The organism is Pseudomonas sp. NPDC087598 (genome assembly GCF_044743525.1).
GTDB lineage: Bacteria > Pseudomonadota > Gammaproteobacteria > Pseudomonadales > Pseudomonadaceae > Aquipseudomonas.
In genome coordinates this window covers 59,841-112,988 of record NZ_JBIUWQ010000016.1, presented here as the reverse complement: position 1 = coordinate 112,988, position 53,148 = coordinate 59,841, and the positions used below count along the sequence as shown (strand labels likewise).

The following is a 53,148-nucleotide window of genomic DNA, read 5'->3' as shown; positions in this document are numbered from 1 at the left end:
AGGTCTGTTGCGGTGAGCGCAAGGCCGATCACGGGCGGCCAGAAATGCACCGGCGAGTTTTTACTCTTTGCGGCGCAGGGTTCCGATCATAGCACCGGGGTAGCGGCTTAACCACGCAACAACTGTGTGGGATAGAGGTTCCAGAGCTGTTTGGAATAAATCACGACGCCAATATTAATTGTCCCGCTACCGTGAACATCATCAGCGCCACGACCAGATCGAGAATCCGCCAGGTACTCGGCCGAGCCAGCCACGGTGCCAGCCATGCCGCGCCCAGCGCCAGAGTGAAAAACCACAACAGCGAAGCACTCGCAGCGCCGACCACATAAGCGCCCGGCACCGATTGCTGCGCGCCGAGCGAGCCGATCAGCAAAACGGTATCCAGATAAACGTGCGGATTGAGCAGCGTCACCGCCAACGCACTGAGCATCACTGCGCGCAGCGAGCGCACGGTCTGGTTGTCGCCCTGATTCATGCTCTGTTTCGAGCAGGCCCGGCGCAGTGCCTGGCTGCCGTACCAGATCAGGAACGTCGCGCCGCCCCAGCGCGCAATCGCCAGCAACGTCGGGTTCTGCGCCAGTATCGTCGCCAGCCCGAACACTCCGGCGGCCACCAGCAGCGCATCGCAGACCACGCACAGCGCCGCGACCGGCAAATGATGCTCACGCCGCAGGCTCTGCGCCAACACAAAGGCATTCTGCGTGCCGATCGCCATGATCAATCCGAACGCCACCAGCAAGCCGTTCACATAGCTTTGCCACATAAGATTCACTCCGCGTTGGCTGCCAGATCACGCAGCACTTGCATGGCGCGTTCGGCGTCGGCCTGACCGACGAATAAATGGTCGTGGTAGTAACCGGCGATGACGTTGCAACTGATCCCGGCCTTGCCCAGTGCGGTGGCGAACGCCGCCGTAAGACCGACGGCCTCCAGCGCCGAATGCACGTTCAGGGTGATCCACGCAGCGACGTAGTCGAAATTGAAACCGGCCTGTTCGGCGTGGGAGCGTTCAAGAATTACCGTCAGACCTTCCTGTTCGCGGAAGCTGCCGACAATCTCCAGGCCATTGGGCATCTGACCGTCGCGCAGGGTGCAGAACACGTATTCGCCGGCGTTGAGCTGCGGACTCATGCTGCGCAGCAAAGTGCTGAGTGAGGTTTCGCCAGCCATTTTGGGTAGTCCTTGATAAAGAGTGCTTGCTGGCTATTCTCCGTCTCGACGTTGTATAAGAAAAACCAATAGTGCTGATCGCTCATTAGGAAAACTGATGTTCGACTACAAATTGCTTTCCGCTCTGGCCGCCGTGGTCGAGCAGGCTGGATTCGAACGCGCCGCGCAGGTGCTGGGCCTGTCGCAATCGGCGATCTCGCAGCGGATCAAATTGCTGGAAGCGCGGGTCGGTCAGCCCGTGCTGGTGCGCGGCACGCCACCGTCGCCGACCGAAATCGGCCGACGTCTGCTCAACCACGTTCAGCAGGTGCGCCTGCTTGAGCGCGATCTGCAAACCCTTGTGCCTGCGCTGGACGAAGAAGGGCTTCCGGAACGCCTGCGCATTGCTCTGAACGCCGACAGCCTTGCGACCTGGTGGGCGCAAGCGGTGGGCGATTTCTGTGCCGAACAACATTTGTTGCTGGATCTGATCGTCGAGGACCAGACCGTCGGCCTCAAGCGCATGCGTGCCGGTGAAGTGGCGGCGTGTCTGTGTGCCAGCGAGCGCCCGGTGGCTGGCGCCCGCAGCGTGTTGCTCGGCGCGATGCGCTATCGGGCGTTGGCCAGCCCTGCTTTCATTGAACGGCATTTTCCCGATGGTGTGCGCGCCGAACAGCTGCCGCGCACTCCGGCGCTGGTGTTCGGCCCGGACGATTTCCTCCAGCATCGTTATCTCGCCTCGCTCGGTGTCGATGGCGGATTCGAGCACCATTTGTGCCCGTCCTCCGAAGGCTTCATCCGCCTGACCGAGGCCGGACTGGGCTGGGGCCTGGTGCCGGAACTGCAAGTGCGCGAGCAGTTGCAGCGCGGGGCGTTGCGCGAACTGTTGCCAGATAAACCGATCGACGTGCCGTTGTACTGGCATCATTGGCGCAATGGCGGTCAGTTGCTGGGCTTGTTGACCGAGCAACTGGTGCGCTCTTCAGCGCAATGGCTGGTGCCCTGGAAGCAGCCATGAGCGTCAAGCTGCAAGCGGCAAGTGAAGCGCTGCGCACTGTTTTAAACTTGTAGCTGAAAGCTTGATGCTTGAGGCTGCTTTTCTGTTGGAGTTTTGCATGAAAATTCTGGTCACCGGCGCAAGCGGCTTCATTGGCGGACGCTTTGCGCGTTTCGCCCTGGAGCAGGGCCTGGACGTGCGGGTCAACGGTCGCCGGGCCGAGAGCGTCGAGCATCTGGTGCGCCGTGGCGCCGAGTTTGTCCCCGGCGATCTGACGGATCCGGAACTGGTGCGCGAACTCTGCGCCGACGTCGAAGCCGTGGTGCACTGCGCGGGCGCCGTGGGCTTGTGGGGCCGCTATCAAGACTTCCATCAGGGCAACGTGCAGGTGACCGAAAACGTTGTCGAAGCCTGTTTGAAACAACGGGTGCGGCGTCTTGTGCACTTGTCGTCGCCGTCGATCTACTTCGATGGCCGTGACCACTTCAACCTGACCGAAGAGCAAGTGCCCAAGCGCTTCAAGCATCACTATGCCGCGACCAAGTATCTGGCCGAACAGAAGGTCTTCGGTGCCCAGGAATTCGGTCTGGACACCATTGCCCTGCGCCCGCGCTTCGTCACCGGTGCCGGCGACATGAGCATCTTCCCGCGCCTGCTGAACATGCAGCGCAAGGGACGACTGGCGATCATTGGCAACGGCTTGAACAAGGTCGATTTCACCAGCGTGCACAACCTCAACGAAGCCATGCTCAGCAGTCTGCTGGCCGCCGGTTCCGCGCTCGGCAAGGCCTACAACATCAGCAACGGCGCGCCGGTGCCGTTGTGGGATGTGGTCAATTACGTGATGCGCAAAATGGAAGTCCCGCAGGTCACCAAGTACCGCTCCTACGGGCTGGCCTACAGCGTCGCGGCGCTCAACGAGGGCGCATGCAAACTCTGGCCGGGGCGTCCGGAGCCGACGCTGTCGCGCTTGGGCATGCAAGTGATGAAAAAAAATTTCACCCTCGACATCAGTCGCGCCCGGCATTATCTGGACTACGATCCGAAAGTCAGCCTGTGGACGGCCCTCGACGAGTTCTGCGGCTGGTGGAAGGCTCAGGACATTCGCTGAAACGCATTGCAACGATTCGGCCGGCCGGCAATGAACCGCACCGCAGGTTGAGGGTCAATCCCTGCGGCTGCGGCGGTTATACTTCGCAGCATTTAGCCATCACCGCGTTTCACAAAGGTTGCCTCAATGTCCATGCGTAATGATGCCCACGACGATTTCGATGATGTTCCGAGCCTGCGTGCCGACACCTTCGACGACGATGACATTCCGACCACCAGCCGCACCTCCGTGCACTCGCGCACGCCGCCGGTAGTCAAGGTCAAGGCCGCCAGCACCGGGCCGTTGTGGGCGTTGGTGGGCGCGCTATTCTTTGCTTTCATCGGTCTGGCCTGGTGGAGCTTCCAGCAGATTTCGCTGATGGAGCAACAACTGGTCGCGACTCAGGAAAGCTTCGCGCGCATCAGTGAGGAAGCGGCGGGGCGCCTGCAGGACATTTCCGGCAAGGTCGTGGCCAGCCAGAGCAACGTCACCAGCGACAGCGAAGCCTTGAAGCTGCAGATCAAGCAACTGGAAGGCAAGTTGCTTGACCAGAGCAAACAGCAGCAAGGCGTGGCCGGTCAGGCCAGCGATCTGGACAAGCGACTGGCGCAAATGACCGCCCAGACCACCGAGCAACAGAACGCCAATACCCAGTTGCAGGCACAGGTCAAAACGCTGAGCGCAGAATTGGCGACGGTGAAAAGCACGCCGGCCGATACCAGCAAGGTCGACGCACAACTCAAGGGCTTCGATGCCCAGTTCAAAAGCCTCGGCGCAGATATTGCCGCATTGAAGAAACAAGGCAATCCGAGCGCGGCGATTGATCGTCTGGAACAGGAAATCGTCGTCCTCAAAAGCGAGCAGGACAACCGCCCGGCAGCGCCGCAGGGTGGCGGCAACACTGCCGAATTCGACGCCTTCCGCGGTCAGATGACCCGCAACCTGAACACGCTTCAGGCGCAAATTCAGAACCTGCAACAGCAGATCAATGCCCGACCTTAACTGAACAGCATTATTGTGGAGTGGGTAAATCCTGTGGTGAGGGGATTTATCCCCGATGGGTTGCGAAGCAGCCCTACAACCATTCAGCTCGGTGTGTCAGGAAATATGTGTTGCTTGAATTGGGGCTGCTTCGCAGCCCATCGGGGATAAATCCCCTCACCACAGATAATCCCCTTTCACCACAGGGGACTGTGTCATTTCCAGAAACCTTCTGAATATCCATACATCACCCCAACCCGTCTACGCTCTTGAAACACCAACAAGAACGAGGGATGCGTCATGGGGTTTGTGCATAAATTCGCTTGGCTCTGTTTGCTGTTATTGGTCGGATTCGGTCAGGTCAACGCGGCGACCACGGAAAAGGATGACAGCAAGGCCGCCATCGCCTTGCTGGAAAAAGCGCTGGCCTACTACCACGACAACGGTGACAAGGCGCTCGCCGCGTTCAGCCGGCAGGGCGAGTTCGTCGACAAGGATCGCTACGTGTTTGTGGTCGACATCAAAGGCGTGATGCTCGCCAGCGGCGGGCCATCGTCAGCCTTGATTGGTCGCGACGTCAGCGAAGTGCTCCCGGCGGATTTGCAGAAAGCGTTCAAGGACGCCCTGAAAGTGCCGGAAGGCAACGGCATTCAACAAGCTGAATACCGCTGGCAGAACTGGTCCGACGGCAAGGTCGAACGCAAGCATGTGTTTTATCAGCGCATCGGCCAGCGAATTCTCGCCGTCGGGTATTACCTGCCACGGGCCTCGGCCGAGCAAGCCAAAGCGTTGCTCGACAAAGCCGCCACTGACCTGAGCAAAAACGAAAAGGCCACGCTGACGGCGATCAATTCGCTCAAGGGCGGCTACTTGCAGGATGACCTGTACGTGTTTGTGGTGGATCTCGACACCCAGCGTTACGTCGCTCATGGCACCAATCTGCGCCTGATCAACACCGATTTCAGCAAGATCAAGGACCCGGAAGGCAAACCGGTGGGCGAGCCGATTCTGGCGCTGATCGCCAAACAGGATGACGGCGAATATGAATACCGCTGGAAGAACCCGGTGACCGGCAAGGTCGAAGACAAGCATGCCTACCTGAAGAAGGTCGGGCATTTCCTTGTGGCGGTCGGTTACTACAGCCCGTGAAGATCAGCCCTTGTAGGAGTGAGCCTCCTCGCGAAGAGGGTGTGTCAGTCGACGTCATTGTTGTATGACACGCCCTCATCGCGAGCAGGCTCACTCCTACAGAGTTTCGTAGTGCTTGTTTTATTTGGCGCCGTGCTCACGGCCGCGCAGCAGATTGTTCGGCATCGCAATCGCCGCAGCCAGGCCCAGCAGCGATACCGCCGCACTGACCCACAGCAAATGCCGGAAGGTCACCAGCAACTCCGCGCGCAAGGCATTCTGAGCGTCGCCCGGCGCTGCGTTCAAACCGTCCAGCAAGACGTTCCCCGAATGGCCCTCGCTCATCAGCGAACCGCCCGCCAGATGCGCAAAACTGGAGTCCTGCAACAAGGCCAGCAGCAGCGCCGACATCAGCGCTACCCCTACTGCGCCGCCCAGTGAGCGGAACAGGTTAGTGGTGCTGGTGGCGACGCCGATGTCGCGTTGTTCCACCGAATTCTGCGTGCCGACCAGCGAGGTCGGGAACTGCATGCCGCCGGCAATCCCGCTGAGCAGCATGAACAACCCGCTGAGCAAGGTTGCTTCCGGTGGGCTGAACGCCATGCCGAAAATCGAGATCGGCATCAGCATCGCGCCGGTGAGAATCTGCGGTTTGTAGCGCCCGGTGATCGACGTTCGGCGCCCGGCGAAATACGCACCAATCGGCAGGCCCATCGCCAACGGCAGCAAGTGCAACGCCGCGCTGTCAGCTCCGGCGCCGGTGACGCTTTGGTAGCGCAGCGGCATCAGCACGATCAGGGAAATCGCCTGGAAACTGCAGAAGAAAATCGTGCACCAGCACAGCAAGGCGTTGCGGTTGGCGAACAGGTGCATCGGCAGCAACGGCTCCCGCGCACGCCGTTCGTGCCAGACAAACACCGCCAGCACCACCACCGCACAGGCGAACAGCCCGAGCACTTCGCTGCTGCGCCACGAATGCCCCTGACCGACCTGCGTGATGCCGAGCAACAGCGCGGTCAGGCCAATGATCATCAGCAGCGTGCCGAGGTAATCGATGATCGGTTTGCGCTGTGGAATCGGTAGCCCGCGCAGGTTGCGCTGCGCTACCCAGTACGCGCCAAGACCCAGCGGCAAGTTGATGAAAAACACCCAGCGCCACGACAGGTATTCGGTCATGTAGCCGCCCAGTACCGGGCCGGCAACGCTGGCCACCGCGTACATGCTGCTGAAGTAACCCTGATAACGTCCGCGCTCGCGGGGCGGCACGATGTCGCCGATGATTGCCTGGCTGACCGAAATCATCCCGCCGGCGCCGATACCCTGAAGAATCCGTGCCAGCACCAATTGCTCCATGCTCTGCGCCATGCCGCAGAACAGTGAGGCGAGGGTGAACAGGCCCATGCCGAACAGCATCAGTTTGCGCCGTCCGTACAAGTCGCCGAGCTTGCCGTAGATCGGCACCGCCACGGTCATTGCCACCATGTACCCGGAAATCACCCAGGCCAGCAGGCTGACGTCCTTGAACTGAGCGGAAATGGCCGGCATCGATACGGCGACGATGGTCTGGTCCAGCGCGCCAAGAAAGATCGCCATCATCAGCGCGACCAGCACGCTGCGAATGGCCGGTTTGGGCGTTTCGGGGTGATTGAGATTGGTCACGGGCAAAACCTGCGGGCAGTGTGAGTCCCGCAGATCGCCAGGCGAGCGGGGATGCTCGCCAGTGTAAGTCGGTAGCAGGCTATTCGATAGCCTCATAAGGAAGCCCGACGTAATTTTCTGCAATGGTTTTTCGGCCCGCTTCTGAACTGACAAAGTAGTCCAGTTCCGAGGCGCTGATGCGTTGGCTGAAATCATCGTGGTCATCGAAGCGATGCAGCATCGAGGTCATCCACCAGGAAAACCGCTCGGCTTTCCACACCCGACGCAGGCAGATCTCAGAGTATTTCTCCAGCAGATCGGTACGACCGTCGCGGTAGACCTTCAGCAGAATGTTGAACAGCGTGCTGACGTCGCTCGCTGCAAGGTTCAAACCCTTGGCGCCGGTTGGCGGGACGATATGCGCCGCGTCGCCGACCAGAAACATCCGTCCGTACTGCATCGGCTCAACGACAAAACTGCGCAGCGGCGCGATGCTCTTTTCGATCGACGGACCAGTCACCAGTTTCTCCGCCAGCGCGACAGGCAGGCGGGTTTTCAGCTCATCCCAGAAACGCTGATCGCTCCAGTCATCGACGTTTTCTTCGGCCGGCACTTGCAGGTAGTAGCGGGTGCGGGTTGCCGACCGCATGCTGCACAGGGCAAAGCCGCGTTCGTGGCGGGCATAGACCAGTTCGTCGTGCACTGGTGGGGTGTCGGCCAGAATTCCCAGCCAGCCGAAGGGATAAACCCGTTCGAAGACCTTCAGGCAACCCTCTGGAATCGACTGCCGGGCAACACCGTGGAAGCCGTCGCAACCGGCGATGTAATCGCAATCGACGCGCCAGGTTTCACCGTCCTTTTCGAAAGTGACAAAGGCTTCGTCGCTTTTCATGCCGTGGGGAACGACATGGCTCACCTCATAAAACGACAGAGCACCTGCCTCCCGACGAGCGGCCATGAGGTCACGGGTGACTTCGGTCTGGCCGTAGATCATCACGGTCTTGCCGCCGGTCAGTGCCTGCAGATCGATGTGCACCTGACGCCCCTCCAGCGCCAGGTCGAAACCGCCATGGACCAGTCCTTCGGCGTCCATTCGTTGACTCACGCCAGCCTGGCGCAACAGCTCTACCATGCCCTGTTCAAGCACGCCGGCACGAATTCGACCGAGGACATAATCGGGTGTCTGACGTTCGAGGATGAGGGTGTCGATGCCAGCGTTGTGCAGCAACTGACCGAGGAGTAATCCGGACGGACCGGCGCCAATGATGACGACTTGGGTTTTCAGCGTTTTCATTGTTTTTATGGCTCGCAAGCTTCACGCGACCAAGGCCGGTGAATATTTTTTATGGATCGAGTGCTTGCATTTTTCCCTTGCGGGTCTGTCAATTGAAGGTGAAAACTGAGCCGATACCTGTACATTCTGCCAATCGGTGCGATTATCGCCCGCAAGACAAGAGGCCTGGATTGAAGTGATGAACAAGCCCGAGCTGCCTTCGATTCCGGTGTTCAAGCTCTACGGTGAAAGCCTGGACTGGCCGACCCCTGACTTGCTGCACTGTGAAACCATTTCCTCACGCAGTCGCGAACATCAATGGGAAATCAAACCCCACCGCCACGCTGATCTGTGCCAGTTACTCTTCGTTTTCAAAGGTCAGGCAGAGCTTGAGATCGAAGGCCAGCGCACACAACTGCACACCCCAGCAATTCAAGTCCTGCCACCGCTGTCGGTGCATGGCTTTCGTTTTTCCGAAGACGTCGAAGGGTTTGTCGTCACGCTGGCAACTCCGCTGATCAACCACCTGCAGGCGCAACTGGGCGATGCCGTGCACGCGCTGGCCCGGGCTGAAGGCTATCCGGCGGGCAAGGACGGCGATTACCTGAACAGTCTATTTACGGCGTTGCAGGCCGAGTACAACGGCCATCAGCCGGCGCGGGAAATGCTCATGCATTCGCTGGTCAGCGTGATCATGGTCTGGGTCAGTCGTCAGGCAATCGTGCGCCATAACGCCAGCCAGCGACCACAGCGCCAACGCGAATACCTCAATGGCTTTATTCAACTGGTGGAAGAGACTTATCGCCAGCATGTGAAGGTCGAGGACCTCGCGCATCGGCTGGGAATTTCGGTGTCGCACCTTAACGGCACGTGCCGTGAACTGGCGGGGCAGCCGGCGCTGCAGATCATGCACGAGCGTCAACTGCTCGAAGCCAAGCGCTTGCTGACGTACACCAGCATGACGATTTACGAGATGTCGGAGTTGTTGGGGTTTTCCGATCCGACCAACTTCACGCGTCTGTTCCGGCGCAGGGTGGGGATATCACCAAAGGCTTTTCGCGACCGTCTGAAGGCTGAGCAGTAAGTCTGTAACCACCACAAATCCCTTGTAGGAGTGAGCCTGCTCGCGATAGCGCCGTCATGATCAATATTGCAGAAGACTGACACACCGCTATCGCGAGCAGGCTCACTCCTACAGGGTTCGCTCCAGCTACATCAGCGCAACGCGTTGAGCGTGGCGTTGTGCGGAATGCAGCGTTCGAAGTTGCAACTCGCGTATTCGCGGGGCAGTTGGCGCAGTTGCTCGACTCGCCAGGCCGCAGTGCCGTAAAGCGCCAGCGTTGCGGCGCAGGTAATGAATATCGCGAAGTACCTTCTTGTTTTGATGTTCATGGTGTTCGACCTCTGAACGTATACCTGCCGGTATTACTTTCAGCATAGGTCAGCGGCGGCGAGTTGCCAGCGAGTGTGCTTGAGCTTGTAACCGGCCATTCAGCACGCTGATAGCCCCCCCTGTAGGAGTGAGCCTGCTCGCGATAGCGGAGTGTCAGGTAACCTCTATCCGACTGACACACCGCTATCGCGAGCAGGCTCACTCCTACAGGGGATCGGGTTTACAGATCAACGTCCCATTGCGGATGCTCTGGAAAGCGCTCTACCAGAAAATCCAGCATGCTGCGTAACGCCGCCGGCATGTGTTTGCGCGAGGCGTAGACCGCGTAGATGTTCATCTGCCGCGGTTGCGCTTGAGGCAGCAAGCGAATCAATTCTCCTGAATGAATATGCACCCCGGTCTGATAGGTCGGCAGCATCGCCACCCCCGCGCCGGCCAACGTCGCACGCAGCAAGGTGCTGGCCTCGTTGGCGCTGATATTGCCCTGCACCGGTACCGAAACGGGTTCGCCGTCCTCCTCGAAATGCCACAGGCTTTTGCCGAAATACGAGTGCGTCAGGCAATTGTGCCGGCTCAGTTCTTCCACTCGCTGTGGCGCTGGATGCTCTTGCAGATAGGCCCGGGCGGCACACACCACCGAACGGCACACGGTCAGGCGCCGGGCGATCAGATTCGGGTCCAGATCATTGCTGGTACGGATCGCCAGGTCGATCCGCTCATCCACCAGATTCACCGTGCGATCGAGCATTTGCATGTCGATACTCACCCCCGGGTAGCGCTTGACGTAAGCCGCCATCGCATCGGCCAGTTGCGCCTGACCGAATGAGGTGCTGACGCTGATCCGCAGGAGTCCACGCGGCGCATCGTGGGGTTCGCTGACGGCGGCCTGCATGTCGCTCGACAGCTCAATCATCTGCCGGCAGCGCGGGAGGATTTCACTGCCGGCGGCTGTCAGGCTCAACTTGCGCGTGGTGCGGTGCATCAGACGCGCGCCGACCCAGTCCTCCAGCTCCGCCAGATACCGCGACACCACCGGGCGTGAGAGATCCAGATGATCGGCCGCTGCCGACTGGCTGCCCAGGTCCACCACCGTGACAAACACCCGCATTGCTTGGAGACGATCCATGATTTGCCCGCTTTCAGAAACAAACTATGTCCAAGCATCGCATTTTTTGTACTGAGTCAGGCAACTAAGCTCTGTCCCATCGCCAGACACGGCATTCGGACACCGGAGCAACAGATGATCGGCTTCACCACACTCAAACGCGTTCTACTTGCCACTGCTTCCCTCGGTTTCGCCGCCCATGCGGCCGCTGCCAACCTGACTCTTGATGTCTACAACCCTGGCACCCAGGCCATTTTCCCGGTGACTTCGGTGCTGGTCAGTGGCGAGACAGATGCAATTCTTGTTGATGCGCAGTTCGGTAAATCCCAGGCCGAGCAAGTGGTGGAAAAGATCCGCGCCAGCGGCAAGCACCTGACTACCATTTACATCAGCCACGGTGATCCGGATTACTACTTCGGCCTCGACACCCTGACCAAAGCTTTTCCGGACGCCAAGGTGCTTGCCTCGCAACCGACGGTGGATCACATCAATAAAACCGTCGAAGGCAAACTGGCGTTCTGGGGCCCGAAAATGGGTGCTGACGTGCCAGCTAAAACTATCGTGCCGGGCGTGCTCAAGGGCGACAGCCTGATGCTCGAAGGGCAGAAGTTGCAGGTGGTCGGGCTTGAGGGCAAACAGCCGGATCGCAGCTTCGTGTGGATTCCATCGCTGAAAGCCGTGGTCGGTGGCGTGGTGGTTGCCGAGAACATCCATGTGTGGATGGCCGACACTCAGACCGCGCAATCCCACGCCGACTGGCTGCAAACCCTGCATTCGATTGAAACCCTCAAGCCGAAAACCGTAGTGCCGGGGCATTACCTGGGTGACAGCAGCCGCTCGCTGGCCAGCGTGAAATTCACCGCCGACTACATTAAGGCTTTCGATCAGGAAACGGCCAAGGCCAAAGACTCCGCTGCGCTGATCGCCGCAATGAAAAAGCGCTACCCGAAACTGGGCGAGGAAAGCTCGCTGGAGCTGAGCGCGAAAGTCGCCAAGGGCGAAATGCAGTGGTAAGCCGAATCTGAAAACGCAGCACTCTCAAGCCAACTGGAGAATGTCATGAGCAAGATCGCAATCATTGGTGCCACCGGCCGTGCCGGTAGCCAACTGCTGGAAGAAGCCCTGCGTCGTGGTCACAGCGTTACCGCTATCGCCCGCGATACTTCGAAGATCGGCACCCGTGCCGGAGTAGTCAGCAAGAATGTCGATGTGCTGGATGCGGCGGCATTGCGAGACGCAGTAACGGGACACGACGTGGTGATTACCGCTGCACATTTCGCCACGGTTCCGGCCAGCGCAATTGTCGGGCCAGTGAAGCAGGCGGGCGTGAAGCGTCTGCTGGTGGTTGGTGGTGCCGGTTCGCTGTTGCTGCCGGACGGCACCCGAGTGATCGACAGTGCCGGTTTCCCGGCCGAATACAAGGCAGAGGCCAGCGCCGGTGCAGCGTTCCTTGAGGCCTTGCGTCAGGAGAAGGAACTGGACTGGACGTTCCTGTCGCCGTCGGCGCTGTTTGTCGAAGGCGAGCGCACCGGCAAGTTCCGCATCGGCAAGGATGACTTGCTGGTGAGCGCCGAAGGCCAAAGCTCGATCACCTTTGCCGATTACGCGATTGCGCTGATCGACGAAGTGGAAACGCCGAAGCATTCGCGTCAGCGGTTTACTGTCGGATATTGATGTTCCGCACGTTCTAATTGTAGGAGTGAGCCTGCTCGCGATAGCGGTGTATCAGTCGAAGTAAATGTCACTGACTCACCGCTATCGCGAGCAGGCTCACTCCTACATTTTTCAGCGCAAATGCGCCTGCTCGACCAGCCAGATCATCAATTCCTCCAGCTGCGGCGACGATTCCGTTGCGTGCGGCACCACCACGTAATACGCCAGCCCCGTCTTCACCTTCAGCTCAAACGGCATCACCAGTCGTCCGGCGCGCAGGTCATCGCCGATCAACGACCAGTCGCCGATCGCTACGCCTGTCCCGTGGGACGCCATCGACATTGCCTGATCCAGCGTCTCGAAATGCTGACCCATGTTCACATTACTCAACTGCAACTCGGCAGCCGTCAGCCACACCTTCCAGTCCTGGGTGTCGCGGGTCGGGTGCAGCAGGAGGTGTTGTTGCAGATCGGCCGGTTCGGACAATGCCGGCGGGCCTTTGAGCAATGCCGGTGAACAGACCGGTGTCAGTTGCTCGTCGAACAGATGCAGGGCGGTGGAAGAATTGTCCGGCGCTGTTCCATAAATCACCGCGGCATCGAATTGCTCGCGCTGAAAGTCGACGCCATGGGCGAGGGTGGTGGTCAGTTTGACCGGCACGTCCGGCCGTTCTTTTTGCCACTGCAACAGGCGCGGCACCAACCAGCGCATCACGCAGCTCGGCGCCTTCAGTTGCAGGGTTTCACGCTTGAGGCCGATCTGCTCGGTGGCTTCGCTGATCAGGCCGAACACCTTCTCCACGCGCGGCAACCATTCGCGCCCCTCGGCCGTCAGCTCCAGGCCCCGGGCCAGACGAATGAACAACTCATACCCCAGATGATCTTCCAGCCCGGCGATCTGCCGGCTCACCGCGCCTTGGGTGATGTGCAACTGCTCGGCGGCCCGGGTGAAGTTGCAGCACTGCGCGGTGATCAGAAACGTGTGCAGGGCGGGCAGGGGAGGCAGTCGTTTCATGTGGATCCAAGGTATGACGTGAGGACATGGCTAGTATGACTTTTAATCGATTGTTGCGGCTACCTGCCCACCGTTCAATGAGCCCATTGAAGGGCCATTTGTAGGGGTGAGCCTGCTCGCGATAGCGGTGTGTCAGTCACCGTTATGTTGAATGAGAAGACGCCATCGCGAGCAGGCTCACTCCCACACAAAGGCCTTGTGTCTCAAATGAACAAGAAGGGCAATGACATGGCGACGTGTGGCGAAGTACTGGTCAAGTTACTCGAAGATTACGGGGTCGAGCAGGTGTTCGGCATTCCCGGCGTGCACACCGTGGAGCTGTATCGCGGGCTGGCCCGTTCGAGCATCAACCACGTCACCCCACGGCATGAGCAGGGCGCCGGTTTCATGGCTGACGGCTACGCCCGCACCAGCGGCAAACCTGGCGTGTGCTTCATCATCACCGGGCCGGGCATGACCAACATCACCACGGCGATGGGTCAGGCCTATGCCGACTCGATCCCGATGCTGGTGATCTCCAGCGTGCAGACCCGCAATCAGTTGGGCGGCGGTCGTGGCAAACTCCACGAACTGCCGAACCAGAGCGCATTGGTCGGTGGCGTCGCTGCGTTCTCCCACACGCTGATGTCGGCGTCGGAATTGCCCGGTGTATTGGCACGTGCCTTCGCACTGTTCCAGGCCGGGCGTCCGCGTCCGGTGCACATCGAGATTCCGCTGGACGTGTTGGTGGAAGAGGCCGATGACTTGCTCGCCAGCGTGCCGGTCAACATTGATCGCGCCGGTGCTGCACCTGCTGCCGTCAGCCGCATGAGCGAGTTGCTGGCAGGCGCCCAGCGTCCGCTAATCCTTGCCGGTGGCGGGGCAATCGATGCCGCCGCCGAGCTTACCGAACTGGCCGAATTGCTCGACGCTCCAGTGGCACTGACGATCAACGCCAAAGGCATGCTGCCGTCCAGCCACCCGCTGCTGATCGGTTCGACGCAAAGTCTGGTCGCCACTCGCGCACTGGTCGCCGACGCCGACGTGGTGTTGGCAATCGGCACCGAACTGGCCGAGACCGACTACGACGTCACCTTCGCTGGTGGCTTCGAGATTCCCGGCAAGCTGCTGCGCATCGATATCGATGCCGACCAGACCGTGCGCAACTATCCGCCTCATGTCGCGCTGGTTGCCGACTCGCGCAACGCCGCACAAGCGCTGCTCAGCGCGCTGTCGCACAAGGCGCTGGCCGAACGTCGCAACGATTGGGGCCAGGTGCGTGCCGCGCGTCTGCGTGATGATCTGGCCGCGAGCTGGGATGCGCCGACCCTGGCCCAGACCCGCTTCCTCGAAACCGTGCTGCACGAATTGCCGAATGCCGTGTTCGTCGGCGACTCCACGCAACCGGTGTACACCGGCAACCTCACCTTCAACCCGGAGCGTCCGCGCCGCTGGTTCAACTCGTCCACCGGTTACGGCACTCTCGGTTACGCCTTGCCGGCGGCCATCGGCGCGTGGCTCGGTGGCAGCGTCGAGGGCGGCGCTCGTCCGCCAGTGGTGTGCCTGATTGGCGATGGTGGCTTGCAATTCACCCTGCCGGAATTGGCCAGCGCCGTCGAAGCGCGCACTCCAGTGATCGTCTTGCTGTGGAATAACCAGGGTTACGAAGAGATCAAGAAATACATGGTCAACCGCGCCATCGAACCGGTCGGCGTGGATATCTACACCCCGGATTTCATCAGTGTGGCCAAGGCGCTGGGCTGCGCTGCCGAAGCGATCAGCTCGGTGGAGCAACTGCGCGGCGCGCTGCGTGCGGCGACGGATCGTCAAGGCCCGACGGTGATTGAAATCGACCAGAACCAGTGGATGCAGGCGGTGAGCAAATGATCAACTTCCCAACCACCCTCGACGGCCTCTACATCAACGGCCAATGGTCTGCCGGTCGCGAACATCTGCGGGTGATCAACCCGGCCACCGAAGCGCTGCTGACCACGGTCAATGGCGGTGATGAACTGGCTGTCGATCACGCGGTGACCGTCGCCGTCGAAGCATTCAAAACCTGGTCACAAACCACCGGTGCCGAACGCGCTGTGATCCTGCGCAACATCGCCAACGGCGTGCGCAACGGTCGCGATCACCTGATGAAATTGCAGTCGAGCAACAACGGCAAACCGCAGTTCGAAGCGGCCATCGACGTCGATGACGTGATCGCTACCTTCGAGTACTACGCCGGGTTGGCCGACGGTCTCGACGCGCAGCTCGACAGCACCGTGCCGCTGCCCAGCGACGACTTCAGCGCACGTCTACGCCGTGAGCCGTGCGGTGTGGTCGGTCTGATCGTGCCGTGGAATTTCCCGATGGTCACCACCGCATGGAAGCTCGCACCGGCCCTGGCTGCCGGTTGCTGCGTGGTGCTCAAACCCTCAGAAGTCACGCCGCTGCCGGAGCTGGAACTGGCGGCGATCATTGCCGAAGCCGGCCTGCCGAAAGGTGTGTTCAACGTGGTTTGCGGTACGGGTCTGGCGGTGGGCGCGCCGCTGTCGGGTGATCCGCGTATCGCCAAGATTTCCTTCACCGGCAGCAACGCTGTTGGCGTTCAGGTGATGCAACGCGCGGCGGAAACCGTGAAGGGCGTGAGTCTCGAACTGGGTGGCAAATCGTCGTTGCTGGTGCTGGAAGATGCCGACCTGGATCTGGCCGTGGAGCTGGCCTGTGGCGGCGGTTTCTTCAACGCCGGGCAAATATGCTCGGCGACCAGCCGGGTGCTGGTCGCCGAAACGCTGGAAGAGGAATTCCTCAGCCGTCTGCAAAAACGTGCCCAGGCGATTCGGGTGGCTGACCCGTTCGATCCGAATGTGGAAATGGGCGCACTGGTCAACCAGGCGCAATACCAGCGTGTGCTCGGCCATATCGACCGTGGTTTGAGTGCCGGGGCGAAGCTGCTGTGTGGCGGTAATCGTCCGGCGGACTTGCCACGCGGATATTTTTTGCAGCCAACGGTATTCACTGACGTGCCCCTCGACAGTGCGTTGTGGTGCGAAGAGATTTTCGGCCCGGTGCTGTGCGTGCGCAGTTTCGCCACTGAGGCCGAGGCCATCGCGCTGGCCAACGACAGCCAGTTCGGTCTGGTCGCCAGTGTGGTGACGCGTAACGCCGAGACCGCTGATCGTGTCGCCAACGCCCTGCAGGCGGGGCTGGTGTGGCTCAACGCGCCGCAGGTGATCTTCCCGCAAACGGCGTGGGGCGGTTACAAGCAGAGCAGCATCGGCCGTGAGTTGGGGCCATGGGGTCTGGCCGCGTTTCAGGAAATCAAACACGTGATCCGGGCGCTCTGAAACGCCCGAAAAAGGTCAGCGCATGCCTCGCAACGAGGCATGCGTCGGCGTCATGGCTTCAATGAGTTTTTATCGATAGTCAGGTGTTTTGCACGACCTCAGGATGAACCCGTCGGCAGCGCTAAAGCCCTTGTGATACGGGGCTTGGCGCGGATCCGGCCGCGCGGATGCAACGGTTGCGACCAACCTCATACTTAAAAAAACAAAGGGAGTCCGTCATGGGCGAGCACGATCTGAACAGGCGTCAATTCATTAAAACCGTTGGCGTCGCCTCGGTGGCGGCGGCCGCCATGAGCATGCCCTTCATCCGGGCGAGTGCCAGCGACACGCGTTTCGCCGGCAAGACCCTGCGTTTGCTGACCTGGTCGGATGACACCGGCCTCGCCGCACTGCGCAACATTGCCGCAACCTTCGAAGCCAAGACCGGCGCCAAGGTCATCGCTGACCGTACTGGCAGCACCTCGGAAATGGTCGCCAAACTCAAGGCCGGCGGTGATCGTCCGCAGTACGACATCATTACCCTGGCGGGCGTTGGCGCCGAAGGTCTGGCCGCCGCCGGGCTGCTGGAAAAACCTGATCTCAACCGCATTCCCAACCTGGTCGACGTGCCGGAAAAATACCGCACCGGAGCCAACGGTCACGGCATCGGCTATCTGTTGTGGTGCAACAGTCTGGTCTACAGCACTCGCACCCAGAAGGAAGCGCCGGACAGTTACGCCGCGCTGTGGGACGCCGATCTGGCGCCGAATATTTTCCTGCCGCCGCCAAACTGGACCGAGGCGATGGACCTGATCATCATCGCCGCGAAACTCGCTGGCGGTGACGAGCACAACATCGAGCCGGGCTTCAAGAAACTCGCTGAACTCAAGGACCGCGTGGTGACGCTGGGCGAAAACCCCAACCAGATTGCCGAGCTGTTCCGCACCGGTTCGCTGGACATGGGCGGGCTGTACGCCCCGGCGTTTTTCCCGAAACAGATCCGCGATCCGAACTACGGCCTCGGCGCCACGTTCGGCATGAAGGAAGGTTTCTACACCGACCTGATGCTCTCGGTGATGCCGAAAAATCGTCCGGGCGACACTGATCTGGCCTACGCCTTCATCGACCATTCTCTGGACCCGCTGGTGCAGGGCAAGATGGCCGAAGACATCTTCAACGGTCCGGTCAACGCCAAGGCGATTATCTCCGCCGAAGCACGCAAGAGCCCGTTCATCCTCACGCCGGAGCAGATTGCCGAGAAGGCGATCATGCACGACAACGCCTTCCTGGCCACCGTGCATGACCAATGGATTCGTCGCTATACGGAAATCTTTTCTTCCTGATTTCCGAGACCTGAAGAACTTTTGTGGCGAGGGAGCTTGCTCCCGCTCGGCTGCGAAGCAGCCGCAATCTGAACGGCAACCTCGCGAGTGCATTCACTCATTGATGGGGCCGCTTCGCGACCCAGCGGGAGCAAGCTCCCTCGCCACAGGTTTTTGCCCGGATTCGCATCCTGTTGTTTTCCATTGACGAGATCATTGCTATGGAACATCAATCCCTGACCCAACCGGTCGGCGCGGGTGACGTGCGCCCGGCGCGCGGTGTTTCGCCGACTGCCCGGGCGTGGTTATTCCTCACGCCGTCGATGCTGTTTCTCGGCGTGCTGATTGCCGCCAGCCTGCTGGTGCTGCGCATGAGCGTCGGCACCAAAGGTGCGGAGTGGACAGGTTTCAGCCTGGCCAGTTACGCGCAATTGCTCGAACCCTATTACCTCAAATCCTTGTTGCTGACCTTGCGGCTGGCGCTGATCAGTGCGGTGATCGCCGTGGTGCTGGCGATCCCGGTGGCCTACACCATGTCGCGGCTGACCTCGCCATTCCTGCGGCGGATTTTCCTCGCCGCGGTGTTGTTGCCGTTGCTGGTCAACCTGCTGCTGCAAAGCTACGGCTGGCTGGTGATTCTCGGCCCCGCCGGCATGCTCAATCAGGCGTTGATGGGGTTGGGCCTGATCAAGCGGCCGATCATGCTGCTGTACAACCAGAACGGTGTGTTGATGGGCCTGGTGCAGACCGCGTTCCCGCTCGCCGTGCTACCGATCGCCAGCGCCATGCGCGGCGTCGCGCGGTCTTACGAAGAGGCCGCCGCGACCCTCGGCGCCAGCCGTTTTCAAGTGTTCCGTCAGGTGGTTTTGCCGATGAGTCTGCCGGGGATCATTACCGGCGCGACGTTGGTCTTCGCCTACAACGCCAGCAGTTTTGTCGTGCCGTTGCTGCTCGGTGGTCGGCGCGTGCCGATGCTCGCGGTGATGGTGCATGACCAGATTGCCCCGCTGATGAACTGGCCCGCCGCGTCGGCGGCCGGGGTGGTGCTGATCATCACCACGCTCGCCATCATGACCTTGTCCGAATACATCACCGGCCGCCGTCGCCGTTTGCTGGAGGCTTCGCAATGAGTGTCCTGACCAAGAAGCGCATGGCGCTGCTGCCGGGCGATACCGGCAAGTTCGCCGGGATCCTTTCCGGGTTCATCTTGCTGCTGGCGGTGTTGCCGATCCTGACCATGATCGTCATGTCGTTCAGTGGTGCGTCGAACCTCGACTTCCCGCCGAGCAGCTACAGCCTGCAATGGTACAAAGCCGCGTGGCACACCTTCGTGTCGCCGGACGCCAGTGATGTGTTGAGCCTCGGCCAGGCGATGACCACCAGTTTGCTGGTGTCGTGCCTGACCATGGTCTTCGCCACGCTGATCGCGGTGCCGGCGGCCTACGCGCTGACCCGCTGCGAGTTCCGTGGCAAAGCCGTGGCGCTGCAACTGATGTCGCTACCGCTGGTGTTTCCGATGGTGGTGTTGGGCCTGGCGTTGCTGCTGGTGTTCGACAGCCTGCCGTTCCACATCACCACCTCGCGGCTGGTGATTGCCCACGTGATTCTGGCGCTGCCGTTCGTGGTGAAAAACTGCACCGCCGCGATGCTGTCCATCGGCAGTGAAGTCGAAGAAGCCGCGCGGATGCTCGGCGCCTCGCCGTTGCGGGCGATTGTCGATGTGGTGGTGCCGTTGATGAAGTCGGGGATTCTGGCGGGCATGCTGCTGGCGTTCATCGTCTCGTTCAACGAATTCACCGTGACCTATTTCCTCTACACCATCGATGTCATGACCGTGCCGATCTGGATGTACAGCCGCACCGTGTCATCGCTCGACCCTACCGTGTTCTCGTTTGCCGTGCTGATCGTGCTGATCGACTTCGTCCTGATCTGGGCGCTGGAGAAGCTGGTGGGCGAGGGCGGCGTTTCCTTTTGATTTGAGGTGCAACATGACTGGTCTGATTCTGGAAAACGTCGAGAAATTCTACGGCTCGGCTTGCGCGGTACAAGACGTCAACCTGCATTTGCCGGAAGGCAAACTGGTGTGTTTCCTCGGCCCTTCGGGCTGTGGCAAAACCACCTTGCTGCGGATGATCGCCGGCCTGGAAACCCTCAGCGGCGGCGAGATTCGTCTGGACGGCGAAGACATCGGCCATACCCCGGCGCACCTGCGCAACTTCGGCATGGTGTTCCAGTCACTGGCACTGTTCCCGCACATGACCGTCGGCGAGAACATCGCCTACCCGCTGAAACTGCGCGGTGTGAGCAAGGCTGATCAGCAAAAACGCGTGGTTGAGTTGCTGGAGTTGATCCAGTTGCAGGCGATGATCGACCGGCCGGTGGCGAAGCTCTCCGGCGGTCAACGCCAGCGCGTGGCGATTGCCCGGGCGATTGCTTCGCACCCGAAAATCCTCTTGCTCGACGAACCGCTGTCGGCGCTCGACGCCAAATTGCGCGAGTCGATGCAGGTGGAAATCCGCCAACTGCAACAACGCCTGAACATCACCACGATCATGGTCACCCACGATCAGCGTGAGGCCATGACCATGGCCGACATCGTTGTGGTGCTGGGCGAACACAAGGTGCAGCAGGTGGGTACGCCGATTGAAATCTATCGGCACCCGGCCAACGAATTTGTCGCCGACTTCATTGGCTCGGGGAATATCTTCCCGGCCACCGCGCTGGGCGACGGCAAGGTCAGCCTGCCGGGTGGCGATGCCCTGCAAGTGCCGATCTGCAGCAGCATCGTGGTGGGGCAGAAAGTCAAAATGCTGATCCGCCCGGAAGACCTGCAACTGTCCGCGCCGCAGGCCACGGCGGGCAATCGTCTGCTGGGCAAAGTGACGTTCGTGCGTGATATCGGCGCGACCATCGAGACCACGGTGGAGTGTTCCGGGGTGACGTTCACGGCGTTGAGTACGCCGTGTCAGGGGATTGGATTGGCGATCGGGCATCCGGTGTCGGTGACATTGCCGAGCGAGGCGTGTCGGGTGTTGGGGGCTTGATCCGGATTTGATGTTGGCCCTGCCGACGCCATCGCGAGCAGGCTCACTCCTACAATTGGAATGCGTTCCCCTGTAGGAGTGAGCCTGCTCGCGATGGGGCAGTAAGCCTCACTGCAGATTCTGGATCAGACCGACAGCCGCAACCGCGCCAGATCTCTGAGCGGCGGTGCACCAAACAAGCGGCTGTATTCACGGCTGAATTGCGAAGGGCTTTCATAGCCCACCCGATATCCCGCTGCCGACGCTTCCAGCCCTTCGGCCAGCATCAACCGCCGCGCCTCTTGCAGGCGCAACTGCTTCTGATATTGCAGCGGGCTCATCGCTGTCATCGCCTTGAAACGGTGATGCAAGGTCGACACGCTGAGGTTCACTTCCTTGGCCAGATCATCAATGCGCAATGGCTGCTCGAAGTTACCGTTGAGCCACTTGATCGCCTGGCTGATACGGTGACTCTGGCTGTTGGCAATCGCGATCTCATACAAACGATGGCCCTGCGGGCTGCGCAGCAGACGGTAGAGAATCTCCCGGCGAATCAGCGGCGCGAGCATGGCAATGTCCTTCGGTGCATCAAGCAAACGCGCCAGGCGCAGTACGGCATCGAGCATCGAACTGTCGATTTGCTCCACGTACAAACCCCGTCCGGTCGGCCGGGTCGGCACGCCCATCGGGCCGGCGTCGGCGATCAGCGCAGTGATTTCCGCCGGGTCGATATCCAGCCGGACCGCGAGGATCGGCTCCTGCGGCGACACATTGACTACGCGCCCGCTCAACGGCATCGAAACCGACACCACCAGATAATTCAGCGGGTCGTAATTGAAGTATTCATCGGCCAGACGCACTTCTTTGCGACCCTGCGCCATGATGCACAGCGCTGGTTGTGCGAGCACCGGGGCAAAATCATGGGATTGGGTATGGCGCGACATGTACAGCGAACCGATGGCGGTTGCGTAGCTGCCATCGTCGGTGGTGTTGCGGCGGATGATCGCCGCCAGTTCCGCACGCTGCTTTTCCATGTCAGCGTCGGGCGGGGCTTGAAAACGATCGAATGACGTCATGCACGGCATCCTCGGCAGGGGAGGTGGAATGGAGCAGAGCATATGTTTGTGCAAGCGCAAGCGGTAGACACATCCTGCGAAATGCTTGCCTGATTCTGCATGGGGTTGTCAGTGTGCCCAGCCATAACGGGACGCCGACCGGTAAACTTGCATGATCGGCGTATGACAGCGGTATGACACGGATTTACAGGTTGTTACACGTCCTGATTGCAGTCTCGCAGGATTGTGCAATGCGTCGGCAGGAATCGACTAACGGCATCGGTCATCTGACCCTTAATCTTGGATCCTGTCGCAGCCCGTCCCCCGGCTGCCACGCGACTCCCTGGGAGGGTTGAACATGTCCAAGCAGATTCCCGTCAGTCATATGGCCTTCGTTCGAGCGCGCGCCGGGCGTTCGGCGGAACTCGGTGTGCGCCTCAGCGCGTTGATCGAACCGTCCCGTGCCGCCCCCGGTTGCCTGAGCTTTGCCTTGCAGCATTCGCAGTGTGATCCCGAGTTGTGGCTGGTCTCCGGTTTCTGGAGCAGTCAGCCCATGATGACCGCGTACTTCAACAGCCCGTCGATGGAAATCTTCGCCGAGCTGGTGCAGGACCTGGTGGTCAACAGTCTGGATTTCCACACGTTCAAGGACGTCTCGGCGGCGCAAGCCCTCGGCCAATGTTCGGCGCCGGTACACAAACTCGCCGGTTGAGGGTTTAATGTCCGGCTTATTGGGCTGAGCCAGGATCCGTGACATGGCACGTAAAGAGTTCGAACACTTCGAAGCAGTCTCCGCAGTCGTCCCCGTCGAGTTGGGCGGCAACAAGGGTTATCACGCGGCAATCGCGGTCAAGGCCCTGGTCGATGGCGGTGCACCACGCTTTCACAAACTGCTGAATGATCAGGTGTTCCCCGGCGCCATCGCTGCCGACGAGGCCGCTATCAATAAGCTGGATGACCTCAAGGGCGTCACTGCTGACGCCGAGTTGATCTGGTAACGCGTTACTTGTTTGCGCCCGGACGCCACATCTTGAACAGGGCCTCAGGCCCCAACTGGAAATAATCCGCCGGCCCGCCGCCGCGCAGAATCGGTTCTGCGGCGGCGGTGTCGTAGATGCCGTCCTTCAACAGCCACTTGGCGATGTGCACGGCGACCACTTCGCCGAGGATCAGCCAGCTCGGCACTGTCTCGCCGTCGGCACGCTGCAACTGAATGATCTGGGTGACCTTGCACTCGAAGGACACCGGGCTTTCGGCGACCCGTGGCACTGAAATCACTTTCGACGCCACCGTGGTCAGGCCCGCCAATTCAAACTCGTTGACCTCAGGCGCGACCATCGCGCAGCTCTGGTTCATCTGTTCGGCCAGCGGGCGGGTGGCGAGGTTCCAGACGAATTCGCCGGTCTGCTCGATATTGTTCAAGCTGTCTTTGCGCCCGACGCTGGAGAAACCAATGATCGGCGGAATGTAATTGAAGGCGTTGAAGAAACTGTACGGCGCCAGATTCAACTGGCCGTTGGCATCCTGCGAGGAAATCCAGCCGATGGGGCGTGGGCCGACGATGGCATTGAATGGATCGTGGGGCAGGCCGTGGCCGTTGGCGGGTTCGTAGAAGTGGATGTCATCGGGCATGGCGGGTGAATTCCTGAGGCTGCGTTTCGGATCAGCCATAGTGCAAGGACGCCCCGCATATTTCCAGCCAGACGAAGATCCCTGTAGGAGTGAGCCTGCTCGCGATAGCGTCCTACCAGCCGACGCATTGGGTGACTGATACACCGCTATCGCGAGCAGGCTCACTCCTACAGGGGTTTTGTGTTGATTTCAGAAATTGTCATCCCGCAGAAATGACTAAGCCCGGCCAAGGCCGGGCTGTGGAGGGAGTGTGGATACTTAGCTGATGGCTGCGGCGGTGCCGGTTTTATCGAAACCGTCAGCGGCAATGGCGGCCGCAGTACCGGTTTTATCGAAACCATCGGCAGCGACGGCTTTGCCAATGCTGGTTTTATCGAAGCCGTCTGCGGCATAGGTGCCGGTGTGGCTGGTTTCGATGGCGGCGCTGGCACCGTTGATGAAGTCGGCGGATTTGGTTTTGTCCGAGCCATCGGCAGCAAAGGTATTGGCGGCCAGTACGGACAGGGTCAGGGCGAGGATCAGTTTGGTTTTCATGTTCGTTACTCCGGATTCGTTGGCGGGTGTGTCTTGCATGGGGTTCATGCTACGCCAACTAATTTGATTAAAAAGCGCAAAATAATGCTAAAAATAATCGATTAACTAGATATTAAGGGCGGCGCACTTGAATCGCTTTCGTCGTCGGAGCGAGCGTCGCGCAGGTCATCGATCAGGTAGTTGCAGGATGCGGGGCCAGCATTAATTAGCGATTAATCGCTGTTTTCGCCATGTGACAGATTTTTCATACATTGCCGACCGCTTTTTCACTCGCGCAACGCCAGTCTGCCCACGGCCAGAAAACCAAGAACCGGCCGTCACACACTGGAGCGTTACCTGCGATGAATAAACTTCCTCAAATCACCCTGGCCTTCTGGGTCATGAAAATCTGCGCGACGACCCTTGGGGAAACCGCGGGAGATTTGCTCTCGATGACGCTCAACGTTGGCTATGCCATCAGCTCGCTGATTCTGATCAGCGTGTTCGTTCTGACGTTGATCACGCAATTGATGGCCAAGACCTACAAGCCGCTGCTGTACTGGATCGTGATTTTATCCACCAGCACCGCCGGCACCACGATGTCCGATTTCATGGATCGCACGCTGGGGTTGGGGTATGCCACCGGCTCGATGATCCTGATTGCAATTCTGCTGGCGATCTTCGCAGCGTGGCGCCTGAGTGGTGATTCGCTCAACGTCAGCAAAGTGCAGAGCTTTCGCGGCGAGATGTTCTATTGGATGGCGATTCTGTTTTCCAACACCCTGGGCACGGCGCTCGGCGATTACCTGGCCGACGATTCGGGGCTGGGTTTTGCCGGTGGGGCTTTGCTGATCGGCTCGACGATTGCCGTGGTGGTGTTGCTCAAGTACTTCACGAAGATTTCCACGGTGCTGCTGTTCTGGGTGGCGTTCGTGCTGACCCGGCCATTTGGCGCAACGCTGGGCGACCTGATGACAAAATCCCATGAGAAGGGCGGGCTGGACTTTGGCACCATCGGTTCGTCGGCGGTGCTGGCGGGGATTCTGTTGGTGATGATAGTCGGGGCTTCGTATGCGCAGAAGCGATATGGCAAGCAGCAAGCTGCCGAGTTGACTTGATACCGAGTTGCCTCATTCGCGAGCAGGCTCGCTCCCACATTGGTTCTGTGATCGACACAAATCCAGTGTGGGAGTGAGCCTGCTCGCGATGGGGCCAGAACAGCCACCCTTGCAGTGGCTGTGAATACCCGATCAGTCAGTGACGATCCGCGAATGTTTCTGGGTGTCTTTCATGGTCACGTACACCAGCAGCGACACTGCAATACACGCTGTCACGTACCAGTAGTAACCGGTTTCCATGCCGATGCTCTTGAACCACAGCGCGATGTATTCAGCGGTACCGCCGAAGATCGACACGGTCAGTGCATACGGCAGGCCGACGCCCAGCGCACGGATTTCGGTCGGGAACAGTTCGGCCTTCACCACCGCGTTGATCGAGGTGTAGCCGCTGACGATGATCAGCGCCGCCATGATCAGGAAGAACGCACCCCACCAGGTCTGAATGGTGTGCAGGGTCATCAGGATCGGCACAGTGAAGATCGTCCCCAGCACGCCGAAGGCAATCAGGATCGGACGACGGCCGATCTTGTCCGAGAGGCCGCCGATGATTGGTTGCAGACACATGAACAGGAACAGCGTCGCGGCAGAAATGGTGGTCGAGTCGGAGATGCTCATGCCGACGGTGTTCACCAGGTATTTCTGCATGTAGGTGGTGTAGGTATAGAACGCCAGGGTGCCGCCCATGGTCAGGCCGACCACGGTCAACAGCTCTTTGGGGTGACGCATCAAAGTGCGCATGGCGCTTTCTTTGGATTTCTCTTTTTTGGTAAACGACTCGGTTTCTTCCATGCCGCGACGCAGATACAGCGCAACGACAGCGCACAGTGCGCCGATGGCGAACGGGATGCGCCAGCCCCATGCATACAGCTGTTCAGTGGTCAGGATGTTCTGCAGCACGATCAGCACGCCCAGCGCGATGAGCTGGCCGGAAATCAGGGTTACGTACTGGAAGCTGGAGAAGAAGCCGCGACGTTCCTTGGTCGCCATCTCCGAGAGATAGGTGGCCGAAGTGCCGTACTCACCGCCGACCGACAGGCCTTGCAGCAGACGGGCGAACACCAGCAGGATCGGCGCGCCGATACCGATGGTCTCGTAGTTCGGGCTCAGGGCGATCAGCAGCGAGCCAAAGCACATCAGGTAAACCGAGGCCATCAAGGCTTTCTTGCGACCGACCTTGTCCGCGTAAAGGCCCATCATCCAGCCACCGATCGGGCGCATCAGGAAGCCCACGGCGAAGATCGCGGCGGTGTTCATCAGTTGCGCGGTGGAGGAGCCTGCAGGGAAGAATGTCTTGGCGAAGTACAACGAGAAGGCGGCATACACATACCAGTCGTACCATTCGACCATGTTGCCGACGGAACCGCTGAAGATCGATTTGATCCGGCTGGCGGTGGTTCTTTCTTTGACCGGCACGGCAGCCGACCCAAGTGGCAGGGCGTTGGAGTTATCCATTGAAGGATCCTTCGTTTAATTGTTTTTGTGGAGCGCGTTGAAACGCAGCCTGCGAGGGCTATAGCAGGAGCTGTGCCAACGGGGAGAGGGCCGGTTTAGAGGGGGTGAGGGGATTGGTTGAGCGGAAATCCGCTTAGGATTGAATTATGGTGAGCGGAAAATTGCTCATTCTGACGGGTGAATCATTTTTGCCTGTACCGGCCTCTTCGCGGGCAAGCCCGCTCCCACAGGGTTTTGTGCTGAACGCATAATTTGTGTACACCAGCGACCACTGTGGGAGCGGGCTTGCCCGCGAAGAGGCCAGATCAAATACTGCAAAAATCAGCTGCCCGGAACAAACATCTCCCGACTCAACCCATGCCGCTGCATCTTTTCATTGAAGGTCCGGCGCGGCAGCTGCAATTCTTCAAGCACCGCTTTCACATCGCCCTTGTGCCGCGTCAACGCTGCACGCAAACACTGCGCTTCAAACGCTTCCTGCTGCGCCGCCAAAGACTGGCCCGGGTCAATCCCCGGCGCCGGCTCTGCCAGCCCCAGCACCTGCCGTTCGGCGACGTTGGCCAGTTCGCGGACGTTGCCCGGCCAGTCATGACTGAGCAGATGGCTCAACTGGCCGCCCGTCAGCGCCGGGAAATTACGCCCCAGTCGCTGCGCCGCACTCTGGGCGAACGACTCGAACAACAACGGAATGTCTTCCCGGCGTTCGCGCAACGGTGGCAGCCGCAACTCGGCTACGTTCAAGCGATAGGCCAGGTCTTCGCGAAAGCGTCCGGCCCGCGCTTCGTCGAGCAGATCGGGTTTGGTCGCGGCGACGATGCGCAAGTCCACGCGAATGCTCTGGTTCGAGCCCAGGCGTTCGAGCTTCTGCTCCTGCAACACCCGCAACAGTTTCACTTGCTGGGCCAGTGGCATGCTTTCGATTTCATCGAGAAACAGCGTGCCGCCATCGGCGTATTCCAGTTTGCCGATGCGCTTGCCGGAGGCGCCGGTAAACGCGCCGCTCTCATGGCCGAACAGTTCGGCTTCGAACAGTTGTTCAGGAATCGCCGCGCAGTTGAGTGCCACGAACGGTTTGTCCGCCCGTGGCCCGAAATCATGCAGGCAACGGGCAACCAGTTCCTTGCCGCTGCCGGTTTCGCCACGGATCAGCACGTTGACCGGCAACGCCGCCAGATCCAGCACCTGCCGGCGCAAGGTCTGCATGCCACGGGACACGCCAAGCAATGTCGCATCGAGTTTCGCGCGGTTGTCGGCCTGCTCGTGCAGGGCGCGGTTTTCCAGGACCAGTCGGCGTTTCTCCAGGGCCCGGTGCAAGCTGCCGAGCAGGGTTTGCGGGCTGAACGGCTTCTCCAGAAAGTCGTAGGCGCCATCGCGCATGGCTTCGACCGCCATCGGCACATCGCCGTGACCGGTGAGCAGAATTACCGGCAAGTCGGCGTCGCGGCGCTGCACTTCAGCCAGCAGTTGCAGACCACTGAGGCCGGGCATGCGCACGTCGCTGAGGATCACCCCGGCAAAGTGCGCGGGCAGGGCGGCCAGGCATTCTTCGGCGCGGCTGAACAGCTGCACCTCGAAACCCGACAGGCTCAGCCATTGCTCGACCGCATTGCGAATGCTGCTTTCGTCATCGACCACCATCACCGAGTTGAGCATCAGATGTGTGCCTCCAGATCGATCGGCAAGGTCAGGGTGAACACCGCGCCGCTCTGGCCATTTTCGACACTCAGGCGCCCGCCTGATTCATGCACGATGGCGAACGAAACCGCCAGCCCGAGACCCAGACCATCGCCCACCGGTTTGGTGGTGAAGAACGGATCGAAGACCTGACCCAGATGCTCGTCGGGGATGCCGCCGCCATTGTCGCTGACACTCAGGCGCCACAGTTGCTCATCGGCTTCCAGACGGATTTCCAGACGCTTGCACGGCGTGCCCTGCATGGCATCGAGGGCATTGCGCAGCAGGTTGATCAGCACTTGTTCCAGGCGAATTGCATCACCGCGCACCCATGCCGGACGGGTCAGGTGCAGGACCAGACTGACCTGTTCGTCATGCAGGCGCGCGTCGAGCAATTGCAGGGATTGATCAACTACCGTCGCCAGATCCAGGCGTTCGCGCAAACCGCCGGGGCTCTTGCGGGCGAAGGTTTTCAGGTGGCCGGTGAGGGCGGCCATGCGCGTGAGCATATCGTCCACCGGTTTCAAAGCCTTGTAGGCATCATCGACGCGACCATGGTCGAGCAGCAGCCGCAGCGTCGCCAGCTGCATACGCTGAGCCGTCAGCGGTTGGTTGATTTCATGGGCGAGGGCGGCGGACATCTGCCCGAGGGCGGCGAGTTTTGCCGACTGCACCAGACCATCCTGCGCGGTGCGCAGATCGCGGGTGCGTTCCTCGACCAGTTGCTCCAGTTCTTCGCGGTTGCGCTGGCGGACTTTCGACAGCCGCCAGCGTTGATTGAGGAACAGCAACAGAAACACCAGCGCCAGCCACACGCCAGCCGCCGCGAGCCCGGCGTTGCGCAGGTCTTCGAACGCCACTTGTGGACTGCGCAACAGATGCAGCGTCCAGCCTTCGGCCGTCAGGGGTAGCGACTCCCACAAATAATCCGCCGTGCCTTGCGGGCCTTCGACGCGGCGCAGATCGCTGTTGTCATCGAAGCTGCGCAGGGACAGATGAGTCAGTTGCACCAGCGACTGTTTGTCGTACTGGCGGGTGGCTTTGATCTCGGCCATGTCACTGGCGTTCAACGGCCGCAATGCGCGATAACGCCAACCAGGCTGGTTGGCAATGAAGATGATGCCGCGTGCATCGCTGACCAGCAGGGTGTCGCTGCCCTGGCTCCATTCGCGCTCAAGTTCGGGGAATTCCAGCTTGACCACCATCGCCCCGAGGAACTGCTCGTTGTCACCCAGCACCGCGCTGGAAAGGAAGTAACCGGGAATCCCGCTGGTCACGCCTACCGCGTAAAAACGCCCGCTGCCCTGGGTGCGGGTCTGGCTGAAATAGGGGCGAAAACCATAATTGTGACCGACGTAACTGCTCGGTAGGCGCCAGTTGCTGGCGGCCACCGCAAGGCCGGTGTGATCGAGCAACTCAAGGGTCGAGGACTGCGCCGCGCCGTTGATCTTTTCCAGTTTCAGATTCAAGGCGTTCTGTTGTTCGGCGTCGACCGGTCCCGTCAGCGCCGAACGCAATTGCGGGTCCAGCGCCAGTACGGCGGGGAGGGCGCGATAGCGGTCGATCAGGGTGTGCAACGAATTGGCATAGAGCGCCAGTTGCTGGTTGGCGCGGGCGGCGTCTTCGACCAGTGCCTGACGTTCGGCATGGCGAATCGCAAGCGTGGCGGCAACCGCCGCACCGGCGATGATCAGCAGGGTATACAACGACAGACGCAAGGTACGGGAAGTCGGCAGCATGCTGGGCAGATGGATGGCAGGTCGGGCGGGCACGATAGCATGTCGGCAGGCGGGGGCATTGTCCCGGCTCTACAGAACGCCCATTTATGCGGCGGCTTTCCGAGCGGTTCGGTGCTGCTGCACTGTCAGCGCAAGACCGTGGAGCATGTCGGTGATTCGGGTTGTTTCCTGGTCTAAATCGGTGAGGTTTATGCCGTTGATTTCTGTCCTGCCGAGTGCCTGAGCATACTCATGGACATTGTCGTTGCTCGCCTCGATAGCCTGTGCAAGTCCGAAAATTTTTCCTTCGAAGGCAAACATTTTTTCGCTCGACTTTCCCGAGAGGGCCTTTATGGTTTCATCGACAATTTCTGGCAATGACCATAGCGCCGCGGCGCCGCTAGCAATGGCGCCCGCGGCCTCGGAAGGTAATGAGTTCAGGCCTTTGTCCACACGCGACGACGTTACTTGAGCGCCCACCTCCTTCCCCAACTTTAGTCCGGATTTTTTATTGCGGGGAAACATGCCCTGAAGTTTGGCGTATGTATACTCAAGTGACTGCATTTGTTTATGTTGGGCTTTCTCGATAATGGTGTCAGCTGAAAGTTTGGAGGTTTTCAAGTTGACCGACGCACTCATTCCGCTTCTTTCGGCCGCGTAGTCAATGAGCGCGCTGACCCCGATTTTTGCACCGTAGCCCATAGCAACGCCCACGGTGTTGCCGATACCGGGTGCCGCGGCGCCCAATGCCTGAGCGCCCACTCCGATCGCGAGACCTATGCCATAACTGAGGGCTTTGCCAACGATCATTACCAAAGCTCTGCGTGTTGTCGCCAAGGCAATGTCACCGCCTGAACCCATGTTGGCGAGTTGCTTTGCGGCATCGCTTGCGCGGCGCTTGGTGATCCCGAGGATTTCAATGTGTTGCATCACCTGAGAGTTCATGCGGCGGGTCATACGCTTGGTTGCCAGGCGTTGTCCATTTTTTGCATAGCTCGCATTTTGCGAAGCAACGAGCCAATCCATTCCGGCATTCAGCGCGTCCAGAGTGGGCCACTTGCTTTCACCGTTGAAGTCGACATGGCCGATCGGATCGTTGCCCACGAACGCGTAAAGATTCAGTCCATCCACATCTCCAGCCGGGTCGGCACTGACCCAGCGCTGCACCCACGGTGCGTAATACCGCGCGCCGTAGTAGTACAAACCACTGACGTCCATCTCCTTGCCGGAATAGCGGATGAACCGGTAACTGACTTCAATCGTCGAGTCGGCCGCCATCCACGCCGTGGCGCCGAAGGGGTAATAGCCTTCCTGGCTGATGATTCGGGCGTTTCGATCCAGCTCCATCGTGCAGGACCCCAAGTGATCCTCGAGGCTGTAGCGCAGTTGATTGTCCGCAACACACTTGGGCGGATTCTTTGCCCAATGCAGGCAGCGCGCATTGCCGATGCTGATCACGTGCAGCTCTTCGCCGTTGTCTTTGCTGCGGATTTCCAGCCCAGGCAGGTAGTGCACCTGATGGAAATGTTCGGCGCTGTCGGTGAAGGTTTCATGGCGTTTGAACACCCGCATGCCTTGGCTGTATTGGTAGTGCTCGGCGTCGTCGCGACCGCCACCTCGGGCGATGAGCGTGACCTTTTGCAGTTCATCGCGCGCGTTCCATTGCAAGTTCTGTCCCGGTGATAGGGCATGTTGGTTGCCGTGGCGGTCGAACAGGTTGTCGAAGTCCGGTGGCGGATCGCCCGGTTTCCAGCGCACGCCGCGATTGCTTTTCGAATCAATGCAAATCTGCACGCTGCGATTGGCGCCGTCGCGTACATGCGCCAGTTTTACCAGGTTGCCACCCGTGTCGTAGGTGTAGGTCTGAGTGTAGTTTAGGCGGTTTTTCGGATCGGCTGGCTGCGGCAGCCCCGGAATGTCCGAGAGCGGGCCGTCGTCGTAACCGGTGGCGCTGCTCAGTCGGTACAGCGAGTCATAAGTGAAGTCGCGGTGGCCATCGATGAGCTGGTTGGCGAACCACACCGGGTGGAAGGCATGGTCTTCGATGCGAGTGATGTTGCCGACCGGGTCGTAGAAATACTCGAAATCCTGCAACGCCGGGCCGGCGTCTTTGCGGCTGGACTGGCTGCGCAAGCGACCATTGGCCGGATCGTAGGACCACTGGCTGCGCACACCGTTGCCGGCCTGTTGCTCGATGATCTGGTCGGCAGCGTTGTATTGCGCATCGAGTAAAACCGGCTGCCAGTCGGGCTGGCCCTTGATCCACAATTGTACGTGCTTGAGCTGCCCGGCGAGGCCGTAGCGCGACTGCTGCCGGTGTTGCCCGGCATCGGTCTGTTCCAGCCCTGCACCAAGGGGACTGAACATCCACTGACTGCTGAACACCTGGCCATCGCGAAAGGTGCGGGTTTCTCTCAGTGGCTGACCCATCAGGGCAAAACTGTCGGTACGCAGCGAGCCCGAGCGATCCTTCTGCGTCAGTAACTGACCACGCAAATTGTGCCCGGCATCGGCGCTGGCGTCGGCGTAGGTAAAGACATCGACGTCGACTTCGCGATTTTCCTCCACCGTCACCACGCGCAACTGATCGTCGAATGTTGTGCGCCAATGGCTGCCGCGTTCGTCCCAGCGTTGCTGCGGTTCACCGGCCAGACCGGGCAGGTTCAGGCGCCAGCCGGCGTCGACGCTGACGATTTTCAAGGGGGCGCCGGTCAGGGTGTAAATGGTCGCAAGGTTGGGCGTGGAGCTTGAGCCAAACAGGCGAGGGTCGCGTTTTGCGATCACTTCACCCTTTGCGTTGTGCTTCTGCTGGGTGAGGAGGCATTCAATCGCGCCCCCGACAGTTTTGCGCAGATACTCCAGTTGCCTGACTACTAGCCCTCTTGCGTCGATGGCGATCAACAGTGGGGTATGTGCCGAGAGGTTAGTTGTTTTCATGGTTCCTACGCGGCATTCTTTTGCTGAATGCGTGAAGCGACCCTAGGCAGCAGTTCCACGACACGGTTCATCTTGCCCAAGACCGAGGTTTCAAGTGGCTTGAGGCGATAGTGAGTGCCCTGGGCCGTTGCGATGTTTTCCCCGCCAAGACTTTCAAGTTCCTTCAGTGCTGTGTTGGCTAGCTCTTGACGAAATGTGAGGTAGTCGGCCAGCGTTTCGATACCCCGCTCTACCAGATCCAGATCCCGTGGCCCAAGCGAATCGTTGAAGGCTTCAGTCATTTCAATACTCAGGCGGAAAAATGCCAGCCACTTTTCCAGATGAGTGCCTCCCGTTAGCGTGTCAGCGGCGCCAATCGTTCCTACGATGAGGGTTTCCTTGTTTCCATCTACGGTGCCCGGATCGTATTTCTGGAACAGTGATTGCACCTGATTCATGAAGCCGCTCGGATTCGCTTCTCGGTATACGTCATTCAGGTCGTAATCTGCGCCGTTGGGCAGAAGTGGGTAACCGAACGCATTGTCTTCGCCGAGTCGATCAATTTCAGCACCGGTAGCGTCAGCCGCCAGTGCTGCTGCGCCGATGCCTATCCCTACGCCCGCTAACGGGTTGAGCGTTGCCACGGTTCCGATGGCCGTCGCTAGCGTTCCAACTGTGGCGGCAGTTATGGCGGATGCCAGAACGTTGAACAAGGTCAATACGGCACGCTTTGCGCTGGATGTGTAAATGTCCTTCGTCGAGTTCAAGTGATTGAGTTGATAGATCGTTCTGTCCAGTCTGCGGGTGACCGTTGACAATAACTGCTCATATTCCCTTGTGACTACTAATAGCTCGCAGGGCGTTCGCTGTCGCCCTTGAGCATCGAAATACCCCAGCGGATTATTCCCGACAAACCCATATAGATTCAGCCCGTCCACATCCCCCGCCGGGTCAGCACTTATCCAGCGTTGCAGCCACGGCGCGTAATAGCGCGCGCCGTAGTAATACAAACCGCTGACGTCCATTTCCTTGCCGGAATAACGCACGAACTTATAGCTGACCTCGATCGCCGAACGGGCAGTCATCCACGCCGTGGTCCCGAACGCGTAGTAGCCTTCTTCGCTGATCGTTTGCGCGTTGTGATCCAGTTCCATCGTGCAGGACCCCAAGTGATCCTCGAGGCTGTAGCGCAGTTGATTGTTGTCGATGTCGGCGGGAGGCTTTTTTGCCCAATGCAGACAGCGCGCATTGCCGACGCTGATGACGTGCAGTTCTTCGCCGTTGTCCTTGCTGCGGATTTCCAGCCCCGGCAGGTAGTGCACCTGATGAAAGTGTCCGCCGCTGCCGCTGAAGGTTTCGTGGCGTTTGAATACCCGCTGACCCTGGCTGTAGTGGTAATGCTCGGCATCATCCTGGCCTCCTTCGCGGTGGATCAGGGTGACGCTGTGCAGTTCGTCGCGGGCGTTCCATTGCAGAGGCTGGCCGGGTTGTACGGCCAGCAGGTTGCCGTGGCGGTCGAACAATGTGTCGAAGACAGGTTCTGGGTCGCCCGGTTGCCAGCGCATGCCACGGTTGCTGGTTGGGTCAATGCGCATCTGGCGGGTGTAGCTGGCGCCGGCTCGCACATGGACCAATTCGGTCAGGTTGCCACCGGCGTCGTAGGTGAAGGTCTGGATGTAGTTGAGGCGGTTGTTCGGATCGGTGGGCTGCGGTATCCCGGGAATGTCCGAGAGCGGGCCGTCGTCGTAACCGCTGGCGCTGATCAGGCGGTACAGCGAGTCGTAGCTGAAGTCGCGATGGCCGTCGACGAACTGGTTGGCAAACCAGGTCGGAGCAAAGGCGTGGTCTTCGATACGGATAATGTTGCCGGCCGGGTCGTAAAAGTACTCGAAGTCTTGCAGAACCTTGGCGTCTTTGTGGCTGGACTGGCTGCGCAAGCGACCATTGGCCGGATCGTAAGTCCAGCGACTGCGTACCCCATTCCCCGCCAGTTGTTCGACGATTTTCCCCTCGGCGTTGTACTGCGCGTCGAGCAATACCTCTTGCTCTTCGGTCTGGCCATTGACCAGCAGTTGCAACTGCCTGAGCTGCCCGGCCTGACCATAATTCGATTGCTGGCGATGGTCGCCGGCATCGATCTGCTCCAGCACCGCACCCAACGGATTGAAAACGCGCTGACTGGTGAAGGCTTCGCCATCGAGAAATGTGCGGGTTTCGCTCAGCGGTTGGCCGGTCAGGGCGTAACTGTCCACGCGTAATGCGCCGGACGGATCCTTCTGCTCCAGTAATTGGCCGCGAAGATTGAGTCCGGCATCGGCGCTGGCATCGGCGTAAATGAACGTGTCGACATCGGTCGCATCACGGCCCTCGACCGCCACCACGCGCAACTGATCATCGAAGGTCGAACGCCAATGACCGCCGCGCTCGTCCCAGCGTTGCAGTTGCTCAGCGGCCAGCCCCGGCAGGCTGAGGCGCCAGCCGGCGTCGACACTGGCGACTTTCAGTGCCTCGCCGGCGAGCCCGTAAACTGTCGAGATGCTGGATACCGGCAAACGCGGATCCCATTGCGCCACCAACCGTCCATTTACATCGTGCGTCTGACGGCTTGTCAGCGCCGTCGCATCTTTGTCCGCGACACTGCGCAAATAGGCGACCTGACGAATCGGCAGGCCACGGCCATCACTCACAGAGAGCGAAGGCGTGCGCGAATGCACGGTGGCAGTCAACGCCGTGATCTTCGTTGTGGCGGCTCCGGTTCAGCGGTGTCGTTGAAGTCTTCGCTGGCGTGATACCACGGATGATACGTCTCGCGGGAGAAGTCGCCCTTGGCGTTGACCAGTTTGACCGCACGCCCCAGCGGGTCGTAGAACAGTTGATCGAAGTAACCCAGCGCGTGCAGCGACTGATCATTGATGTAACCGTGGGCGTTGGCAAAAAACGGTCGGAACTGCCGCACGGCCAGGCCTTTGTTGTTGTATTCGATGCGCTCGCTGATGCGCCACCGTGGGTCGGCGTGGACTTCAACGAACTGGCCGTCTTCGACAATCAGCGAGCCGTCAGCGTCCACCGCATAGGCCAGGCCCGGATCAACCAACTGCTGGGTTTGCAGTGCTCGACCAAACCCGTCGACGCAGGCCTTGGTGATCTGGATCTGCGCCTTCACAGGGTCATCGGGGTAACGGTCGGCACTGAGGACAACGCTGTGCACCGGTTGCCGACGGGTCGTTGCGAGTGCCTCAAGCAACGCCTGTTCTGCCGCCGTCAGTGTGGCGAGTCCGGCGAGTCGGCGGCGGGCGCTGGCACGAATGTAGCCACTGGGCAGGATGTAACCGCTGGCGAGCCATTCGCGGGCGGCAGGGCTGTCGGTCGGGCTCAGTCCCATCCAGCTGAACAAGTCCTTGCGCAGCGTACTGGCGGCTTGTTGCACGGCATCGTGGGGATTTTCTATCGCTGGATCGGGGCGATGATCCGCGGGGCGCTCGTATTCGCTAAGCGCTTTGAAACCCGCAATCTTGCCGTATTCAGTGCCGTGGAAACTGGTCGCCAGCGGTTGGCCGGAAGGCTCGTAGTTCACCTCCTCGATATTGTCGTTGGCATCGGTGATCGTCAGCGGTTGCAGCGCGTGATAGTCGTAAGTGATCCGGCTGGTGCAGCCATCCGGCAACTCGACCTGGGTGATCACCAGTCGGTAATCATCGTATTCGGCTGTGGTGAGCCCATGGCTTGGGGTTTCGCGGTAGCCCTGCACCCGATGAAAACCTTCGAGGTCGGCGTAATCGGCGAAACCGAAGGTCGATGACCACAGATTATCTTCGGCATCGTCCGCCACCTCTGGCTCAAACATCAGCTTCATCGGCGTGTAACCGATCTTTCTCAGTTCATCACGGATGTTGAAGGGCGGCGGCAAAACGTTGTAAGCGTCCAGCGCGGTCTTGTCCAGTTGCGCCAGTTCCAACGGCCCCGCCAGTGCTTCGAATTCGGCGTCACCGTTGTCCAGCGGCAAACCGTCGGTACTGAGATAACGTTGCACCGACTGCGTCGTCAGCACTCGCTCAGCGTTCCAGTGCGGCGAATCCTGATGCTCCGCGAGTTGCTCGAAACTCACTTCAAGCGGGCACAATCCCTCAGGCAAGGTGCCTATTGGCAGCACCAGCGCATTGCCACGCTGTTGCCACGGCAAGCCCAGACGCCATTGCTGGAGATTGCTGGTCAGGTTGATGTATTGCGCACGGGTTTCGCTGAGGTAGAACGATTGTTGCGCCTCGTCATGGGCGTCGCGCCACCACTGTTGTTCATCCGCATCGCTGAATGGCGGTGTAGCCGATTCAGTCAACCTGCGCGCGTAGCTCACTGCCAATGCATGGGTCGACAGGCCGTAATCGTTCCAGCGCAGATTGATGTCGTGGCGACACAGCGGATCGTCGATGAAACCGTCGTACTGGTAGCTGATTTTTTCCAGTACCAATGGCAGCAACACGGCAGCGGCATATTGGCCTTGAGGCCTGACTTCGCGCACCAGGTAGCGCAGTTCCTCCACCGTATAGGGTGTGGGAATGCCCGGCAGGTCCATGTCCGCATCGGCATAGGTTTCAATGCGCGTGACTGAACCAACCAGCGCCCGGGATATCTGGTATTCGCTGTCGGCGTCGTGGGGCGGGATCGGTTCATCAATTTCGTCACCGGCGTGATAACGGCTAAACAATGTGTTGCCCAGTGGCACAGCCTGTTCGTCTTCATTGAAATAGCCATCACGCTGGCGATCCAGCGTTTGCCCGGTGTGGAACCAGGTGCAGACCCGCACTGGTGCACTGAAGCCGACATCGTCGTCCGCCGACGCACTCTCACTGTCGGTTTGCTGCAGTTGGCCGAAGCCGCGGAACTCGCGCTCCTGGCCGTCGTAAACACCTTCGCGCCAGGTAAACGCCTGGGTCAGACAGTTGCCGGTGATCTCATCGAGTTGCTGTTGTTTTTTGACCACCGCCACCGGAAACGGCAGATGGCAGACCGGCAGAGCTTCCAGCTTGAAGAAGCGTTGTTTTTCATCCAGCCATTCCTGGGCAGAACTGCGGTAGGCCACGCTGGCACTGCAGCCCATGTTGTTATTGCTGACTGTCAGCAAGTACGGCTTGGCCGCGACGAAGTCGTAGCGCCAATGCTGTGGTTTGATGTGCGGTACCGTCAGGATCAGGCTGGCGCAACCGAGACCTTGCAGGTCGGCAAAACTCACCTGACTGAGGCGGTCGTAACGCACGCCTTCGGGCCAGGGCACGATCACCGGGGTCTGCTCCAGACCGTTGCCGCCGCGATTCAGATAAATCTCGAACGCATCGGACTGCAGATAGATCAGGGCCGGTGCACCGGAGCCGTCGAGGTCGGCGAGACGTACCCGCGCCGAATCGAACTGCTCGTAGGTGAAGGGCAGGGAACTGATCTTGCGACCTTCGCCAAACCGGCCGTGGCCCAGGTTCGGCCAGCAGGTGATTTGGTCATGGCGAATGCGGCACAGTTCGGGCATGTCGCTGCCCAGCAGATTGCCAAGCAGCACCAGCTCAGTGGGCGAATTGCTGAATAACGGCAAGCGGTCGTTGACCGGGGTATGCGGCACGTCTTCGGCGCGGGCGAACCCTTGTTCACGCTGGTTGGCGTACAGGCGCACCGCGTGCGGGCCGATCAGCGCAATGGAGCTGAGCCCGTCACCGCTGAGGTCACCCAGTTGCGCCAGGGTATGGAAGAACTCCAGCGGGAACGCATTGAACGGCACGAAGTCGGCGAACTCACGTTGCGCCTTCAGCGTGCGAAAACCGCTGGCGCCCGGTTGCGCGGTGATCCAGTCGAGACGGCCATCACCGGTCAGGTCGGTGAGCAGTTGCTGGACCGGCCGGCTGCGATCGGCAACCGGAATCCTGTCCAGCGCTGTCCACGGCCCATAACCGATTTCGTCGCTTCCGGCGTCTGCACGCAGCGGCTCGCGGTAGTACCAGCATTGGTCATAGCGACAGAGAAAACCTGGAACGCCCTCACCGTAGAGGTCAACGCACTGGTAGAAACCGCCGTCTTCGATGCCCGGCTGTGTGTCCATGGCGAACAGGCGTGACGGGGTTTTATTGATCTCGAACGCTGAATAGTCGAACTCCACCGGCGGGCTGTTTTCCACGGTGCCGCTGGCATCGAAGGCCTGATAGTGGGCAGCGCTGATCTGACTGAACACCTTGTCGGCTGTGTATTCAAGCAACAGGCGTCGGACCAGCACCGGTTCGCCGCGCAGGCTCACCGGGAAATGATGAAACATCAGCACTTGCCGACAGAGCCTGCGGGTGCCGACTGCAAAGCCTTGGCCAAACGTCGAAAAAGGGTCCGGGCGAACAGGCCATGGCAGCAATGTGTCGCCGTCATACACCGGGACTTCGGTCAGCGATACAGTGCGTTCACCGTAGTCGAAAATCAGTTGGAAATGCCAATTCAGTTGCGCAAGCTTGTCCTCTTTCCAAGCGTACAAATGCTTGCTGGCGGTGAAGTTGCCGTAACACACCCGCTCCAGATAGCGCTGGGCACGGTAATCGTGAATCGGGTCGGGGTCCTGATCATCGGCTTTGTAAACGAAACAGATGTGCTCGCCGTGGGTATTCATGCTTTCGCAAAGCAGCCAGGTGCTGATCCTGGCTTGATCATCCGGATCGGCGCGACGTGAGTCAGGCGTCTTGCCATACAGATGCAGCGAACCGTCGGCGCCGTGGATCAGCCAGAAGGGCGGTTGATCGTCCGTTGGCTGCCAGAGCTCGCGCAGGGAAAAATCGCTTTCGACCCGTGGCCAATAACGCACCACCCGGTGGGGGCCGATGTCGGTGTCGTCGTCACCTTCGCCTTTGCCGTAATGGGTTTCGAGACGCGACTTGAGCGAACCATCAGCCTCAAGCTCGGGCATCCACACCTCACCGTCGGCGCCGATGATTTCGTCGTGTTCGGTATAGCGGGGCACGCCTTTGTTGGTGCGTCGGCTGATCTGCCCGAGGCCCAGATTCCAGCCGATACCGAACGGGCCGTTGCCGGTCTGGCTGCTGTAAGTCAGCGACAGTTGCGGATCCCAGCCACGCCCGGCGGAAAGGGGAATCGGCAGCTCGAACGACGCAGCACCCGTCGGGCCGACAGCGCCCCAACTCTTGCCGATGGTGGCGATCGATGAGCTTTTGGCGATGGAGGGCGTAGTGATGCTCAGGTTTTGATCGGCCATGTTCCTGTCCGTTGCGCACGCTGTGATCGAGGGTGGACTGACGCTATCAAGAACCGGGCGGCGCGTAACCTGTCAGATCTGACAGGTGTGCAAGACCGTTTTGTATGCTTTGTCGTGGTTTTTATCGCCAAATGGCTGATGCCAAATGTAGGGGCTGCCGAAGGCTGCTCCTACGCGGGATGGCAGGGATAAAAAAGGCCGGCGCGTCGTGGGACGGGCCGGCCTTCTTTTTTTAGCGGTTCAAGCGCTTACTGCACTTCTACCGCCAGGCTTTCGCTGATCTTCTGTTGCCAGATCGCAGGGCCGGTGATGTGTACCGATTCACCTTTGCTGTCCACCGCGACGGTGACCGGCATGTCCTTGACCTCGAACTCGTAAATCGCTTCCATGCCCAGCTCGGCAAATGCCAGCACTTTTGACTTCTTGATCGCTTGAGCAACCAGATAAGCGGCGCCGCCAACGGCCATCAGGTACACGGCTTTGTTGTCCTTGATCGCTTCGATCGCGGTCGGACCGCGCTCGGATTTACCGATCATGCCCAACAGGCCGGTCTGCTCAAGGATCTGACGGGTGAACTTGTCCATCCGCGTTGCGGTGGTCGGGCCTGCAGGGCCAACCACTTCGTCGCCCACCGGATCAACCGGGCCGACGTAGTAGATGAAGCGACCTTTCAGGTCTACCGGTAGGGTTTCACCCTTGTTCAGCATCTCGACCATGCGCTTGTGCGCGGCGTCGCGACCGGTGAGCATTTTGCCGTTGAGCAGGACGGTTTCGCCCGGCTTCCAGCTCTGCACGTCTTCCGGGGTCAGGGTGTCGAGGTTGACACGACGGGCCGACGGGCCGGCTTCCCAGACGATTTCCGGGTAGGCGTCCAGCGGTGGCGCTTCCAGCGAGGCCGGGCCGGAACCGTCGAGCACGAAGTGCGCGTGACGGGTGGCGGCGCAGTTCGGGATCATGCACACCGGCAGCGAAGCGGCGTGGGTCGGGTAGTCCATGATCTTCACGTCAAGCACGGTGGTCAGGCCACCGAGGCCCTGGGCGCCGATGCCCAACTGGTTGACCTTCTCGAACAGCTCCAGACGCATTTCTTCGATGCGGTTCTGTGGGCCACGGGCTTTCAGCTCGTGAATGTCGATGGATTCCATCAACACTTCTTTGGCCATCACTGCAGCTTTCTCGGCGGTGCCGCCGATGCCGATGCCGAGCATGCCCGGTGGGCACCAGCCGGCGCCCATGGTCGGAACGGTCTTGAGCACCCAGTCAACGATCGAGTCGGACGGGTTGAGCATGGCCATTTTCGACTTGTTCTCGGAGCCGCCGCCCTTGGCCGCTACGTCCACTTCCACAGTGTTGCCCGGGACGATGGAGTAGTGGATGACTGCCGGGGTGTTGTCCTTGGTGTTTTTACGAGCGCCCGCCGGGTCGGCGAGGATCGAGGCACGCAAGACGTTTTCCGGCAGGTTGTAGGCGCGACGCACGCCCTCGTTGATCATGTCGTCCAGGCCCATGGTGGCGCCATCCCAACGTACGTCCATGCCGACGCGCACGAACACGGTAACGATACCGGTGTCCTGGCAGATCGGCCGGTGGCCGGTGGCGCACATGCGCGAGTTGATCAGGATCTGCGCCATCGAGTCACGGGCCGCTGGCGATTCTTCGCGCAGGTAGGCTTCGTGCATCGCCTGGATGAAATCCACGGGGTGGTAATAGGAAATGAACTGCAGGGCGTCGGCAACGCTCTGAATCAGGTCGTCTTGCTTGATCACGGTCATGAGTCGCGCTCCTCTAAAAGACGGGAACATTCTATGGGGCAGCTACAAGCTTCAAGCTATCAGCGGCAAGTTGGAGCAGTACGCGGACTGCTTGAGCTTGTGGCTTGAAGCTTGAGGCTTGTAGCTGTTCCTCTGGCACGCCGGGGCTGCTGGCGCGACGCTAAAAAGGCGCGGCAGTATACCGCGCCTCGGTGGGGCGCACACATTGGCTTTTGGTCGGATAACCGTTGTGGTGAGGGGATTTATCCCCGTCCGGCTGCGCAGCAGTCGTAAATACTGTGCACCCGGTTTGCCTGCAAGATCTCGCAGGGCCGCTGCGCAGCCCATCGGGGATGAATCCCCTCACCACAGGGAACCTCATACTGGCCGTGATTCAAGTGAGGCAGGCCACACTTTTGACGTCAATTTTCGAGCCCGAAAATCGGTGGTCATTTATCGACTACGCCACTAAAGTGGCAGCCGGTCTGTAGAGTAGGACACTCGGTCAGCCTCCAATCGCACGGTGAGTCAACGATTGACCCATAACGCCATTCAACGTCTTTTGCTCAAACGCTTTGCCCTCGCTGCAGCCACCTATGGATTGGCTTTGCTGCTGCTGTGGCTGGCGTTTTTCACCGGTCATTACGAACAATCCCTGACCTCCGTGGCCATCGGCAGCGCGCTGGTGGTGATCAGTCAGGCCGCCCTGTTCGCGCTGTTCTGGAGCGGGCGCAATCTGCGCTTTGCCGATCCCAGCCTGACCGAAGGGCAAGTCTTGCTCGGGCTCGGCTGGCAGACCTGGCTGATCGCCCATCTGGATGAAGCGCGCAGCGCCTTCCTGGTGTTCTATGTGCTGATCCTGCTGTTCGGTCTGTTCCATCTGAGCCGGCGGGCGTTCATCCGCTGTGCGCTGCTGGTGTTCTTCAGCTTTTGCGCGATCACCCTGTGGGACGGTTATCACTACCGCTTGCGCGAGCCCGCACTTGCCGCTTTGCAGGTGTGCATCCTCGCCATGGTGTTGGCGTGGCTGGTGATTTATGCGCGTTTCGTTCAGGTCTCGCGGCAACGCATACGCCAGCGCCGCTTTGCCTTGCAAGCGCATCAAGACACGTTGCGCGGGATGATGCGTCAGCTCGAAGATCTGGTCGCCACAGACGAACTGACCGGCCTGTTCAACCGCCGGCACTTTCTGCGCCTGGCCTCGCGTGAACTGAATGCGCTGGACAGCGACGTCGTGCACGGACTGGCGCTGATCGATCTCGACCATTTCAAACGCATCAACGATTTGCATGGTCATGCCGCCGGCGATCAGGTGTTGCAGGCGTTCGCCGGCGTCGCCCAGGCCTGCCTGCGCGACGGCGATGTACTGGCGCGTTATGGTGGTGAGGAATTCGTCGTGTTGCTGCCCGATTGCAACGCCGAACGGCTGACCGCTTGCTGCGAGCGTCTGCGTATTGCCTTTACCGATGTTGAACTGATCGGCCTGAATGTGCGCAACCTCAGCCTGTCGGCCGGCATGACCCTGCTGGCGGTGGGCGATGATCTGGATGATGCCTTGCAGCGGGCTGATCAGGCGCTCTATCGGGCCAAGCGTGACGGGCGCAATCGCTGTGCGGCCGCGTGGGAGAACGTCGATGCCTGAACTTCGTGTCGCAGAACGGCAATGGTCGGTGGCGACGGGCAGCAATCTGCTCGACGCCCTCAATCAGAACGGTGTGGCCGTGCCTTACAGCTGCCGTGCCGGCAGTTGCCATGCGTGTCTGGTTCAGTGCGTACAAGGCCTGCCCGCCGACAATCGTCCGGATGCCTTGAGCGCCGAGCAACGCCAGCAAGGGTGGCGACTGGCCTGCCAGTGTCAGGTGATCGAAGACTTGCAGGTGCACACCTTCGACCCGCTCGCCGACGGTCGCCCGGCCGTGGTCGAAGCGCTGGACTGGCTCAGCGCCAACGTCCTGCGCCTGCGCCTGACCCCGCAACGGCCGCTGCGCTATAGCGCCGGCCAGCATCTGGTGCTGTGGATCAATCACATTGCACGGCCGTATTCGCTGGCCAGCCTGCCGGAAGAAGACCGTTTTCTGGAGTTCCACCTCGACTGTCACCAACCCGGTGAGTTCAGTGATGCCGCACGCCGCTTGCAGATCGGCGACCCGATCCGTCTCGGTGAACTGCGCGGCGGCGCGCTGCATTACGACCCTGACTGGCACACCCGACCGCTGTGGTTGCTGGCGGCCGGTACGGGACTCGGCCCCTTGTTCGGCGTGCTGCGCGAAGCCTTGCGTCAGGATCACCAAGGCGCCATTCGCGTCATTCACCTGGCCCATGATGCCCAAGCGCATTATCTGGCCAAACCCCTTGCGGCATTGGCCGCCCAGCGCGAAAACCTCAGCATCGAACTGTGGACGGCGGCCGAGTCAGCCGCCGCTTTGGCGCAACTGCGCCTTGTTTCCCGGCAAACCCTGGCCTTAGTCTGCGGCTCGACGGCCAGTGTCGACGCCTTCGCCCGGCGTCTGTACCTGGCTGGTCTGCCGCGCAATCAACTGCTGGCCGATGTGTTCCTGTCCCGTGGTTGAACGCTGACTTCATTGGTTCGAGAGTTCCTGTGACGAGGGAGCTTGCTCCCGTTTGAGTGCGCAGTGCTCACAAGCTTTTGGGGCCGCTGCGCAGCCCAGCGGGAGCAAGCTCCCTCGCCACAGTTGATCTTCGCTGACCTGAACTATTGAGACACGCCATGACTGACGCCATCCTGCTGGAACGCGAACGCGGTTTGTTGACCCTGCGCCTCAACCGCCCGGACAAGAAAAACGCCCTGACCCGCGCCATGTACAGCCATCTCGCCGAGGCATTGAAACAGGCTGACGTTGACCCTGAAATCAACGCCGTACTGATCACCGGCAGCAGCGAATGCTTCACCGCCGGCAACGACATCGCCGACTTCATCCAGCAACCGCCGAGTGATCTCGACAGCCCGGTGTTCCACTTCATGCTTAACCTGCTCGAATGCCGCAAACCGGTGATCGCTGCTGTGGCCGGAGCGGCGGTCGGCATCGGCACCACGATGTTGCTGCATTGCGATCTGGTTTACGTCAGCCGCGATGCGCGCTTGCGCATGCCGTTCGTCAACCTCGGCTTGTGCCCGGAGTTCGCTTCCAGCCTGATCCTGCCGCGTTTGCTCGGGCAGGCCAAAGCGGCAGAGTTGTTGCTGCTCGGCGAAGGCTTCAGCGGTGAACTGGCCGCCCAGTGGGGCATCGCCACAGAGGCGTTGGGCAGCGGCGAGGCGGCATTGGCCAAAGCGCGTGAGATGGCGTTACGTTTTGATGAGCTGCCACCGGAAGCAGTGCGCATCAGCAAGCAATTGATGAAAGCGCCGGACCGCGAGCAGATCCGCACCGTGATCGAGGAGGAGGGCACGTTGTTCACTCAGCGCCTGCGTTCGCCAGAAGCGTTGGCGGCGCTGACCGGGTTTATCAAACGGCATTGATTTTCGGACGGTCGAGCAGGCCTCTTCGCGAGCAGGCTCGCTCCCACATTTGAAATGCGTTCACCTGTGGGAGCGAGCCTGCTCGCGAAGGGGTCAGATCAGTTGATAAATCTATCGGATCCGAACAAAAAGTCCTGCCATTCGTATGGCAGGACTTTGCTTACCGACTTCATTCAACCGTGATATCGCGAGACTGATGCTTCAGTTGTTTGTCTACCGGCAACAATGATCTGAGTGTTTGTCTGCGCGCCTGCACTGTTCAGTTGATTGGGGGTGTGTTCAGCACTCCAGTCGCTGATACCTGTGGCCGAGAAGCTGGTGTCGATCAAGCCATCTTGAGTAATTCGGCCTACGACACTCACACGAGCGTCCACTTCACCGCCCGCAACGATAGAGCCGTTTGAATCGATAACTGCCGACTTCCATTGCAGTTTTCTGAAGGTAATTGAGGTAATGACATCCTTTGCGTCATTGAAACTGATGTCATCTTTCCCATCGCCAAGTTTCCGCGTGATCCAGCCACTTGTGCCATTGGCAACCGTGCCGACGGCGACGAGTTTGTTATCCGCCTGCAGCAGGAGCTTATTGACTCGGACCGGCCCTTCGCTGGATGTGAAGGTGGTGACGCTGCCTTCTTTGCCGAAGGTAAAGTCTGGCTGTCCCGTCGACGTGTAACCTGCGACAAAACCTTCAGCGGCAGTTGAGCCCGCCAAAATGATTCGGCCGTCGGTTTGCGTAACTACACCGATAGTCGAGGTGTCCAGCCCGTTATGGCGCAAGAAGACATAGCCGCGTCCATCGAGGGCCGTGTCCAGCTTTCCGTCAAGGGTCAGTTGCACTAACAAGCCCCAGTTGCGGTATGGCCCCGGCGCACTGTTATTGAAGGAAAGCAGGATCTTTGCCGCGTTGGCGGTTGTTGCCGATTCGGTGCGAGCAGGCAGTGTGGCTATCGGAATTGAGGGCGGCACAGGTGTGTCGAACTTGAACTTCCCGAACACCAGGTTCGCCGATCCATTGCTATTGAATAGCGTGGCGGCCGGAAAGTTGGGCGCAAGACTGCTGTCGCGAAGATGTCCCGATACCAGAATCTGGTCGCTGTTAACGATGGCCAGAGCCTGGGGTGTAGAAAAACTTCCGGGGACGCCGAAACCGTCTTCCGAGTAGCCAGTGCCGTCCGGACCAAATGTGGTATCGAGCGAGCCATTTTCATTCAGCCGAAAGAGCTTGAAACTGTTGGTGCCACTGATGACGCCGACGACCTTGCCTTGATCAGGGCCAACGTCGGTCAACACCGCGATGGCTTTGACGTCTGATCCCAGCAGTGTTCGAGTGCCGAAAGTCCCGAAGCTGAAATCCAGTGTGCCGGGTGTATTCAGTGAGTCCGTCATCGAAGCCTCCAAGGCCATTCCCCTGCCTGATGCGGGGGTATCGATTATTTAATCCATTGGGTAGAAATAGGTAACTGACAGAGTTGGCGGGAGGCGAGTGGCCATCACGCACTTGCCTACCTCGCCATTTTTTTATCGGGGGGCAACGTCGGCCTGATTGCGTCCGTGAAAACGCAGAACCAGCCCTTGAACATCCGAGTTGAAGCGCTCTCCCGCAACGACGATTTTTCCGTCCGTCTGTAACGCGACATCCCTGAAGGTCGTTGTTCCGTCAACACGGGTGCCCACCCAGCCGACATCGGCGAACGCTGGATCAAACGTGCCGTCACTGAGCAGTCTGGCGACGACGGCCGGGAGGTTGTTATCCGGCAGTTGATACTTGCCGATCAAAACGATCTTGCCGTCGGGTTGCATGACCCCGCTTTGCCAATAGGTCGGGGCATTGTCCAATCGAGTCAGCAGGGGTTGGCCGCGATTGAACTGGATATTGGCAGTGCCATCCGGTTCGAGGCTGATCAGGAGGCCCTCAGGTTTGTCGGTTTTGCCGATGCCCAGCAGCCGGTTGTTCGGTTGCTGAATGATCGATTCGAGAGTGGCGGAATCCACTAACGACACCATCACAAATCCACCCTTGCCGAAATCCGGATCTAGTTTGCCGTCGCGTGTGAAGCGCGCGAACAGGGCGGTCGACAGACCGGAGCGGGGGGCCAGTTGGCCGCAAACGACGATCTTGCCATCCTGATCAATCAAGCCGCTGTGCAGTTTCACCTCTCTGGGCGCGGCATCCGGGTGAATAACCTCGACGTAGCCTTTTTGATTGAAGGACGTGTCCAGAGAGCCGTCGTTGTTGAGCAAGTAGACGAAGGACCGAATGTCTGCCAGGTGCGAAATGACATAGGTTTTCACCACCAGAATTTTTCCATCATCCAGTGGCACGATGTTCCCCGATGAAGCGTGTTCGCTGTCGACGGACTCCACAACGGCTTCCTCGCCAGCACTTGCGGGCACTGGGAGGATGACATAGCCCTTATCGCCAAAACCGGTATCGAGCACACCTTCGGATGAAAACCGCGCCAACGCGGGGTCGCGCGCGCCGACCGTACCGGCCAAAAGAATTTTGCTGTCGTTCGTAAGAGTTATCGAATGGCCCATGGACTCGCGGCTACCGGCAAAAAAACCGCTGGCGATCCCTTCCTTGGCAAAACTCGGATCCAGCTGCCCATCCGTTGTCAGACAGCCCAGCACATAAGGTCGCTGAGTGACTTCAGAGCGTGCCTGACCTGCGAAGTACAGGCGTGTGGAGGTGTTATCGGCCTTGATGCCTGCCAGTAAGGTTTCGGGGCCCGGAGCGGGAAGACTCAGGCGGAAAATACCGGCGTCTGCAAAGCTTTCATCAAGCGTTCCTGCTTGCTGCGCAGAGCGATTCGACGGGTTCATGGGGCTCTCCTTGAGTGGACGGTTGTCGACTCAGTAGCTGCCCGATTACTACTCCCGTCTACTGTCAGGTCTGACAGTAGACGGGACGTGTGCCGTGTGTTGGACACGTTCCTTCTACCGCCAGAAATTCAAGCGAGATAGCGTAACAACACGCTTTTATTGTTGGGCAGGCGAGCGCAGACCAGAATCTTGCCATCCTCCTGCAAGGTCATTCCGGTGGCGTACTGCGCACCGTTTTCCAGGTGGGTACGAACCCAGCCTTGACCTTCATTGAAGGCCGGATCGAACTGAGCATCGATAAAGCGCGCGACGACGATATCCACCTCCCGTCCCATGGCGATGCCGCCCGCGACCACGATCTTGCCGTCCTTCTGAATGGCTGCGCCCTCCCATGTACCCGTGGCGTCATCTTCCAGCACGGTATTGAGCGGTTTGCCGCCATTGAACTGGATATTGGGGCTGCCATCGGGTTCGATGCTGATCAATGAGCCATAGTTGGGGAAAAGCGTACTGCCAAACCCCAGGATTCGCTGGTTGGGTTGTTGAACCATGCCCTCGAGCAGAATCGAGTGGGTGCCGTCGACCACGGTGACAAACCCTCCGTCGCCGAAGCCAGGGTCCAACTGGCCTGTGCTGTCATAGCGCACAAACAAGGCCGAGTTGGGTCGATCAGCGTTGCCATAGACGTTCCCGCAGCCCAGGTACTTGCCATCGGTTTGCACCATGATATTTCTCAATACCGTAGCTTTCAGGGCATAGGCCGGATGAATCACCGGGATGTATCCGGTCTGGTTGAAATCAGGATCCAGGGTTCCTTTGTTGTCCAGCCGGATAATCAAGCCATGGGATTGCTCGGGATTGAAATAGTAGTGTTGGAACGTGAGGATTTTTCCGTCCGGCAGCACCTCCACGCCATGTGGGGTCGAACCATTGCCACTGGGAATGCCGGAGGCGGTTGAGGGTGTATTGGCGGCTGGCGGCGTCAGCGTGATATCCAGCACGGTTCGGCCATGTGTACCGAACTCCGGATCCAGCCAGCCATCAGCGCCGTACCGTGACAAGGCCGGTGCCTCTCGGCTCTCAGTTGTATAAACCGTGCAGGCAACGATGATTTTTCCGTCAGGCTGGAAGGCCAGTGATTGAACCTTCGAGAGCTCATAACCGGGATAAATCCCGTAAGCAAACCCGGCGATGCCAAAACCGCTATCCACAGTGCCGTCTGCATTGAAACGGCCCAGCGTATAGACCTGATTCGGATCCAGCTCGCGTTCACTGATACCGGCGCAATAAATCTTTTTATCCGGCCCGATGTTCACGCAGGTAAACCTGACCGATGGATAACCCGCAACGGTGATCGCGACGACACCGCCGTCACCAAAGCCCTGATCGAGCTTCCCTGCATCATTCAAGGCTTGCCTGTTCATTGCGTGCTCCTGATCCATCAATGGATCGAACAGTCCGACGGTGATGACCGTCGAAGGAGCGCTCATTGGATGCCCGGGTAAGTCTGTCGTCAACTGTCAGACCTGACAGTTGACACCCCCGGGAAAATGCAATCAAACGGCAACGCCTGAACGAGAAAAACAAAAAGCCCCGCCATTTACATGGCGGGGCTTTGTTTTTTCAGCGCCTGATCACTCAGACCTGTGGATCACCCACGTGCAGGATCTTCATGCCGTTGGTGCCGCCGGTGGTGTGGTAGCTGTCGCCCTTGGTCAGGATGACCCAGTCGCCTTTTTCCACAACGCCGCGCTTGACCAGTTCGTCGATCGCTTTCTGGCTGACTTCGTGCGGTTCCAGCGAGGCCGGATCGAACGGAATGGTGTACACGCCACGGAACATCGCTGCGCGCGCCTGAGTCTCGCGGTGTGGCGAGAAGGCGTAGATCGGCACCGAGGAACGGATGCGCGACATGATCAGCGGGGTGTAACCACTTTCGGTCAGGGCGATGATCGCTTTGACGCCCGGGAAGTGGTTGGCGGTGTACATGGTCGCCAGCGCGATGCTTTCGTCGCAGCGGGTGAATTCCTTGCCGATGCGGTGGCTGGAGGTTTTCAGAGTCGGGTGCTTTTCAGCGCCGACGCAGATGCGCGCCATCGCTTGCACGGCTTCCAGCGGATACAGACCGGCAGCGGATTCGGCCGAGAGCATCACGGCGTCGGTGTAGTCGAGCACGGCGTTGGCCACGTCGGACACTTCGGCGCGGGTCGGCATCGGGTTCTGGATCATCGACTCCATCATCTGGGTCGCAACGATCACAGCCTTGTTGTGGCGGCGTGCGTGCAGAATGATTTTCTTCTGAATGCCCACCAGCTCGGCGTCGCCGATTTCCACACCGAGGTCACCACGGGCAACCATCACCGCATCGGAGGCCTGGATCAGACCGTCGAGGGTTTCGTCGTCGGCCACGGCTTCGGCGCGTTCGATTTTCGCCACCAGCCAGGCAGTGCCGCCGGCCTCGTCGCGCAGTAGACGGGCGTAGTTCATGTCGGCGGCGTCACGCGGGAAGTACACGGCGAGGTAGTCGACTTCCATTTCTGCGGCGAGCTTGATGTCGGCCTTGTCTTTTTCAGTCAGGGCCGGTGCGGTCAGGCCGCCACCGCGACGGTTGATGCCTTTGTGGTCGGACAGCGGGCCGCCGATGGTCACGACGCAATTCAGTTCAGTGGCGGTGGCGGTTTCAACGCGCATTACCACGCGGCCGTCGTCGAGCAGCAGCTCGTCGCCCACGCCACAGTCTTTCACCAGATCCGGGTAGTCGATACCGACCACTTGCTGGTTACCTTCGGTCAACGGATGGCTGGTGGAGAAGGTGAACTTGTCACCGATCTTCAGCTCGATCTTCTTGTTGGCGAATTTGGCGATACGGATTTTCGGGCCTTGCAGGTCACCCAGCAGGGCGACAAAGCGGCCGTGCTTGGCAGCCAGGTCACGCACCAGTTTTGCGCGAGCCTTGTGCTCGTCGGGGGTGCCGTGGGAGAAGTTCAGACGGGCAACGTCCAGGCCAGCCAGAATCAGCTGTTCGAGAACTTCCGGCGAGTTACTGGCCGGGCCAAGGGTAGCGACGATTTTGGTACGACGGACGGACATGCAAAGACTCCTGAGTTCAAGCGCTAGCGAAGGCTACTATGCTCCGTGGGTGTAGTCATTGTTCGTTTGCACTACTTAATAGTTTCTTTATTGAACACGACGATTGGCGCAAACACTTCTGAAGATTTCTCAGCAAGGGTCGATACAGAGCACAAGACAGGAGAACCCCCATGCGATTGTTGCCCATTGCCGCCCTTGCCCTCAGCGTCCTCGCCGTGACGGGTTGCACCCGTTGGTCGATGAACCATCATTTGAACAATGCCTACAGCGCTTACGATCGCGGCAATTGCGAGCAGGTCATGCTCGAACTGTCGAAGGTCGAACGCGCCAGCCGTGCCCGCCCGTATGTGTGGCCGGAAGTGTCGATGATGCGCGGGCAGTGCCTTGAGCGGCAAAAGATGTTTGTCGATGCGGTGCAGACTTATCAGTTCATCATTGCCTCGTACCCCAACAGCGAGTACGCCTACCGCGCCCGTGCGCGACTGGAAACCTTGCAGAGCCTGGGCCATTACCCGACTCGCAGCGCGGCGGCCGTGGTGCGTCCAACCAGCTTTTGATGGCAGTTGTCATACAAATGCTGGCCGGTTGTACAGCCTGAGCTATAGTCGAATCAATCGGGTCTAGAGCCGAGTCTCTAATATGCCCGTGCAACACCTGCGACTGGCAGTTGTAAGGTGATGGCGTTTTAGCGACCGTCACACCGGAAGCGGGGAGAGCGCGTCTGCCGAACCGGCGCGTTCCGAAGCATTAGGTGCGGCTCTGTGATGGAGCCTTGCATGGCGAACTGCGCATGTTTACCGACCGCCGAATCGAACGGCATCAGTTGCCGTATTTCCTCAGAGTGTTCAACAGCGTCACCGACAAACCCATCGGCTTTCTCGGCAATGTGTCCGAGGACGGGCTGATGTTGATCAGCCAGTTGCCGATGATGATCGGGGCGGAGTTCCATCTGCGTCTGAAAATACCCAGCGAACAAGGGTGCCAGCAGGTGATCGACCTCACCGCGTGTTGCCTGTGGTGCCATGAAGACGCCACACCTCTGCATTACGATGCTGGTTTCAGCCTGCAACGACCACCGGCGGAATACGGGCAACTGGTCGCGGCGTTGAAGCAGTACTTCAGCTTTCAGCCGTTGCCGGCCTCGGCCTGAATTCTGCGGCGACCTCACTGTTGCTATCGCTGGCAAGCCAGCTCCCACAGGGTTTGCGTCGTTCACGGATGCTGTGTCTGTTCGCTGAACCTGTGGGAGCGGGATTGCCCGCGATGGCGTCAGTTCATGCGCCGCAGGGTCAACGATCAGGTCACGGCAATCGCCCGCTCGTTATCCAGCGCCTGTTCCGCCAGCAATAAACCCATCTCGCTCAATTGATAAATCGCCATCGCCAGATGTCGCGGCTTGTCGTCGAGGCTGTCCGCCAGGTCCAGCAGCAGAATGCTCACCGAGGAAAACGTTTCGTAGGTCTGAATGGCCACGGCTTCGCGATTGAGGTCGGGGGCGATCATGAACATCTGCATGCCGCGATCCACGGAATTGCGCGAGGGTGAGGCGGTGGGTTTGAGGTAGTGGTCGAGGGCTTTTTCGGCGGCCTCGTGGAGCTTTTTCGATTGGGCTGATTTGTAGGGGGAAACCGAGTCGTCG

Annotated in this window: 43 protein-coding genes (1 of these 43 cut by a window edge); 21 read left to right on the top strand and 22 right to left on the bottom strand. The window is 59.8% G+C overall.

Annotated features, from left to right (window positions below; translation table 11 throughout):
- Positions 1 to 160: 160 nt before the first annotated feature.
- Together ACIOWE_RS11955 and ACIOWE_RS11950 are read right to left on the bottom strand one after the other, a co-directional pair.
- Positions 161 to 763: a LysE/ArgO family amino acid transporter gene (locus ACIOWE_RS11955; protein ID WP_401391279.1), complete on the bottom strand. Its 603-nt coding sequence runs from the start codon at positions 761 to 763 to the stop codon at positions 161 to 163.
- Between the two features lie 5 nt (positions 764 to 768).
- Positions 769 to 1,170, bottom strand: a complete 402-nt coding sequence (locus tag ACIOWE_RS11950; protein ID WP_401391276.1) for an ACT domain-containing protein — start codon at positions 1,168 to 1,170, stop codon at positions 769 to 771.
- A gap of 97 nt (positions 1,171 to 1,267) precedes the next feature.
- On the opposite strand from ACIOWE_RS11950, the gene ACIOWE_RS11945 reads away from it, so the two are divergent.
- The 4 genes from ACIOWE_RS11945 to ACIOWE_RS11930 all read left to right on the top strand — a co-directional run bounded on the left by ACIOWE_RS11945 (position 1,268) and on the right by ACIOWE_RS11930 (position 5,366).
- A complete protein-coding gene (locus tag ACIOWE_RS11945; RefSeq protein ID WP_401391273.1) occupies positions 1,268 to 2,167 on the top strand; it encodes a LysR family transcriptional regulator ArgP in 900 nt (299 codons plus the stop codon).
- Positions 2,168 to 2,264: 97 nt separating this feature from the next.
- On the top strand, positions 2,265 to 3,257 hold the full coding sequence (locus ACIOWE_RS11940; RefSeq protein ID WP_401391271.1) for an NAD-dependent epimerase/dehydratase family protein: 993 nt from the start codon (positions 2,265 to 2,267) through the stop codon (positions 3,255 to 3,257).
- 126 nt (positions 3,258 to 3,383) lie between these two features.
- Positions 3,384 to 4,238 (top strand): ATPase, encoded by an 855-nt coding sequence (locus ACIOWE_RS11935; protein ID WP_401391268.1) that lies wholly within the window; start codon positions 3,384 to 3,386, stop codon positions 4,236 to 4,238.
- A gap of 279 nt (positions 4,239 to 4,517) precedes the next feature.
- On the top strand, positions 4,518 to 5,366 hold the full coding sequence (locus tag ACIOWE_RS11930; protein WP_401391266.1) for a cache domain-containing protein: 849 nt from the start codon (positions 4,518 to 4,520) through the stop codon (positions 5,364 to 5,366).
- A 120-nt stretch (positions 5,367 to 5,486) separates the two neighbouring features.
- On the opposite strand, the gene ACIOWE_RS11925 is transcribed toward ACIOWE_RS11930, so the two are convergent.
- Both ACIOWE_RS11925 and pobA read right to left on the bottom strand, forming a co-directional pair.
- The gene (locus ACIOWE_RS11925) at positions 5,487 to 7,004 is read right to left on the bottom strand and encodes an MDR family MFS transporter (protein ID WP_201237005.1); all 1,518 of its coding nucleotides are present in this window, start codon (positions 7,002 to 7,004) and stop codon (positions 5,487 to 5,489) included.
- 79 nt (positions 7,005 to 7,083) lie between these two features.
- Complete coding sequence (gene pobA, locus ACIOWE_RS11920) at positions 7,084 to 8,277, bottom strand: 4-hydroxybenzoate 3-monooxygenase (protein ID WP_401391262.1); 1,194 nt, start codon at positions 8,275 to 8,277, stop codon at positions 7,084 to 7,086.
- Positions 8,278 to 8,455: 178 nt separating this feature from the next.
- Between pobA and ACIOWE_RS11915 the strand changes: the two genes are divergently transcribed.
- Entirely contained in the window at positions 8,456 to 9,340 is an 885-nt protein-coding gene (locus tag ACIOWE_RS11915) for a helix-turn-helix domain-containing protein (RefSeq protein ID WP_201237007.1), read from the top strand.
- 131 nt (positions 9,341 to 9,471) lie between these two features.
- Here ACIOWE_RS11915 and ACIOWE_RS11910 read toward each other — a convergent pair whose 3' ends face one another.
- Both ACIOWE_RS11910 and ACIOWE_RS11905 read right to left on the bottom strand, forming a co-directional pair.
- Complete coding sequence (locus tag ACIOWE_RS11910) at positions 9,472 to 9,648, bottom strand: hypothetical protein (RefSeq protein WP_008085463.1); 177 nt, start codon at positions 9,646 to 9,648, stop codon at positions 9,472 to 9,474.
- Positions 9,649 to 9,869: 221 nt separating this feature from the next.
- Positions 9,870 to 10,775 carry a LysR family transcriptional regulator gene (locus tag ACIOWE_RS11905; RefSeq protein ID WP_401391258.1) on the bottom strand — a complete coding sequence of 302 codons (906 nt, stop codon included), beginning with the start codon at positions 10,773 to 10,775 and terminating at the stop codon, positions 9,870 to 9,872.
- A gap of 114 nt (positions 10,776 to 10,889) precedes the next feature.
- Here ACIOWE_RS11905 and ACIOWE_RS11900 point away from each other — a divergent pair, with 114 nt between their 5' ends.
- Together ACIOWE_RS11900 and ACIOWE_RS11895 are read left to right on the top strand one after the other, a co-directional pair.
- On the top strand, positions 10,890 to 11,768 hold the full coding sequence (locus ACIOWE_RS11900) for an MBL fold metallo-hydrolase (RefSeq protein WP_401391255.1): 879 nt from the start codon (positions 10,890 to 10,892) through the stop codon (positions 11,766 to 11,768).
- A gap of 45 nt (positions 11,769 to 11,813) precedes the next feature.
- A complete protein-coding gene (locus ACIOWE_RS11895; protein ID WP_401391252.1) occupies positions 11,814 to 12,428 on the top strand; it encodes an NAD(P)-dependent oxidoreductase in 615 nt (204 codons plus the stop codon).
- 111 nt (positions 12,429 to 12,539) lie between these two features.
- Here ACIOWE_RS11895 and ACIOWE_RS11890 read toward each other — a convergent pair whose 3' ends face one another.
- Positions 12,540 to 13,421, bottom strand: a complete 882-nt coding sequence (locus ACIOWE_RS11890) for a LysR substrate-binding domain-containing protein (protein WP_401391249.1) — start codon at positions 13,419 to 13,421, stop codon at positions 12,540 to 12,542.
- Positions 13,422 to 13,649: 228 nt separating this feature from the next.
- Here ACIOWE_RS11890 and ACIOWE_RS11885 point away from each other — a divergent pair, with 228 nt between their 5' ends.
- From ACIOWE_RS11885 to ACIOWE_RS11860, 6 genes are all read left to right on the top strand, one after another.
- On the top strand, positions 13,650 to 15,287 hold the full coding sequence (locus ACIOWE_RS11885; protein ID WP_401391288.1) for a 5-guanidino-2-oxopentanoate decarboxylase: 1,638 nt from the start codon (positions 13,650 to 13,652) through the stop codon (positions 15,285 to 15,287).
- Positions 15,284 to 16,735, top strand: a complete 1,452-nt coding sequence (locus ACIOWE_RS11880; protein WP_401391246.1) for an aldehyde dehydrogenase family protein — start codon at positions 15,284 to 15,286, stop codon at positions 16,733 to 16,735. Before ACIOWE_RS11885 ends, ACIOWE_RS11880 begins: the two co-directional genes overlap by 4 nt.
- Positions 16,736 to 16,953: 218 nt before the next feature.
- Complete coding sequence (locus ACIOWE_RS11875; RefSeq protein WP_249490619.1) at positions 16,954 to 18,057, top strand: ABC transporter substrate-binding protein; 1,104 nt, start codon at positions 16,954 to 16,956, stop codon at positions 18,055 to 18,057.
- Positions 18,058 to 18,257: 200 nt separating this feature from the next.
- Entirely contained in the window at positions 18,258 to 19,166 is a 909-nt protein-coding gene (locus ACIOWE_RS11870) for an ABC transporter permease (RefSeq protein WP_401391243.1), read from the top strand.
- The gene (locus ACIOWE_RS11865) at positions 19,163 to 20,011 is read left to right on the top strand and encodes an ABC transporter permease (protein WP_401391240.1); all 849 of its coding nucleotides are present in this window, start codon (positions 19,163 to 19,165) and stop codon (positions 20,009 to 20,011) included. The genes ACIOWE_RS11870 and ACIOWE_RS11865 overlap by 4 nt, the downstream gene beginning before the upstream one ends.
- A gap of 13 nt (positions 20,012 to 20,024) precedes the next feature.
- Positions 20,025 to 21,080: an ABC transporter ATP-binding protein gene (locus ACIOWE_RS11860; RefSeq protein WP_201232541.1), complete on the top strand. Its 1,056-nt coding sequence runs from the start codon at positions 20,025 to 20,027 to the stop codon at positions 21,078 to 21,080.
- Between the two features lie 125 nt (positions 21,081 to 21,205).
- On the opposite strand, the gene ACIOWE_RS11855 is transcribed toward ACIOWE_RS11860, so the two are convergent.
- The gene (locus ACIOWE_RS11855) at positions 21,206 to 22,135 is read right to left on the bottom strand and encodes an AraC family transcriptional regulator (RefSeq protein ID WP_201237012.1); all 930 of its coding nucleotides are present in this window, start codon (positions 22,133 to 22,135) and stop codon (positions 21,206 to 21,208) included.
- A 337-nt stretch (positions 22,136 to 22,472) separates the two neighbouring features.
- On the opposite strand from ACIOWE_RS11855, the gene ACIOWE_RS11850 reads away from it, so the two are divergent.
- Positions 22,473 to 22,826: a putative quinol monooxygenase gene (locus ACIOWE_RS11850; protein ID WP_401391235.1), complete on the top strand. Its 354-nt coding sequence runs from the start codon at positions 22,473 to 22,475 to the stop codon at positions 22,824 to 22,826.
- A gap of 43 nt (positions 22,827 to 22,869) precedes the next feature.
- Entirely contained in the window at positions 22,870 to 23,112 is a 243-nt protein-coding gene (locus tag ACIOWE_RS11845) for a hypothetical protein (RefSeq protein ID WP_201237014.1), read from the top strand.
- A gap of 4 nt (positions 23,113 to 23,116) precedes the next feature.
- Here ACIOWE_RS11845 and ACIOWE_RS11840 read toward each other — a convergent pair whose 3' ends face one another.
- Together ACIOWE_RS11840 and ACIOWE_RS11835 are read right to left on the bottom strand one after the other, a co-directional pair.
- A complete protein-coding gene (locus ACIOWE_RS11840) occupies positions 23,117 to 23,746 on the bottom strand; it encodes a flavin reductase family protein (protein ID WP_212543918.1) in 630 nt (209 codons plus the stop codon).
- Between the two features lie 258 nt (positions 23,747 to 24,004).
- Complete coding sequence (locus ACIOWE_RS11835; protein ID WP_166225794.1) at positions 24,005 to 24,280, bottom strand: hypothetical protein; 276 nt, start codon at positions 24,278 to 24,280, stop codon at positions 24,005 to 24,007.
- A 341-nt stretch (positions 24,281 to 24,621) separates the two neighbouring features.
- Between ACIOWE_RS11835 and ACIOWE_RS11830 the strand changes: the two genes are divergently transcribed.
- Positions 24,622 to 25,377, top strand: a complete 756-nt coding sequence (locus ACIOWE_RS11830; protein ID WP_401391231.1) for a hypothetical protein — start codon at positions 24,622 to 24,624, stop codon at positions 25,375 to 25,377.
- Between the two features lie 132 nt (positions 25,378 to 25,509).
- On the opposite strand, the gene ACIOWE_RS11825 is transcribed toward ACIOWE_RS11830, so the two are convergent.
- The 7 genes from ACIOWE_RS11825 to ACIOWE_RS11795 all read right to left on the bottom strand — a co-directional run bounded on the left by ACIOWE_RS11825 (position 25,510) and on the right by ACIOWE_RS11795 (position 42,137).
- A complete protein-coding gene (locus tag ACIOWE_RS11825; protein WP_201237017.1) occupies positions 25,510 to 26,829 on the bottom strand; it encodes an MFS transporter in 1,320 nt (439 codons plus the stop codon).
- Positions 26,830 to 27,150: 321 nt separating this feature from the next.
- Entirely contained in the window at positions 27,151 to 28,482 is a 1,332-nt protein-coding gene (locus ACIOWE_RS11820) for a sigma-54 dependent transcriptional regulator (RefSeq protein ID WP_201237018.1), read from the bottom strand.
- The gene (locus ACIOWE_RS11815; protein ID WP_401391285.1) at positions 28,482 to 30,242 is read right to left on the bottom strand and encodes an ATP-binding protein; all 1,761 of its coding nucleotides are present in this window, start codon (positions 30,240 to 30,242) and stop codon (positions 28,482 to 28,484) included. The genes ACIOWE_RS11820 and ACIOWE_RS11815 overlap by 1 nt, the downstream gene beginning before the upstream one ends.
- An 84-nt stretch (positions 30,243 to 30,326) precedes the next feature.
- Entirely contained in the window at positions 30,327 to 33,158 is a 2,832-nt protein-coding gene (locus tag ACIOWE_RS11810) for an RHS repeat domain-containing protein (RefSeq protein WP_401391227.1), read from the bottom strand.
- A 5-nt stretch (positions 33,159 to 33,163) separates the two neighbouring features.
- Positions 33,164 to 35,863 carry an RHS repeat-associated core domain-containing protein gene (locus ACIOWE_RS11805; RefSeq protein WP_401391224.1) on the bottom strand — a complete coding sequence of 900 codons (2,700 nt, stop codon included), beginning with the start codon at positions 35,861 to 35,863 and terminating at the stop codon, positions 33,164 to 33,166.
- A complete protein-coding gene (locus tag ACIOWE_RS11800; RefSeq protein WP_401391221.1) occupies positions 35,860 to 40,365 on the bottom strand; it encodes a SpvB/TcaC N-terminal domain-containing protein in 4,506 nt (1,501 codons plus the stop codon). Before ACIOWE_RS11800 ends, ACIOWE_RS11805 begins: the two co-directional genes overlap by 4 nt.
- A gap of 248 nt (positions 40,366 to 40,613) precedes the next feature.
- Complete coding sequence (locus tag ACIOWE_RS11795) at positions 40,614 to 42,137, bottom strand: fumarate hydratase (protein WP_007916251.1); 1,524 nt, start codon at positions 42,135 to 42,137, stop codon at positions 40,614 to 40,616.
- A gap of 514 nt (positions 42,138 to 42,651) precedes the next feature.
- On the opposite strand from ACIOWE_RS11795, the gene ACIOWE_RS11790 reads away from it, so the two are divergent.
- The 3 genes from ACIOWE_RS11790 (at position 42,652) to ACIOWE_RS11780 (ending at position 45,594) form a co-directional block, all read left to right on the top strand.
- A complete protein-coding gene (locus ACIOWE_RS11790) occupies positions 42,652 to 43,758 on the top strand; it encodes a diguanylate cyclase domain-containing protein (RefSeq protein WP_401391218.1) in 1,107 nt (368 codons plus the stop codon).
- Positions 43,751 to 44,686 carry an iron-sulfur-binding ferredoxin reductase gene (locus ACIOWE_RS11785; RefSeq protein WP_401391216.1) on the top strand — a complete coding sequence of 312 codons (936 nt, stop codon included), beginning with the start codon at positions 43,751 to 43,753 and terminating at the stop codon, positions 44,684 to 44,686. The genes ACIOWE_RS11790 and ACIOWE_RS11785 overlap by 8 nt, the downstream gene beginning before the upstream one ends.
- 158 nt (positions 44,687 to 44,844) lie before the next feature.
- On the top strand, positions 44,845 to 45,594 hold the full coding sequence (locus tag ACIOWE_RS11780; protein ID WP_401391213.1) for an enoyl-CoA hydratase-related protein: 750 nt from the start codon (positions 44,845 to 44,847) through the stop codon (positions 45,592 to 45,594).
- Between the two features lie 173 nt (positions 45,595 to 45,767).
- Here the strand turns inward: ACIOWE_RS11780 and ACIOWE_RS11775 are convergent, their stop codons facing one another.
- From ACIOWE_RS11775 to pyk, 4 genes are all read right to left on the bottom strand, one after another.
- A complete protein-coding gene (locus ACIOWE_RS11775; protein WP_401391210.1) occupies positions 45,768 to 46,982 on the bottom strand; it encodes a hypothetical protein in 1,215 nt (404 codons plus the stop codon).
- A gap of 132 nt (positions 46,983 to 47,114) precedes the next feature.
- On the bottom strand, positions 47,115 to 48,419 hold the full coding sequence (locus ACIOWE_RS11770) for a hypothetical protein (protein ID WP_401391207.1): 1,305 nt from the start codon (positions 48,417 to 48,419) through the stop codon (positions 47,115 to 47,117).
- A 128-nt stretch (positions 48,420 to 48,547) separates the two neighbouring features.
- A complete protein-coding gene (locus ACIOWE_RS11765) occupies positions 48,548 to 49,843 on the bottom strand; it encodes a hypothetical protein (protein ID WP_401391204.1) in 1,296 nt (431 codons plus the stop codon).
- A gap of 214 nt (positions 49,844 to 50,057) precedes the next feature.
- Complete coding sequence (gene pyk / locus ACIOWE_RS11760) at positions 50,058 to 51,509, bottom strand: pyruvate kinase (protein WP_401391201.1); 1,452 nt, start codon at positions 51,507 to 51,509, stop codon at positions 50,058 to 50,060.
- 170 nt (positions 51,510 to 51,679) lie between these two features.
- Here pyk and ACIOWE_RS11755 point away from each other — a divergent pair, with 170 nt between their 5' ends.
- The gene (locus tag ACIOWE_RS11755; protein ID WP_401391198.1) at positions 51,680 to 52,066 is read left to right on the top strand and encodes a tol-pal system YbgF family protein; all 387 of its coding nucleotides are present in this window, start codon (positions 51,680 to 51,682) and stop codon (positions 52,064 to 52,066) included.
- A gap of 233 nt (positions 52,067 to 52,299) precedes the next feature.
- Entirely contained in the window at positions 52,300 to 52,659 is a 360-nt protein-coding gene (locus ACIOWE_RS11750) for a PilZ domain-containing protein (RefSeq protein WP_401391195.1), read from the top strand.
- A 146-nt stretch (positions 52,660 to 52,805) separates the two neighbouring features.
- Here ACIOWE_RS11750 and ACIOWE_RS11745 read toward each other — a convergent pair whose 3' ends face one another.
- A protein-coding gene (locus tag ACIOWE_RS11745) for a DUF6124 family protein (RefSeq protein WP_401391193.1) crosses the window boundary here: on the bottom strand, positions 52,806 to 53,148 show its 3' portion. 32 nt of this gene lie beyond the right edge of the window; the window shows 343 of its 375 coding nt (coding positions 33–375); its start codon lies beyond the right edge, outside the window; the stop codon is at positions 52,806 to 52,808.

Coding starts and splice junctions, on each gene's coding strand:
- ACIOWE_RS11875 (WP_249490619.1), top strand. CDS start 16,954: ATGGGCGAGCACGATCTGAACAGGCGTCAATTCATTAAAACCGTTGGC.
- ACIOWE_RS11845 (WP_201237014.1), top strand. CDS start 22,870: ATGGCACGTAAAGAGTTCGAACACTTCGAAGCAGTCTCCGCAGTCGTC.
- ACIOWE_RS11755 (WP_401391198.1), top strand. CDS start 51,680: ATGCGATTGTTGCCCATTGCCGCCCTTGCCCTCAGCGTCCTCGCCGTG.
- ACIOWE_RS11910 (WP_008085463.1), bottom strand. CDS start 9,648: ATGAACATCAAAACAAGAAGGTACTTCGCGATATTCATTACCTGCGCC.
- ACIOWE_RS11935 (WP_401391268.1), top strand. CDS start 3,384: ATGTCCATGCGTAATGATGCCCACGACGATTTCGATGATGTTCCGAGC.
- ACIOWE_RS11930 (WP_401391266.1), top strand. CDS start 4,518: ATGGGGTTTGTGCATAAATTCGCTTGGCTCTGTTTGCTGTTATTGGTC.
- ACIOWE_RS11820 (WP_201237018.1), bottom strand. CDS start 28,482: ATGCTCAACTCGGTGATGGTGGTCGATGACGAAAGCAGCATTCGCAAT.
- ACIOWE_RS11815 (WP_401391285.1), bottom strand. CDS start 30,242: ATGCTGCCGACTTCCCGTACCTTGCGTCTGTCGTTGTATACCCTGCTG.
- ACIOWE_RS11795 (WP_007916251.1), bottom strand. CDS start 42,137: ATGACCGTGATCAAGCAAGACGACCTGATTCAGAGCGTTGCCGACGCC.
- ACIOWE_RS11915 (WP_201237007.1), top strand. CDS start 8,456: ATGAACAAGCCCGAGCTGCCTTCGATTCCGGTGTTCAAGCTCTACGGT.
- ACIOWE_RS11765 (WP_401391204.1), bottom strand. CDS start 49,843: ATGAACAGGCAAGCCTTGAATGATGCAGGGAAGCTCGATCAGGGCTTT.
- ACIOWE_RS11900 (WP_401391255.1), top strand. CDS start 10,890: ATGATCGGCTTCACCACACTCAAACGCGTTCTACTTGCCACTGCTTCC.
- ACIOWE_RS11775 (WP_401391210.1), bottom strand. CDS start 46,982: ATGACGGACTCACTGAATACACCCGGCACACTGGATTTCAGCTTCGGG.
- ACIOWE_RS11855 (WP_201237012.1), bottom strand. CDS start 22,135: ATGACGTCATTCGATCGTTTTCAAGCCCCGCCCGACGCTGACATGGAA.
- ACIOWE_RS11835 (WP_166225794.1), bottom strand. CDS start 24,280: ATGAAAACCAAACTGATCCTCGCCCTGACCCTGTCCGTACTGGCCGCC.
- ACIOWE_RS11830 (WP_401391231.1), top strand. CDS start 24,622: ATGAATAAACTTCCTCAAATCACCCTGGCCTTCTGGGTCATGAAAATC.
- ACIOWE_RS11880 (WP_401391246.1), top strand. CDS start 15,284: ATGATCAACTTCCCAACCACCCTCGACGGCCTCTACATCAACGGCCAA.
- ACIOWE_RS11780 (WP_401391213.1), top strand. CDS start 44,845: ATGACTGACGCCATCCTGCTGGAACGCGAACGCGGTTTGTTGACCCTG.
- ACIOWE_RS11785 (WP_401391216.1), top strand. CDS start 43,751: ATGCCTGAACTTCGTGTCGCAGAACGGCAATGGTCGGTGGCGACGGGC.
- ACIOWE_RS11905 (WP_401391258.1), bottom strand. CDS start 10,775: ATGGATCGTCTCCAAGCAATGCGGGTGTTTGTCACGGTGGTGGACCTG.
- ACIOWE_RS11810 (WP_401391227.1), bottom strand. CDS start 33,158: ATGAAAACAACTAACCTCTCGGCACATACCCCACTGTTGATCGCCATC.
- ACIOWE_RS11895 (WP_401391252.1), top strand. CDS start 11,814: ATGAGCAAGATCGCAATCATTGGTGCCACCGGCCGTGCCGGTAGCCAA.
- ACIOWE_RS11770 (WP_401391207.1), bottom strand. CDS start 48,419: ATGAACCCGTCGAATCGCTCTGCGCAGCAAGCAGGAACGCTTGATGAA.
- ACIOWE_RS11955 (WP_401391279.1), bottom strand. CDS start 763: ATGTGGCAAAGCTATGTGAACGGCTTGCTGGTGGCGTTCGGATTGATC.
- ACIOWE_RS11865 (WP_401391240.1), top strand. CDS start 19,163: ATGAGTGTCCTGACCAAGAAGCGCATGGCGCTGCTGCCGGGCGATACC.
- ACIOWE_RS11860 (WP_201232541.1), top strand. CDS start 20,025: ATGACTGGTCTGATTCTGGAAAACGTCGAGAAATTCTACGGCTCGGCT.
- ACIOWE_RS11940 (WP_401391271.1), top strand. CDS start 2,265: ATGAAAATTCTGGTCACCGGCGCAAGCGGCTTCATTGGCGGACGCTTT.
- ACIOWE_RS11750 (WP_401391195.1), top strand. CDS start 52,300: ATGTTTACCGACCGCCGAATCGAACGGCATCAGTTGCCGTATTTCCTC.
- ACIOWE_RS11840 (WP_212543918.1), bottom strand. CDS start 23,746: ATGCCCGATGACATCCACTTCTACGAACCCGCCAACGGCCACGGCCTG.
- ACIOWE_RS11885 (WP_401391288.1), top strand. CDS start 13,650: ATGGCGACGTGTGGCGAAGTACTGGTCAAGTTACTCGAAGATTACGGG.
- ACIOWE_RS11870 (WP_401391243.1), top strand. CDS start 18,258: ATGGAACATCAATCCCTGACCCAACCGGTCGGCGCGGGTGACGTGCGC.
- ACIOWE_RS11950 (WP_401391276.1), bottom strand. CDS start 1,170: ATGGCTGGCGAAACCTCACTCAGCACTTTGCTGCGCAGCATGAGTCCG.
- ACIOWE_RS11890 (WP_401391249.1), bottom strand. CDS start 13,421: ATGAAACGACTGCCTCCCCTGCCCGCCCTGCACACGTTTCTGATCACC.
- pyk (WP_401391201.1), bottom strand. CDS start 51,509: ATGTCCGTCCGTCGTACCAAAATCGTCGCTACCCTTGGCCCGGCCAGT.
- ACIOWE_RS11800 (WP_401391221.1), bottom strand. CDS start 40,365: ATGGCCGATCAAAACCTGAGCATCACTACGCCCTCCATCGCCAAAAGC.
- ACIOWE_RS11850 (WP_401391235.1), top strand. CDS start 22,473: ATGTCCAAGCAGATTCCCGTCAGTCATATGGCCTTCGTTCGAGCGCGC.
- ACIOWE_RS11825 (WP_201237017.1), bottom strand. CDS start 26,829: ATGGATAACTCCAACGCCCTGCCACTTGGGTCGGCTGCCGTGCCGGTC.
- ACIOWE_RS11945 (WP_401391273.1), top strand. CDS start 1,268: ATGTTCGACTACAAATTGCTTTCCGCTCTGGCCGCCGTGGTCGAGCAG.
- pobA (WP_401391262.1), bottom strand. CDS start 8,277: ATGAAAACGCTGAAAACCCAAGTCGTCATCATTGGCGCCGGTCCGTCC.